The following is a 53984-nucleotide window of genomic DNA, read 5'->3' on the forward strand; positions in this document are numbered from 1 at the left end:
GCGTCAGCAGCGCCGCCAACACCGGAATGGTGGCGATGGTCCAGGTGCCGTTCGGGTAGTCGAAGGCCATCATCACCACCACGATCAGCAGGAACGCCAGCGTCAGCCACGAAGTGAACGGCGCGCCCGGCATTCTGAACGACACCGGCTGAGCGCGGCCTTCGCGCACGGCTTTGCGCAGGCGCATCTGGCAAACGATGATAAACGCCCAGGAGGCGATGATGCCCAGCGAGGCGATGTTCAGCACGATCTCGAACACCTGCGACGGCACCAGGTAGTTGAGCACCACGCCGATCACGTAGATGCCGCAGGTGACCAGGATGCCGGCGTAAGGCACCTGCTGGCTGCTCATTTTGGCCATCAGCTTCGGCGCGGAGCCGCCCATCGCCAGCGAACGCAGGATGCGGCCGGTGGAGTAGAGGCCGGAGTTGAGGCTGGACAGCGCGGCGGTCAACACCACGATGTTCATGATGGTGCCGATGTAAGGCACGCCCAGCTTGCTGAAGAAGGTGACGAACGGGCTTTGGCCGGCCTGATAGGCGTTCCACGGCAGCAGCAGCACCAGCAGCACCACGGAGCCGACGTAGAACAGACCGATACGCCAGATCACGCTATTGATCGCTTTGGGCATCATTTTGGCCGGATCTTTACACTCGCCGGCGGCGGTGCCGATAAGCTCGATGCCGGCGAAGGCGAAGATCACCCCTTGCACCAACACCAGCGCAGGCAGCAGGCCGTGCGGGAACATGCCGCCGTTTTCGGTGATCAGGTGCATGCCGGTGGTGTGGCCGGCCACCGGCGTGCCGGTACCGAGGAAGACGACGCCGACAATCAGGAACAGCGCGATGGCGGCGACCTTGATCAGCGCGAACCAGAACTCCATCTCGGCGAACCACTTCACGCCGATCATGTTCATGGTGGCGACGATGCCGAGCGCGCCGAGGGCGAACAGCCACTGCGGCACGTCGGCGAAGGTGCCCCAATAGTGCATGTACAGCGCCACGGCGGTGATGTCGACGATGCCGGTCATCGCCCAGTTGAGGAAATACATCCAACCGGCAACGTAAGAGGCTTTTTCACCGAGGAACTCGCGAGCGTAAGAAACGAAGCTGCCGCTGGAAGGGCGATGCAGCACCAGTTCGCCCAGCGCGCGCAGGATGAAGAAAGAGAAGATCCCGCACACCAGATAGACCAGCGCCAGCGCCGGCCCGGCCAGTTCGAGACGGCCGCCGGTACCGAGGAACAAGCCGGTGCCGATGGAGCCGCCGATGGCGATCATTTGGATTTGCCGGTTGCCCATGCTTTTGTGATAACCGGATTCATGAGAGTCTAGCCAGCGTCTTCTGGCGGCGTGTTTTTCATCCGCAGACTGTTTTTGTGAGTGCATTATCCGTCCTGTTTACCTGTCTATGTTAACCCTGCTCTTACCGAGAGCAAACGATTGCTATGACCAATCGTCATGAGAATGAGGTCGTGGCATCATTCCGCTGTTTATTGTGTATACAGCCATCATTAAAATAACGGCGAAGCATGCTACCTTTTCTCCGTAATGGTGGCAAAAAATACTGCGCATAAAACGTGAACAAGTGTGTTTATTTTTTAATCCAAATATAAAAGGATATATTATTCAAAAAGATGTGATGTTTTATCAAGACGGAAATATCGAGGAATAAAAAGTGATTAAAATCACAAAATAATAATTACCGTGCAAATTACAGGGTGTTGTTCTTATATTTCGCGGTGAGAAATAAGGGGGAAGGAAATGGCGACCCGCGCAGAAAATGGCATCAGCAGCGGGTCGGTGGGCGCGTAACGAGTCTTAGGCCGATTCGCCGGCCGGCAGGGCCGATGCGGGCAGGCCGAACAGCTTGTCGAATGCCCAATTGAACACGAAGGTATAACAAGGAATGATGACGATCAACGCCATATCCAGCAGCAGCGCCTGCCACAGCGTGATGCCCATCCACCAGGCGATCAGCGGGATCAGATACACTACCAGCGTCAACTGAAAGCCGACGGCGTGCAAAATGCGGCGTTTGAGCGTGCGGGCGCGCGACGCCTGGCGGCTTTCCCACCACTCGAATACATAGTTGTAAATAAAGTTCCAGCTTACCGCGATGGTGGTGATCACCACCGCCAGCGGCCCGGTGCTGCTTGGCGCGTGGCCCGACAGCAGCGCCAGCCCCAGCGCCGAGATCGCCATGCCGATGATTTCATAAGCGGTGACATACACCAGTTTGCGTTTGACGCCTTGCATCGTTTTCTCCCGATCTGTTTTTAGTTGCCTCTGTGGCGACGGCGGCTAAGATAACGTCAATCACATTGATAGAAAAAGTCAGGAGTTGTCAGTTAATCTGACAGGTTGAACAATGAATTTTTCCAGCGACAACATCGAACTGTTTTTGGCGGTGCTCGATCGCGGCTCGTTTTCCGCCGCCGCCCGCGCGCTGCGGCGCGTGCCCTCCGCCGTCAGCATGGCCATCGCCAACATGGAGGCGGAACTCGGTTTCGCCTTGTTCGACCGTTCTCACCGTGAACCGACGCCGACCGCGCTGGCGTTGGCCCTGGCGCCGCACGCCCGCCTGATCGCCGGGCAGCTCAAGCAGCTGCAGGTGCACGCCATCGAACTGTCCCAGGGGCTGGAGAGCCGGCTTTCGATCGGCGTGGCGTCGGATATCAACGGCGCCGGCCTGCTGGCGGCGGTGAAAACGCTGTCGCAACGTTATCCGCTGCTGAACATCGAAGTGCTCAGCGCGCCGCAGGACGACGTGTTGCACATGCTGCACGAGGGGCGCATCGGCGTTTGTCTTGCGTTCGGCGGGCTGAACGTCAACAGCGCGGAACAGTTCCACTTCGTGGGCGCGGAGTCACTGGTGGCGATGCTGTCACCGCAGCACCCGGCGCTGGACGGCGCGGCGGGCGAGCTGTTTCTCGAGGATCTGGTCAACGTGCGGCAGATCATGGTGGCCAGCCGCGATCTGCCGATCGGCGATCTGCGTCCCCAGGTGGCGGAGGCTTACTGGCGCACCGACAGCCTGCCGATGGCGCTGAACATGGTGGAGGCGGGTCTGGGGTGGGGCAATTTTCCACTGTCGTTGGCCGAGCCGCTGCTGGCGCAGGGACGGTTGGTGCGGCTGAAGTTCAAAAACACCAAGAACGAGCTGCGCTTGCCGATGCATTTGATCTGGCTTAAGAATCGCCCGTTGGACAAAGCGGCGCGCGAACTGGTCGCGCTGATGCGTGAGGCGCCGCAGGAAAGCTGACGCCCGCTGCGTTTGCTTACTCCGGGTGGCGTTTACGCCACCAGAAACGCACCAGCAGGATGGCGGCGATCGCCAGCGCGACAAACAGCAGGCTGGAGAGCTTTTTGTCGAAGCCGGTAACGAAGCGTTCGATCGCCTGGCCGCCAAAATAACCGAGCATGACGAAGATCGTCGCCCATAAAATGGCGCCGAGGATGTTCAGCGGCACGAAGCGCGACGGCGGCAGGCGGCTGGCGCCGATCAACACCGGGCCGATGATGCGGAAACCGTACATGAAACGCACCCCGATAACGAACAGCATCGGGTGGCGGGCGATCAGCCTTCTGGCGCGCGCGATGCGCTTTTCCTGTCCCTTGAGCCGCGAGATGACGCGGCCTTCAAACCGGCGGCCGGCGAAGTACAGCAGCTGGTCTCCCATCATGCCGCCCAGCGCCACCACTGCGATCACCCACGGCCAGTGCAACAGCCCTTCATGAGCGGCGATGCCGCCCAGCAGCGTGATGGTTTCCCCTTCCGCCAGGCAGCCGATAAACAACGCCCAGTAACCGTAGTCCGTAATATAGTGGGCTAAATCGGTCATTCCTTACTCCTTATGTGGCTGACGCATAAGGGCAAGTATACGCCCGATTGCTAACCTTGGGCGATCTGGGCCACCAACGCTCTGCGCCGCTGCAGGCTCTCCGCCATCTGCGCCTGTACCCTGGCGTAAATGTGCGGCGGGGCCAATTCCGGCGTGCCGCCCTCGAACGGCGGCGCCGGGGCGTATTCCAGATAGAGCTGGATCATTTGGGCGGTCTCTTCGCCGTGCAGTTCGGCGATCAGCGCCAGTGCGAAATCGATGCCGGCGGTGACGCCGCCGCCGCTGATCACATTGCCGTCGCGCTCCACGCGCGCTGAGCTCGGCACGGCGCCGAACAGCTTCAGGCTGTCGCGCATCGACCAGTGGCAGGCGGCGCGTTTGCCTTGCAGCAGACCGGCGGCGGCCAGGATCAGCGAACCAGTGCACACCGAGGTCAGGTAGCGGGCATCGGCGCCCAGCCGACGGATCTGCTGCATGAAGGCCTCATCTTGCAGCGCCTGGGTGCAGCCGCTGCCGCCCGGCACGCACAGCACCTCGCAGCGCGCGATCTCCGGCAGCGGGCGCAGCTGGGTGAAGTGCAAGCCTTCCGACTCGACATCCGCGCCGTCTACCGAGGCGACGATGATTTCCGCGCCCGGCATGCGGCGCAGGAACTGCAAGGGGCCCGTGAAGTCGAGCTGGGTGACGCCTTGATAGATGGGAAATACAATCACGAGTGATTCAGACATGATATTCGCCTCATTTTTATCGTTGGACCTGGGTCATAATAGCCGCCCTGTTTTTGGCTGATATGACAGATAACCCTCAAAAAGCGCCATCATGAAAACGATCGGTTTTGTGGTTTTTCCCGGTTTTAACCTGCTGGACTTTGCCGGGCCGCTGGCGGCGTTCGATAACGTCAGCCAGTTCACCGACCCGCCGGCCTACCGCTGTGTGGCGATCTCGCCGCAGGGCGGCATGGTCGCCAGCTCGGCCGGGGTGGAAATCGCCACGCAGCCGTGCGGCGACGAGCGTTTCGATACGTTGGTGGTGGCCGGCGGCAGCGGCAACGTGATGGCGGCGCAATCACCGGCGCTGGCGGCGTTCCTGGCCAACCAAAGCCGACGAGCGCGGCGCATCGCCAGCGTATGTACCGGCGCGTTTATTCTGGCGGCCTGCGGGCTGCTGGACGGCAAGCGCGCCACCACTCACTGGTATCACGCGGCGCGGCTGCAGCAGAACTACCCGCGCATTCGCGTCGACAGCAACCGTATCTTCATTCGCGACGGGGATATCTGGACCTCGGCCGGCATCAGCGCCGGCATCGATCTGGCGTTGGCGCTGATCGAAGACGATCTGGGCACCACCCTGGCGGCGGCCGTGGCGCGGCAGCTGGTGGTCTATCACCGCCGCCCCGGCGGGCAGTCGCAGTACTCACTGCTGCTGGCGCTGAATCCGTCGTCGGATCGCATGCGCACCGCGCTGTCGTACGCGCGCGAGCATTTGCATCTGCCGCTGTCGGTGGCGGATCTGGCCGACGCCGCCTGCCTGAGCGAGCGGCAATTCGGCCGGCTGTTCCGCGCCGAAACCGGGCAGACGCCGGCCAAGGTGATCGAGCAACTGAGGGTAGAGGCGGCCAGAGGGCGTATTGAAGAGAGCGCCGAACCGCTGGAGGCGATCGCCCGCTCGGTGGGGTTCAGCGATCCGGAGCGTATGAGGCGGGCGTTTATCCGCGTATTTGGCCTGTCGCCGCAGGCGATCCGCCGGCTTGGCCGCGCGGGATAACTTTTTTGCCACGCCTGGCGGCGGGGCGCATCAGAGGAGCAACGGATGTATCAGGATTTTGAGAGCGAATTGAGCTGGGCGATGCGCCATATGCCGCGCACCCGGGCGGCGGTAGCGGCGTTGCCGGACCTGCACGGAGTGCGGTTGGCGTGCAATATGCACCTGGATCTGAAAATGGCGCCGCTGGTGGCCGGCCTGCTGGACAAGGGCGCGGCGATCTTTCTGACCACCTGCAACCCCACCACGGTACAGAACGACGTGGTGGACTGGCTGGAACGGCGGGGCGCGCAGGCTTACGCCTGGCGCGATATGAGCGCCGGCGAATGGTCGGAATCTTTCGATCGCGCGCTGGCCTGGCGGCCGACTCACCTGTGCGAAATGGGAGCGGATCTGACCACCCGTCTGCACCAGTCGCCGAACGGCCCGCAGATCGTCGCCGGGCTGGAGGCCACCGGTTCAGGCATCAGCCGGTTGAACGGCGTGGCGCCGCGCTACCCGATCTTCAATTGGGACGATCTGCCGGTGAAAGAAGGGTTGCATAACCGGCACATGGTTGGGCTGACCGCCTGGCATACCTTCTTCCAGACCACCCATTTGACGCTGCACGAGAAGCGCGTGCTGGTGATCGGTTACGGCCTGGTCGGGCAGGGCACGGCGGCCGCGGCCAGAGCCTACGGCGGCCAGGTGATGGTGGCGGAAATCGATCCGGCGCGTGCGCTGCAGGCGCGTTATGACGGCTGGCAGGTGGTGGATCTGGCGAGCGCGGTCGCGCAGGCGGACGTTATCGCCACCGCGACCGGCGCGAAAAACGTGCTCTCGGCGCAGCATCTGCAACAGGCGAAGGACGGCGTATTTATCCTCAACGTCGGCCACGTGGCCGAAGAGATCGATGTCGGCTTCCTCAAGAGCCTGCCGCACCACGAGCCGATGCCTTATGTGAATGCTTACCAACTGAATGAAAAGACGGTCTATTTGCTGGCCAATGGCTCGATGTTCAACCTGACCGCCGGCTATGGCGACAGCCTTAACGCTTTCGACGTCACGCTGGCGGTGATGGCGGCCGGCATCGGCCATATCGTCGGCGCGGGAGCGCGGCAAACGCCGGGGCTGTACCTGTTGCCGCAGTCGGCGTGGCAGCCGGCACTGTAACTTTTTCCCCGCGGGCGTTCATCCCAGAGCGCCCGCGGGCTGTACCGATTTTCGGCCGACAGAATTTGTCACAAATCCGCCATACAATCCCAGTGCCAAGCGCTGAACCCTCACATATAATTCGCTGAGTTCAAGCCCCCATTTCAGAGTAATGCCTGTGAAAATACGTGTTTTGGTTCTGACTCTGCTCGCTTTACAGACGGGCGCGGGCTTTGCGCCGCGCGCGCTGGCCAGCGACAACGCCGCCGCCGTGCACGCCACCCAGCCGGAGCTGGCTTCCGGCAGCGCGATGGTCGTCGATATGCAAACCCATAAGGTGATGTACGCGCGCAACCCGGATGAGGTGGTGCCGATCGCCTCGATCACCAAGCTGATGACCGCCATGGTCACGCTGGACGCGCACCTGCCGCTCGACGAGATGCTGTCGGTGGACATCCACCAGACGCCGGAGATGAAAGGGGTGTATTCGCGGGTGCGGCTGAACAGCGAAATCAGCCGCAAGGATATGCTGCTGCTCGCGCTGATGTCGTCGGAAAACCGCGCGGCCGCCAGCCTGGCGCACCACTATCCGGGCGGCTACAACGCCTTCATCAAAGCGATGAACGCCAAGGCCAGGGCGCTCGGCATGACCAATACCCATTATGTGGAACCGACCGGGCTCTCTATTCATAACGTGTCGACGGCGCGCGATTTGACCAAACTGCTGATCGCCACCAAGCAATATCCGTTGATCGGCCAGCTCAGCACCACCACCGAACGCATGGCCAGCTTCAAGGATCCCAACTACACGCTGCCGTTCCGCAACACCAACCATCTGGTGTACAACCCGAAATGGAACATTCAACTGACCAAGACCGGCTTCACCAACCAGGCGGGGCACTGCCTGGCGATGCGCACCGTGATCGGCAACCGCTCGGTGTCGCTGGTGGTGCTGGACGCCTTCGGCAAATACACCCACTTCGCCGACGCCAACCGGCTGCGCAGCTGGATTGAAACCGGCAAGGTGACGCCGATCCCGGCCGCCGCCCGTGACTATCGCCGCCAAAAAGACGCCCGTCTGGCGAAGAACGACAGCGAATAACCCGCCTGGCGGTCCGCCCGTTTGCGGCGGGCCGCTATCGGCCCTCGGGCCGTCTGATGACAAATCCCCGCTCGCGATCGCCGTCGAAGCCCGCTTTCAGGTAGAGCTGGTGCGCGCCGGTGCGTTGCTGCCCCGACAACAGCATCACCTTGTAACAGCCTTTGCGCCAGGCCAGCTGCAGCGCGTATTCGATCATGGCGAGCGCTACGCCGTGGCCGCGGTAGGGCTCCGCCGTCACCACGTGTTCGATGACGCCGAACGGCTGCGCCTGATGCGCCAGCCCTGGGATCAGCGCCAGCATGCAGGTGGCGATCGGGTGTTCTTCTTTCACCGCCACCACCAGACGGATCGCCGGATCGTCCAACAGGCGTTGCAGGGTACGGCGCGCATCGTCGGCGCGCAGCGGCGCGTCCTGCGGGCGCAGCTCGCGATACAAGGCTAACAGGCCGTTGAGATCGTCCGGCTGCGCCAGGCGATGAATGATGCTCATGGTTGCTCCTTTCCGCCGCTTCAACGGTAATCCGCTATCCTCCATTAATACCACAACGTTTGCCGGAGGGGATGTTATGAGTCAGGTTTCGACCTTTGTCATGTTCCAGGGAGAGGCGCAGCGGGCGATCGATCTCTATAGCCAGGTGTTCGAGCGTTTTCGGCTCATGCAGGTGCAGCATTACGATCCGACGCCGGACGGCCGACGGTTGATCAAGCATGCGTCCATCGATTTTGATCGGCAGAACCTGGTGTTTACCGATAGCCCGATCAGCCATGACTTCAGCTTTACCCCGGCGGTGTCGCTGTTCATCAACCTGCCTAACGAAGAAACGTTGGAGCGGGCGTTCCACCGGCTGGCGGAGGGCGGCAAGGTGCTGATGCCGCTCGATGACTACGGCTTCAGCGCCCGTTTCGGCTGGCTCAACGATCGTTTCGGCCTTTCCTGGCAGCTCAATGTGCCGGCGGGCGATCTGCCCTGAGCTTAGCGCGCGGCGTGCAAAAGGGATGGTAGTGCCTACTGTTGTTTCATATGCTTATCGCCATGGCGGCAGGGCTCTCTGCCGTGGGCAATACCGACAACATCATGGAAAGGTGAGCTTTGATTGATTTTGACCGCTATGTTGAGCAAGCGAAGTCTTACGGCGAGTGGCCGGGCGGGCATGTGGACATGTCGTCCGGTTGCGTCGAGGGGTTGAGCTATCGCCTGTATCGGCACACTGCCGAGAGTGAAGACGCGATCGTGATTTATCACGGCGGCGGGGTGAACAGCGCTGCCGGGTATGACGTCCTGGCGCGCCAGTTGGCCGCCGAGCCAACGCTCGCGGTGTGCCTGGTGGATATCCGCGGACATGGCGATTCCACGGGAGAGCGGGGGACGGTTGAGCGGCCTGAGCGTATTTGGCGCGATGTCGATGTCATCCTGGCGGAAATGCGCCGCCGGTTTCCGTTGGCGCGCAGGCACCTGCTGGGCCATTCCAGCGGCGCCGGGATGTTGCTCAACTACCTGACCCGTTACCCAGGCGAACAGCGTGCGGATAGCCTGATCATGCTGGCGCCCGAGCTGGGGCCATTTTCCGGGATGGCCCGCGATCTGGCGGCGACGGCCCGTTTTGCGCAGGTGCGTCAATGGCCGTTTGTCGCCAATGCGCTCAGCGGCGGGCGCTGGTTTGGGCACGTTCGGGCGGTCAGCCTGAATTTTCCCCCGGCTGTGCTGGCCGCCGCCCCCGATTTTGTCTGCCAATACAGCGTCAATATGGCTAACGCGTTGACGCCTCGCGCCCCGGCCAGGCAACTGGCGGCGCTGCGATTACCGACCTTGCTGCTGGCGGCAGCGCAGGATGAGTTGTTCAATGCGCAAGCGATGCAGCGCTTCGTCGAACAGCATGGCAACGCCCAAACCGCCTTTGGTTTGCTTGAAGGCAGCACGCATTTATCGTGCGTATTTGATGCCCATCGCCTTGTCCTTCAACATATCTCGCGTGCGGCCGCTACCGGATCCGATGAGGGGCCGGCGGGCGAGGGGGTTTAACGTCGGCGCGGGGCGGCCATTGCTGGCCTGGCGTTTTCCTCTCTCATCCTATATCCCTGCATGGCGCTTAACCGCTATGCTAAACAAATAATAAATGTGAATGTAAAAGGATGAATCATTTTGGCAGGAAGTAGCTTACTCACTCTCATCGACGACATCGCCTCATTGCTGGACGATGTCTCTTTAATGAGCAAGATGGCGGCGAAAAAAACCGCCGGGGTGCTGGGGGACGATCTGGCGCTCAACGCGCAGCAGGTCACCGGCGTTAAAGCCGACCGCGAGCTGCCGGTGGTGTGGAGCGTCGCCAAAGGCTCGCTGATCAACAAGGCGATCCTGGTGCCGTTGGCGCTGCTGATCAGCGCCTTCGCGCCCTGGGCGATTACGCCGCTGCTGATGGTGGGCGGTGCCTACCTGTGTTACGAAGGGTTCGAAAAGGTGTTCCACAGCCTGAGCCCCGGCAAGGCGGCGCAGGAGGAGACAGCGGACGGGCCCGGCGCCAATGAGGACGCCGCGGCCTATGAAAAACGCAAGGTGAAGGGGGCGATACGCACCGATTTTGTGCTGTCCGCCGAGATTATCGCCATCACCTTGGGCACGGTCGCCGGCGCCACCTTCAGCCAGCAGGTGATCGTCTTGTGCGGCATCGCCGTCGTGATGACGCTCGGTGTGTACGGCATTGTCGCCGGCATCGTCCGCCTGGACGATCTGGGGCTGTATCTGAGCCGCAAACGCAGCGCGGTGGCGCGCTCCCTCGGCGGCAGCATCGTGCGCGCCGCGCCTTATTTGATGAAAACGCTGTCGATCGTCGGCACTGTCGCCATGTTTATGGTCGGTGGCGGTATTCTGACCCACGGTTTGCCGCCGGTGCATCATCTGTTCGAAGACTGGGCCTCGTACACCACTGTGGTGCCGACGTTTGGCCATCTTTTGCAGGGGGTGATCCCGGCGCTGTTGAACGTGGCGTTCGGGCTGGTGGCCGGCGGTGTCGTGCTGGCGGTGGTGTCGGCGCTGGGCGCCGTGCGCGCGCGTTTCAAGGCTTGATGAAAAGTCTCGCCCCGGGAGGGGCGGGACGTATCAGACGAATTAAAAGATCAGTTTGAGAACGCCGGTAATCGTCAACAAACCCACGATGAAGATGATGGCGACAATCCACAGAATAATTTTCATTGGCTTCTTCCTTACCGGTTAAAGGTGGGGCGCGATTGGCGCTAACTTAATGAAATCATTCTTCACTATAGACGCTATCTCTCTATCGTGCGTCGTCATGCCTTCACGGGCGCCGCTTGTCGCCCGCGCCCAGCGCGCGCTGCATAATCTGCGTGTCGCGCCATTCCCCCAGCTTGAACCCCACCGCTTTTAACGTCCCTGCACTGGTGAAGCCGAGTGACTGATGCAAGGCCAATGAGCCGCGGTTGGCGGCGGAATCGCCGACGATCGCCAGCATCTGGCGCCAGGGGCCTTGTTCGCAGCGGGCGATCAAGGCGCTCAGAAGCGCTCTGCCGATGCCTTTACCCTGTTGCCCTTCGGCGATGTACACCGAGTCTTCCACGGTAAAGCGGTAAGCCGGTCGGGGGCGATAAGGCGTGGCATAACAGTAACCCACAATGACGCCTGCGCTTTTCGCCACCAGCCAGGGCAGGCCGGCCTCCCGCACCTTGCTCAGGCGCAGCTGCATTTCCGCCAGCGTCGGCGGCTGCTCTTCAAACGAGGCCGCGCCGTACAGCACGTGCTGGGTGTAAATACGCAGCACGGCGGCCATATCGTCCGGTGTGGCGTCAAGAAGGCTGAGTACGGGGGCGGAGAGCGTTGTCACGTGTCTGTTTACCTTGAAAATCAGCGGATAAACGCCATTATGCGCGCTGCTCGCCGCCGGGATAAATCGGGTTTTCTTATGGTGAGATAAGAAAAGGCGATGATGAGCGGGAAGGGGCTCTTTGGGGAGAGCCCCTGAGGCGGTTTGCCTGGCATTACCAGCCTTTCACCGCGCCGCCGTTGAAGATTTTTTCGGCGGCTTTGGCCACTTCATCCGATTCATAGGCTTTGATGAAGTTCTGCACGTTCGGCGCGTCCTTGTTGTCTTCGCGCGTGACGATGATGTTGGTGTACGGCGAGTCTTTATCTTCGATGAAGATGCCGTCTTTGGTCGGCGACAGGCCGGTTTGGTTGATGTAGGTGGTGCTGATGACGGCGACGGTGACCTTCGGATCGTCCAGCACATGCGGCAACTGCGCGCCTTCCAGCTCCATGATCTGGTAATGATGCGGGTTGGCGCTGATATCCAGCGCGGTAGGCAGCAACCCTTTGCCAGGCTTCAGGCTAATCAGCCCGGTTTTTTCCAGCAGCAGCAGGGCGCGTCCCAGGTTGGTCGGATCGAGCGGAATGGCGATCACCGCCCCGTCCGGCAACTCTTTCAGCGATTTTATCTTTTTGGAGTAGCCGGCCATCGGGAAGACGAAGGTATTGCCGACCGCCACCAGCTTATAGCCGTGATCTTTGTTTTGCTGTTCGAGGAACGGGCGGTGCTGGAACACATTGGCGTCCAGTTCGCCTTTGTCGGTGGCGTCGTTCGGCAGCAGCGAGCCGCTGAAACCGACCAGCTCGACGTCCAGCCCGTATTTCTCTTTCGCCACCTGCCTGGCGACTTCTGCCACGTCTTGTTCCGCGCCGTTGATGACGCCGACTTTGATATGGTTTTGGTCGGTTTTTTGATCGCAGCCCTGCAGCGCCAATACGGCGGCGAAGGCCGCCGCCAGAGGGGTGATACGCCAGCGTAAGGTCATCGAACTCTCCCTGAAAAGAACAATAAAATCAGTTGGTTTTTGTTCTTACAGCTAAGCCTGAACCGCCGATGAAGTCAAACGCTCGTTCAGCATAAACGGCTATAGCTTATAGCCGTTATGCGATGGGGGATTATCGGCTGAGCGAACGCAGCACCACGATGCCCGGCGTGGCCATCACGTAATCCATAAAGGGCGAATCGACCACCCGCATGTTGGCCTTGCGCGATGAGGCGTTGCGCAGCACCGGGCCGTTGTCGGTCATGACGAAGATGCCGGTATGGGTCACGTCCAGCCCGGCGAGGTTGGTGTAAATGCCGATGTAGTCGCCGGTGCGCAGCTGGGCCAGCACCTTGTCGTCGACGCGGTCGCTGGGAATGTAGGTCACGCTGCGCTGCACGACGGGCAAGCCGGGCAGGTAGCTGCCGCCGTCGGCTTTCTGATTGAGGTTTTTCACGAGGCTGACGGCGTGCGGGCTGAGCTGGGCGGTGATGTCTTCGGCCACTTTTTTCGGCCGCTGCGCCCAGTCGGTGAAGAAGTGTTTGCGCTGCGGGAAGGCGATTTTGCCGTCGACATAGCGGATGTCCACCAGGCGCTGAACGAACTCGGCTTCGCTGCGGGCGGTGCTGAGCGCTTCGACATAATCGATGTAGGTGAAGCAATCCAGCCCGCGGAAGTCGATCACCAACTGCTCGGGCGTGCTTTGCGAACCGATCAGGCGGTTGGCGAGATAGGGCGTGCCGAGGAATTCGCGCGAAATCAAATCGACGGTGCGGCCATGCGGCTGCGCGGCGGGCCAACCGGCGCGCAGTGCGAGGATCTCACGCAGCTTGCTGCGGGTGCTGTCATCCATCTGCGGTTGCAGGTTCGGCGGCGAAACGGCGGCGTCGGTCGGCGGCGTTGCGGGAGTGACGGCGGTGGGGCGATCGGCGCATCCGCTCATGGCGATAGCTAACATCAGTAAAACAGCCTTGTTCTTGTTCATACGGCCCTCCATGGGTGTCGCTGGTTTATCAGAGTAAGTGATAACAGTTCTCATCCGATGGTAGGGGTTAAAAAGTAAACATAACCTCAATGGCAATCGATAAATCAGTAACCGATTTCGCTATTGAACGGCAAATACCAGAACAGCGCGATTTCGTGATCGGCGATCTCCGGTTCGGCGCGGTACAGCAAGCGATCGATGCCGCCGAGGATAAACCCATAGTGCTGGTAGCAGCGGCAGGCCGCCAGGTTGTTGTTCTGCGTTTCGAGCATCATACCTGAGGTTTCCTGCTGCCGCGCCCACTGTTTGGCGCAGTCCAGCAGCGCCCCGGCGATGCCCTGGCGGCGCGCGTCAGCGCTGACGGCGATCTCGTCGATCAGGGTGTAGCCGTTCCAGTTTTTGCTCAGCGTGATGTGGCCAACGGCGTCGTTCTGGCGATAAGCCAGGAAGGTCACGCTGTCTTCGTTGGCGAACGGCGCCAGGGGATAGCGTTTGCGAAACGGCGCCACCGGTCGGGTTGGCCAGCTGTCCACCGGGCTGTCGAACTGCGGCAGGGCGTAACAGGCGATGGTGAAGCTGAAATCGCCGCGGGCCAGATAATCGTCGGGCAACGTCTCAATGGCCGCGATGCGGATGGCCGGGTTCATTACGGCAGCTCCCGCAGCAGACGCGCCGGGTTGCCGGCGTAGATCCCCTTGCGGGTGATGTCGCGGGTCACGACCGCCCCGGCGCCGATCACCGCGTCGCTACAGATCGTCACCGCCAGGATCGTGGCGCCGGAACCGATGGACACCCGATCGCCGATGCAGGTGCGCCCCCAGCTGGCCGGATCGGCGTTGGGCGCGCCGTCTTTGAACAGATCGTTGGCGAAGGTGACGCCGTGGCCGACAAAGCACGCTTCGCCTAGGGTAACGTATTCGCAGATAAAGCTGTGCGACTGAATTTTACTGCGCGCGCCGATGCTGACGTGGCGCTGGATCTCGACGAACGGGCCGACGAAGACATCGTCGCCGAGCCGGCAGCCGTAAAGATTGCAGGGTTCTACCACGGTGACGTTGCGCCCGGCGTCGACGTCGACGATCCCCGCCTGGCGGGTGATGATAGCGGATGACATAACCTTCCTCACAGCCTGGGTTTAATGGGGGGAGTATAAGACAAAGCGTCGCGCCTTTCGCTTTCCGCACGTTTTTTCGCCAAAAGACTATAATTAGTACAGGGGAGAGAGCCCCGTGGCCGCAATCCTCGCACGGGTAGCTGTCCGTCAGAGGTGTGAAATTCGTTCGCCGATCGCGGCCTACGGCGAGATAGGAGGTGTCTCATGGTCAGTCATGTTTGGGGACTTCTGGCGCATCCCAGCGCCGAGTTCGAACAGATCAAAAGCGAGAATGAAAGCGTCTCGCACCTATACACCCATCACGTGTTGCTCTTGGCAGCAATCCCGGTGGTCTGCGCCTTTATCGGCACCACCCAGTTGGGCTGGCTCTCCGGCGAGGGACATGCCATCAGGCTCGACATGTTTACCGCGTTTTATACCGCCGTGGCGTTCTACCTGCTGATGCTGGCAGGCGTAGCAGCCATGGGGAAAGTCATTCACTGGATGGCGCGGCGTTATGAATCGCGCCCAAGCCTGCACCGCTGCATGGTGTTCGCCGGCTACGTGGCGACCCCGATGTTCCTCAGCGGGGTAGTGGCGCTTTATCCGGTCGTCTGGCTGTGTCTGTTTGTCGGCATTATCGGCCTGTGCTATTCGGGCTATCTGCTGAATCTGGGGATCCCGCACTTCCTGAATATCGACAGTAAGGAAGGGTTCATCTTCTCCAGCTCGACCTTCGCCATCGGCATTCTGTTGCTCGAGCTGCTGCTTGGGGTGACGGTGCTGCTGTGGGGGTACGGTTCCTGGTTGTTCTGAGTTAACGGTTGTTGTTATCGCCCCCGCGCCGGTGGAACGGCGCGGGGGCTTTTGTTTTTAGGCTATGCGCGGCGGAAAACCAGCATCACGCCGAGCACGATGCCCGCCATGCCCAGCAGGCTCAGCGCGGCCAGCGCGTGGCCGAGCAGCAGATAATCCAGCAGGGCGGTGACCGCCGGGATCAGGTAGAACAGGCTGGTCACCTGCACCAGGTTGCCGCGCTGGATCAGCCGATACAGCAAGAACGTCGCCAGCACCGAGATCACCACCGCCATCCACAGCAGCGGCAGCACGAACTCAGGCCGCCATTCGACCCGCAGCGGCTCAAACGGCAGCGCCAACGCACACATCAACAGCCCGACGGCATACTGCAGCGGCAACACCGCCAGCGGCGGCTGCGTCATGCCCTTTTGCAGCAGGGTGCCGGCGGTCATGCAGCCCAAGGCGATAAAGGCGAACAGCATGCCGCTCAGCGAGAAATGGGCCACCATCAGGCTTTGGTACACCACCAGCGTCAGCCCCGCCAACGCCAGCGCCAACCCGAGAGCGCGCAGCCCGGCGCAGCGCCGTTCGGTAATGAACTGGGTCAGGATCGGCTGTACGCCAAGCAGCGTGGCCAGCACGCCGGGGGTAATGCCCCGTTCGAGGGCCAGCAGATAGCAGATCTGATAGCTGCCGATCATCAGCACGCCGATCAACGCGACGCGCCGGCGGGTGCCGGCGGCGGGCAGGCACTGGCGCTGCCACAGGCCGATGGCCAACAGCACCGCCAGCGCGATGGCGCAGCGGAAGAACAGAAAAGCGAAGGCGGAGGCGTGCTCCAACCCCCAACGGGAGAAGATCGCGCCGCTGCTCCAAAGCAGGACGAACAACGCAGCCAGGCCGGCATTGGCCCAGAGAGAAGGTAATCGCATATCAATTTCACCTGTCGTGAAAATTACAGGCTCCGGCGCGCGCGGCGGTCTACGCCTGAACGCAACAAATCAACATAAGCCGGAGGTAAAAAGTCGGTGTGGCTTAGCGCACGACCACAATGCGTGGCGGGTAAGCGGCAACCGCGGAAACGACAGAGAAAACGGCGGGTGGAGCGGAGGAAGCACACAGCAAAACGACGGCCGGAACGGTCGCGTTTGTCGGATCTGTGCTGTGCGCCAGGTAGGTCATGTGAGTTCCAGAAAACCGTGAATGAAACCAATCGCTTCAAACATAGCCAAGTTCAGCGTGGCGTGCAACCGAAAATCACAGAATCATAAATGATAATGAAAATCATTATCATTAAATTAAAGGTGTGCTATGTTGCTGCAAAAACGCAGTTTTAGCGCCAGCGCGAGGCGCAAGGGGGTAGGCTCCCCGCCGCCGTTTCCCGTCATGCGTGCGGCGAGAGACTTTACGATTCGTTTTTGCAGAGGGCGCGCAATCGTGATAAAAATATTGATATGTTATAATATAACAATTAGCGCATAATGAATTCAGCTCACGACATCCTCCATGTTGATGGGGTTAGCCTGACCGGCCACGGCGGAGCCTCGATACTCGACAACATCCATTTCACGCTGCGCGCCGGTGAGAAGCTGGCGGTGATCGGCCCTAACGGCAGCGGCAAATCCAGCCTGTTGCGCACGCTGATCGGCGAAACGCGGCCGGACAGCGGCGAGATTTACTGGCGAGGGCGCGCTTTGTCCGGCTTGTCGGCGGCGGAACGCGCCAGAAGCATCGCCTTTCTGGCGCAAAACGATCTGCCGGATTTGCGGCTGTCGCTGGAGGACTATGTGGCGTTAGGGCGTTTGCCGCATGGCGAACGGCCCGCGGCGGGAAAACGCATCGTTGACGAGATCATCGGGGAAACCGGTCTGGCGCCGCTCAGGCACCACCCGTTGGGGCGGCTCTCGGGCGGCCAGCGTCAACGCGCTGCGTTGGCCCGGGCGTTGGCGCAGTCTCCCGACCTGTTGTTGTTGGATGAGCCGACCAATCACCTCGATCCCCCCGGGCGTTCGGCGCTGCTGTCGTTAGTAAAACATAAAGCCATCGCCGTGATTGCGGTGCTGCATGACCTGCCCGTGGCGGAGGCGTTCGCCGATCGGATCCTGGTGCTCAACGAAAGCCGCCAGGTGGCCTGCGGCTCGCCCGCGGCGGTGTTGCAAACCCCGGTAATTCTGCCGGTGTTCGGCATGCACAGTTTCAGCGTGGCGCATCCCGTCAGCGGGAAAACGCTGCGTATTTTTGAAGTTCCCCATTGCGCTTGATAAACCAGAGAGAAACATGAACATACGCGTATTCCCCTTGCTCCTGCTGTTGGCCGGCGGAGCGGCAGCGGCTGAAAAATTTCCCGTCACCGTAGAAAGCTGCGGGAAGCCGATCACCTTCAATCAGGCGCCGCAGCGCGCCGTCATCAACGACATCAATATGGCCGAGATGGCCTTTGCGCTTCATCTGCAGGATCGGATCGTCGGGCTGACCGGCATCACCGGCTGGTACAAATTGACGCCTGATTTCAAGGCGGCGATGGGCGCCATTCCCGAACTGGCGCCGAAGTATCCCGCTCTGGAAACGTTGCTGGCGGCGCAGCCGGACTTTTTCTTCGCCGGTTGGAATTACGGCATGAAGATCGGCGGCGACGTCACGCCGGAGACGCTCGCGCCGTTCGGCATCAAAACGCTGGTGCTGAGCGAGAGCTGCGTACAGGCCGGCGGCCGGCCGCAGCAGGCCGATATGAACCTGCTGTATGACGATGAGCTGAAGCTCGGCAAGATTTTCGGCAAGCAGCGAGAGGCCGCCGCGCTGGTTGAGGGCTGGCGCCGCCGGTTAGCCGCGCTGCCCGCCAGACCGGCGGGGCAGGCGCCGCTCAAGGTGTTCGTGTATGACTCGGGAGAAGAGAAGCCTTTTACCAGCGGTAAATACGCCATGCCGACGGCGATCGTCGAAGCGGCGGGCGGCCGCAACGTGATGGACGGTTTGGCGGCGAGCTGGACGACGGCATCCTGGGAGGCGGTGGCGGCGGCGGAACCCGACTTCATCATTCTGCTGGATTACCAGACCGGGTCAGGCGCCGAGGCGCTGCGGCGTTTCCTCGAGTCTCATCCGTTGATGAAGTTGACGCCTGCGGTACGGCACCATCGTTATCTGAAACTGCAGTATGCGGAGCTGACGCCGGGGCCGGCCAACATCGGCGCGGTGGAAAAGTTGGCGCGGGCGCTGTACGCGCCGGAGGCTGAATGAACTCGCCGACACGGCGGTTTATGGTGCTCGCGCCGCTGGCGCTGTTGACGTTGTGCGGATTAATGGTCTGGAGCCTGCAATTGGGCAGCGTCGCGCTGTCATGGCGGCAGGCGTTGGCGGCGTTAGGGATAGGTTCGGCGCCGCTTTCCGGCATGCTGGACACTATCGTCGTGCAACTGCGCGTGCCTCGGGCCTTGTTGGCGGCGTTGACCGGCGCCGGGCTGGCGATGACCGGCGCGCTGCTGCAGACCACCACCCGCAATGAGCTGGCCGATCCTTTTTTGTTTGGGCTCTCCTCCGGCGCCGCCGCCGGCGCGGTGCTGGTCATCACGCGCTTCGGCGATGCGCTGGGCGCGCTGACGTTGCCGCTGTCCGCTTTCGTCGGCGGCATTCTGTCCGCGTTGGCGGTGATGATCCTGTTTCGCGTCAGCCGGGTCAGGCGCGCCGAGCAGCTTATCGTCTGCGGCCTGGCGGTCTCATTTTTGTTCAGCGCGCTCACCAGCTATCTGGTTTTTTCCGGCGATCAGCGGGCGGCCGGTTCAGTGTTGTTCTGGTCGCTGGGCGGCTTGGGGTTGGCGCGTTGGGATAATCTGTTCATTCCGCTGGTGAGTTTCGCGCTGCTGGCCGGGTTTACGGCGCTGCGTTGGCGGGCGCTGGACGCGCTGCTGGCGGGTGAGCAAACCGCCCATTCGATGGGAGTCAACGTGGCGCGCCTGCGCACCGAGACCTTTTTGTGCTGCGCATTGTCTACGGCGTTTCTCGTTTCGCTGACGGGCGTGATCGGTTTTGTCGGGCTGATGGTGCCTTATCTGGCCCGGCGCCTGGTAGGTGTGCGCCACCGCTTGTCCGTGCCGATGTGCGGCCTGCTGGGGGCGATGCTGCTGACCGGCGGCGACATGCTCAGCCGCAGCCTGATCCCCAATCAGGAGCTGCCCATCGGCATCATTACGGCGGGGCTGGGGGGCGCGTTCATCGTCTCCTTGCTGCTGCGCGCGGAGCGGTGAACGCCGCCCTGTCTCAATAGAGTTCCAGGTGCAGCCGCTGCTGCTCAATCAGCGTCTGCCACAGGTTTTCCGTCCCGCAGGCGTGCTCCAGCGCCGTCGCCACGGCATGTTCCAGATACTGGCGATTGCCGCACAGGTAGACATGCGCGCCCCGTTGCAGCAGGCCGCTGACGGCATCGGCGTGATCGTCGATGGCGTGTTGCACGTAATACTTGTCGGCGGCGTCGCGCGAGAATGCCGTGATGAGCCGTGTGAGTACGCCCGTCGCGTTCAGCGTGACCAACTCCTCGCCATACAGGAAGTCTTCATCGCGCCTTTTCTCACCGAAGATCAGGACGGTTTCACGCCGTTCGCCCTGGGCGGCCATTTCGCGCAGTAAGCCAATCAACGGTGCGATGCCGGTACCGGTACCGATAAGCAGCACCGGCAAGGCGGTGTCGCGCGGCAGGTAAAAGCCGGGGTTGGCGCGGCAGAAGAGGCGGAAAGGACCGGGGTGCTTGAGCAGCCAGCCGGTCGCCGTGCCGCGCCGCGTGCGGCCGCCGCGTTCATAACGCACGTCGCGCACGCACAGATCGAGGCTCTCTTCCCGCGTTGCCGAAGCGATGGAGTAGGCGCGCGGCAGGCAAATGGGCAGCAGCGCCAACAGGTTCTCCAGCGTGATCGCGTGCGGCGGGCAAAAATCGTGCAGCACGTCCAGCAGATCGGCGCCGTACAGATAACTCTCCAGGGATTTGCGCTGACGGATCTTGAGCAGGCTTTTGAGCTCTTCGCTGTCGGCCAACTGCGCCAGTTCGCGCAGCGTCGTTTTGCTGATCTGGCGCAGCTCCCGGCGCCGCAGCGCGTCGATGGCCTCCGGCCTGCCGAGCCACTCTGCCAGCCGGATCAATAATCCTTCGTCGTTCTCCGGCAACAGATAGACGGTATCCCCTGCCCGGTAAACGATGCCGCTGCCGGCGATATTCAGCCGCAGATGCCAGGCTTGCGGCGTGCGTGCGCTAAGCGGCCGTCGTTCGAGGAGGGCGGCGTTGAACGCATGGTCTTCACCGTAGGCGGTCACGCGCAGATGCAAATCGCGGCCCGCCTGGGCATCGCCGGCCAGCACCTTATCCAGCGTCGTTAGCCAGGTGGTGAAGAACCGTTCGACGTTAACGTCGGCGTCAACGCGATTGATGATGGCGCGGGCGCCGTATTGCGTCAGGCGCGTATCCAGCGCCTGGGTAAACCCGCAGAAATGCGGGTAAGCGGTGTCGCCGAGACCGAAGATGGCGTAGCGCAACCGGTGGCGATCCGGCCATCGCGCCAGCGCGTCGGGAAAACGTTCGGCGTTGGCGGGCGGTTCGCCGTCGCCAAATGAGCTCGAGACAATCAACAGGGCGTCGCGTTCGCCCACATCGGCGGGCTGGATGGCGTTGAGTTCTTTAACGACGGGGCGGTAGGGTTGCAGGCTGCTTTGCTCGCCCAGGCGCATCGCCAGCGCCCGGGCGTTGCCCGACTCCGAACCGTAACCAATCAGGATGCGTTCGATGATGTCGGCCATAGCGGTTACTTGTCGTAGTGGTTGTCGAACTGTTCTTTGGCGAATTCCACCGATTCGAAGTCGGTCATCAGATCGTTAATTACGCGGCGGATGCTGATATAAGCCTCGATATTGCCTTGGGCGTCATACAGCGGTTGCACCGTGGTGTCGACCACGTACAGCACGCCACCCTTGCCGACGTTCGGGATGATGCCGGTCCAGATGCCGCCCGCCTTGATGGTGTCCCACATTGCTTTGTAAACGGCTTTCGGCACGGAAGGGTGACGCACGATGCTGTGGGGCTGGCCCACCAGCTCTTCCCGGGAAAAGCCGGTCAGTTGGCAGAACAGGTCGTTGACGTAGGTGATGGTGCCCTGCAGATCGGTGGTGGAGATCACCATCACTTTATCGAGCGCGGCCAACAGCTGGGCGGAATCGAGGGTCTGACTCATGGTAGGTTCCTTCTCATTACGTTCGCGGTGAATGCCACGGCGGATGTCATGTATCCGTCACGACAGCTTTGTAATTAATTCTCATTTGCGATGAATGGTAATCGGGAATTTTATAAGTTGCAATAAAAATGCATCTTTATGGGCACAAAGATCTCGACGAGGCGGGCAGGGGCGGTGAGGCCCGCGCCGGGTGGGCGGCGGGCCGATCGTGCGGCGTTTAGCGGGGGGCTTCGGCCCAGCCTTTGCGTTTGCTGGTTTTGCCGATGCCGGGGTTGAAGCTGTTGGTCGGATCGGCGGTACGGTAGAACGCTTGCAGATCCGGTTTGGCGTGGTACAGGTGGCCGACGTTATGCTCCGCCGGGTACTCGGCGCCGCGCCGGTTGAGGATCTCGAGCATCTTTTCTTTCAGTGCATGGCTGTCCACGCCTTTCTTCACCACGTAGTCCTGGTGGAAGACGTGGCACATAAAGTGGCCGTAGTACAGCTTATGCACCAACTGACTGTCGATTTCCGGCGGCAGCGTTTCGAACCAGTCGGTGTCGTTGCGGCGCAGGGCGATGTCCAGCGCCAGAATATCCTCCACCTTGTCGGCGTGCACCGCGTGGTAGCGCACGGCGGCGCCGGCGGCGGCGAAGCGGTGCAGAAAAGCCTTTTTGCCCTCGTCAGGCGTGCAGGCGAAGAAGGCACCTTCGGCCTGGGCGAAATAGTCGGTCAGGTAGCGCTGAGCCTCTTCCACGCCGGGGCCGGCCATCTTCAGCAGCAGATGGTGTTCGAAACGTTCGCGGTATTCCTTCATGCGTTTCGGCAGGTGGCTCGGCGCCAGATGGCTCAGGCCCTGCATCAGCCGATCGGTCAGGTTGTGCGGCAGCAGCGGCAGCTTGTTGAGGCTGGCGTCCATGCGGCCTTTCAGGGTGAAGAAGCGCGGCATCTGATCGGTGCCGAGCTTGTCGATCATCATGAAGGTGTCTTTGCCGTACACCTCGGCGATGTCGAAGATATCGCGGTGCATATATTCACCGGCCACCGGCAGGTTTTCGAACTGGCTCAGCATGTGGCGGCGCAGTTCGGTCAGCACCGCGGTGTCGTTGGTGCCGATATAGAACACCTGCTCTTTGCCCTCTTTCTCGAAGGTGTCGAGCCGCACCGCGAACACCGCCAGCTTGCCGGCGCAACCGGAGGCTTCGTACAGGCGGCGTTTGTCGGCGTTGAAGCGGGAAGGGGTGTCGGCGTCGACGTCGCGCACCCGGCTGGCGTACTCGTTATCCGAGGCGCGCAGCTCGCCGTATTCGACGTCGCTCGGGCGATAGTCGCCTTTTTCCAGCCGGGTGAGGATCTCTTCCGGCGTGTCGCCAAGCCGGATGCCCAGATGGTTCACCAGGCGCAGCTGGCCGTCTTCTCCTAACTGGGCGTACAGCGCCATTTCGGTATAGGCCGGGCCGCGTTTCACCAGCGAGCCGCCGGAGTTGTTGCACACGCCGCCGATAACAGAGGCGCCGATGCAGGAAGAGCCGATCACCGAATGCGGTTCACGGCCGTAGGGCTTGAGCAATTTCTCGAGGTGGTGCAGGGTGCTGCCGGGGAAGCCGACCACCTGCTTGCCGTTGTCCAGCACCTGAATATGGTCGAGGCGCAGGGTGCTGACGATGACGATATCGCGATCATAGTCGTTGCCGCTGGGGGTTGAGCCCTCGGTCAGGCCGGTATTGGCGGCCTGCATGATGACGATTTTATCGGCGGCCACGCAGGCCTGCAGAATGCGCCACAGCTGCAGCAGGCTAGTGGGAAACACCACCGCCAGCGCCTGGCCTTCGCCGGAGCGGAACCCTTTGCGATACCGTTCGGTGTTGCGATCGCCGGTCAACAACTGCGGGCCGCCGACGATGTCCTTAAGCTGGTTGAGAAACGCCTGATTGCCTGACTGCATGCTGCCTGTCTCCCTGTCATCCCCGTCGCTTTAACCGCGGCGCCGGAGTGCCGCGCAGTCAGCTAAGAGGTTATCAATTAAATAACTTATCAAGCCATTAGCTTATTAAGCTAATGGCTTGCGGATTTAGTAGCGTTCGGCGTAACCGGCCCGACGCTCTTCGTCGCGCAGCGTCAGGATTTCCACGCCGTCGGCGGTGACCGCTACGGTGTGTTCCCACTGCGCCGACAGTTTTTTGTCGCGCGTCACCACCGTCCAGCCGTCTTTCTTCTGCTTGATGCGGCGGTCGCCCTGATTGATCATCGGCTCGATGGTGAACACCATGCCTTCCTGCAGCGCCATGCCGCTGCCGGGTTGGCCGTAGTGCAGCACCGCCGGCTCTTCGTGCATGTCGCGGCCGATGCCGTGGCCGCAATACTCCCGCACGATGCTGTAGCCGGCCTGCTCGGCGTGGCGCTGGATGGCGTGGCCGATATCGCCGAGGGTGGCGCCCGGTTTCACCGCGCGAATGCCCTGCCACATCGATTCATAGACGTTGTTCACCAGCCGTTTGGCCAGCGGCGTCACCTGGCCGATGCAGTACATCTTGCTGGAGTCGGCGATGTAGCCGCCGTTTTCCAGCGTGATGTCTACGTTGACAATCATGCCGGAACGCAGGATTTTGCTGGCCGACGGCACCCCGTGGCATACCACGTCGTCTACGGAGGTGTTGAGCACATAGGGGAAATCATACTGCCCCTTGCTGGCCGGGCGCGACTTCAGTTCTTCGACGATAAACGCCTCGGCGCGGTCGTTAATCTCCATGGTGGAGATGCCTTCGACGATGACCTCATCGAGCATAGCAAACACTTTAGCCAGCAGAGCGCCGGAATGGCGCATTTTGGCAATCTCTTCCGGCGTTTTAATCACAATCTGTTTCACCCGACAATCTCCTTCAGCGTCAGCGCATTATCTTTCATCATTTTTTTTACCAGTTGCGGGTAGGTCAGTTCCGGATGGAACTCCGCCAGCATGCCGATCTTGATCCAGTACTCGGCCTGCGCGTTGATCGAACGCGTCATGGTCAGGCTGGCGAGGCGCAGATCGTCATGCAGCGCGTCCGAAATTTTTACGATGCCCATCGGCGTCTCCATAAATGAACGATATACGAAGTGTATACGCTTTGGATGGTCGCGATGTGGCATTCTGTGGCGTAAGAAGATTCTGGCAACAACGATTGCCGCCGCCAGGCAATGCGTTTATTGTGATGAACGACTTTTTTGCCATGATTTTTCAGAAGGATTTAAGGCGTGACTAAACTACGTGTTGGGGTGATTTTTGGCGGTAAATCGGCGGAGCATGAGGTGTCGCTGCAGTCGGCCAAAAACATTGTGGATGCAATCGACAAAGAGAAGTTTGACGTCACGCTGCTGGGGATCGACAAACAGGGGCAGTGGCACATCAACGACGCCTCCAACTACCTGCTCAACGCCGAGAACCCGGCGCTGATCGCGCTGAACCGCTCGAACAAGAACGTGGCGCTGATCCCGGGCCAGGAAAAACAGCAGCTGATCGAAGCGGGCAGCGCCGGCGCGCTGGGCCAGCTCGACGTCATCTTCCCGATCGTGCACGGCACGCTGGGGGAAGACGGCTCGCTGCAGGGGCTGCTGCGCATGGCCAATATGCCGTTCGTCGGCGCCGGCGTGCTCGGCTCGGCGGTCAGCATGGATAAAGACGTGACCAAGCGCCTGCTGCGCGATGCCGGGCTGGCGGTGGCGCCGTTCGTCACCCTGACGCGCGCCAACCGCGCCGGGTTCACGTTTGAGCAACTGAGCGAGCGCCTCGGCCTGCCGCTGTTCGTCAAGCCGGCCAACCAGGGCTCGTCGGTCGGGGTCAGCAAGGTGGAGAACCGCGCCGAGTTTGACGCGGCGGTGGCACTGGCCTTCAGTTTCGATCATAAAGTACTGGTGGAGTCGGCGATCGTCGGCCGCGAGATCGAGTGTGCGGTGCTGGGGAACGACGATCCGCAGGCCAGCGTGTGCGGCGAGATCGTGCTGAGCGACGCTTTCTACTCCTACGACACCAAATACATCAATGAGCAGGGCGCTCAGGTGGTGGTGCCGGCGGCGATCGCGCCGGAAGTGAGCGACCACATCCGTGAGGTGGCGCTGAAGGCGTTCCGCGCGCTGGAGTGCTTCGGGTTGGCGCGGGTGGATGTGTTCCTGACGCCGGATAACCAGGTGGTGATCAACGAGATTAACACGCTGCCGGGCTTCACCAACATCAGCATGTATCCCAAGCTGTGGGCCGCCAGCGGCGTCAGCTACCAGGCGCTGATCACGCGCCTGATCGAATTGGCGCTGGAGCGCCACCAGCAGGATCGCGCGCTGAACAGTTCGGTGTTCGATCGCTAAACGCGGCAGGGGGCGGCGGTGCCGCCCCCGTCCATCACTTCACCGTCACGTCGATATCGCCGAAATACTTCTTCGACAGCGCCGTCACCGTGCCTTGTTGTTTCACTTTGGCGATGGCGGCATCCAGTTTCTTCTTCAGCGCCTCATCCCCTTTACGCAGGCCGAAGGCGATGCCTTCACCGAGGATCTTGTCGTCGCGCACCGCTTCGCCGACGAAGGTGAAGCCCTTGCCGTCCGGCTGTGACAGGAAGCCGCTTTGCCCCGAGGGCGCCATCACCAGCGTGGCGTCGAGCCGACCGGCCGCCAGATCGAGATACACCTGATTCTGATCCTGGTAAGACACCACATCCACGCCCGCCGGCGCCCAATGGGTTTTGGCGTAGATCTCCTGAATCGAGCCTTGCAGCACGCCCACGTGTTTGCCCGCCAGCGCTTTGGCGTCCGGCAGCAGGCCGCTGTCGGCCTTGGCGATCAGGCGGTTCGGCACCTGATAGATGGCGTCGGTAAAGGCGATCGCCTGGCGCCGCTGTTCGGTCACGTTCATCGCCGAGTTGATGGCGTCGAACTTGCGCGCCTGCAGCGCCGGGATCAGGCTGTCGAACGAGGTTTCCACCCAGCTGCATTGCAACTGCGCGGCGGCGCACACCGCGTCGCCCAGTTCAATGTCGAACCCTTCCAGTTTGCCGCTGGCGGATTTGGATTCGAACGGCGGATACAGCGCTTCCAGACCGAAGCGCAGGCTGTTTTCCGCCGCCAAAGAAGAGCCGGCGGCCAGCAGGCATCCGGCGGCGAACAGCGTTTTCAAAGCTTTCATAGGCAGTGCCCCTTTCCCATGGTCGGACAAAAAATTACACCTGGCTCAGGCGGCGCGCGCCTTCCAGCAGGGTCTCGTTATCTTTGGAAAAACTCAGCCGAATAAGGCCGGTATCGGTGCCGTCGCTGTAGAACGCCGACAGCGGGATCGTCGCCACCTTCGCTTCGCGGATCAAGCGCACGGCGAAATCATTGTCGCTTTCGTGACTGAAGCCGCTAAAACGGGCCAGCATGAAGAAGCTGCCGCGGCTGGGCAGCAGCTCAAAGCGCGAATCCTGCAGGGCGCTGGCCAGCAGATCGCGCTTTTGTTGGTAAAACGCCGCCAGCCCCAGGTAACTCTGCGGGTTGGCGAGCGCGGCGGCGAAGGCGTGCTGCATTGGCGTATCGGCGGAGAACACCATGAACTGGTGCACCTTGCGGATCTCGTCCATCAACGCCGCCGGCGCCAGGCAATAGCCGACGCGCCAGCCGGTGACGTGGTAGGTTTTACCGAACGACGACACGATCACGCTGCGTTCCGCCAGCTGCGGGTAGCGCGCCATGCTGTGGTGAATATCGCCGTCGAACACCACATGCTCGTAGACCTCGTCGGACAGGATCACGATGTCGGTGTCGCGGGTCAGGGCGGTCAGGCGGTCGATATCCTGCGCGTCGAACACCGCGCCGGTCGGGTTGTGCGGCGTGTTGACGATGATCATGCGCGTTTTGCCGTTGATGGCGGCGGCCACTTCGTCCCAGTCGACGCGAAAGTCCTGCAGCGACAGTTTGATCGCCACCGGCGTGGCGCCCTGCAGGCGCACGATCGGCGCATAGCTGTCGAACGCCGGTTCGAAATAGATCACCTCGTCGCCGGGATGCACCAGTGCGCTGATCGCCGAGTACAGCCCTTCGCTGGCGCTGGCGATCACCGTGATTTCTTCGTTGGCGTCATAGTGCGCGCCATACAATCGTTCAGCTTTTTCCGCCAGAGCAGCACGTAACGCCGCCACGCCGCTCATCGGCGCGTATTGGTTATGACCTGCGCGCATGGCTTGCGCCGTTGCCTCGATCAGCTGCGGGTCACCTGCGAAGTTGGGCGCGCCCTGCGACAGGTTGAGGGCCTGATGTTCGGCGCTGAGTTGGCCAATAACGGTGAAGATGGTGGTGCCGACGTCCGGCAGCTTCGAGCGGGATGAGCAGGCGCTCTGCATGATGGGCTCCAGGCAAACAGGGAAGTGTTGAGCGATTAAGCATCAGGCGGCGTAGGCGGACAAGGGAAAGTTTGTCATACTTGCCATGCACTACGATCATACCTAATCGAGGCACGCTATGCCGATATCCCTGCCGTCGCTCGACGTATTGAAAACCTTTGTGGTGGTGGCGCAACGCCTCAACTTTACCCATGCCGCCCGGCAGCTGCACCTGACGCAGGGGGCGGTCAGCCGGCAAATTCTCGGGCTGGAACAGCGTCTGGGCTATCCGCTGTTCAGCCGTCAGGCGCGCGGTTTGGCGCTGACGCCGCAGGGCGCGCAGCTGCTGGCGCCGGTACAGCAAGCGCTGGGGCAGTTGGATGAAGCCCTGACGCGGGCCGCCGCTCCGCCGGGGGCGCTGCGCATCAAATGCCCGACCTGCGCCATGCGCTGGGTGCTGCCGCGCATCATTCGCCTGCAAAATGAACGGCCGGACATGCATATCGAGCTGACCGCCTCGGTGTCGCACGGCCTGGATTTCAGTACCGAGCAGTTTGACGCCGCGGTGGTATTCGGCCGGCCGCCGGGTAAAAAGCTGACCGCGCACTTGCTGTTCGACGAAATCCTCACGCCGGTCTGCACGCCGACGTTCCTGCCGCCGGCAGCCCGGTTGACGGACTTGACGGACAAAACCCTGCTGCACCCGACGCGCGATCGGCGCGACTGGCTGCGCTGGCTGAAGGCGGCGGGCGCCGATGCGTTGCCGTCCGGCAAGGCCCAGCATTTCGATACCCTCGATCTGGCGATGAGCGCCGCGCTGCAGGGATTCGGCATCGCCATCGGCGATCTGTGCCTGCTGGAGGAGGATATTCAGGCGCAGCGCATCGTAACGCCGTTCCCGCTCTGCGTCAGCAGCGGCGCGGCCTATTATTTGGTCTATCCTGAACGCACGGTGGCGCCGCCGACGTTAACCGCGCTGATCGATTTTCTGGCGACGGAGGCCGCCGACAGCCGCGCCCGGCTGCAGAATTACCTGCCAATAACCTGTAATGCTTTGTAAACATTAGCGATGCGAATTCCCTTGGCGATGAAACAGAGTGTGGCAAACTGTTTCTTCACTCCGATTAAACTCCGCGGCGTTGGCGGCGGAAACACGCCTGAGATAAAACAAGATGAAATGGCTTTGTGTGGTGAGTATGTTGTCCGGTCTGGCCCTCAGCCCGGTTTTTGCGCAGGAAACGCCGATAACGCAGGGCATTCACGCCCAGCAGCGCGACGCCTTCGTGTCCAATTTGATGAAGCAGATGACGCTGGAAGAGAAGATTGGCCAGCTGCGGCTGATCAGCGTCGGGCCGGATAACCCGAAAGAAGCGATCCGCGAGGGGATCCGCAAAGGGCAGATCGGCGCCATCTTCAATACCGTCACCCGGCCGGATATCCGGGTGATGCAGGATCAGGCGATGCAGCTCAGCCGCCTGAAAATCCCATTGTTCTTCGCCTATGACGTGGTGCACGGCCAGCGCACCGTGTTTCCGATCAGCCTGGGGCTGGCGGCCAGCTTCGATCTGGAAGCCATCGCGCTCAGCGCCCGGGTCGCGGCGCAAGAGGCCAGCGACGACGGCCTGAACATGACCTTCGCGCCGATGGTCGATATCACCCGCGATCCGCGCTGGGGCCGGGTCTCCGAAGGCTTCGGCGAAGACACTTGGCTGGTCTCGAAAATCGCCAAGGTGATGGTCGACGGTTTCCAGAACGGCGATCCGGCCAAACCCGGTTCGGTGATGGCCAGCGTCAAGCACTTTGCATTGTACGGCGCCGTCGAAGGCGGCCGCGATTACAACACCGTCGACATGAGCCCGCTGCGCATGCATCAGGACTATCTGCCGCCTTACAAAGCGGCGGTGGACGCCGGCAGCGGCGGAGTGATGGTGTCGCTCAACTCGGTGAACGGCGTGCCGGCCACCGCCAACCCGTGGCTGCTGAAAGATCTGCTGCGCGAGCAGTGGGGCTTTAAAGGCATCACCATCAGCGACCACGGCGCGATTAAGGAACTGATTAAGCACGGCGTGGCCGCCGACGCGCGCGACGCGGTGCGCCTGGCGATCACCTCCGGCGTCGACATGAGCATGAGCGACGAGTTCTACGACAAATACCTGCCGGGTCTGGTGAAGGACGGACTGGTGTCTGAAAGCGATATCGACCGCGCCTGCCGCGACGTGCTGAACACCAAATACGACATGGGGCTGTTCACCAATCCTTACGTGCATCTGGGCCCGGCGGGTTCCGATCCGCAGGACACCAACGCCGAAAGCCGTCTGCACCGCGCCGAAGCGCGGGTGGTGGCGCGCAAGACGATGGTGCTGCTGAAGAACGATAAGCAGACGCTGCCGCTGAGCAAGCAGGCGACCATCGCGCTGGTCGGGCCGATGGCCGACAGCCAGCGCGACGTGATGGGCAGTTGGTCGGCCGCCGGGGTGGTCAAGCAGTCGGTCACCCTGCGCGAGGGGCTGGAGCGGGCGGTGGGCGACAAGGCGCGCATTCTGTACGCCAAGGGCGCCAACGTTACGCAGGATAAAGGCATCATCGATTATCTTAACGAGTATGAGCCGGCGGTGGCGTTCGATACCCGTTCGCCGCAGCAGATGATCGACGAAGCGGTGCAGGCGGCGAACAAGGCCGATGTGGTGGTGGCGGTGGTGGGGGAATCGCAGGGCATGGCGCACGAGGCCTCCAGCCGCGCCGACATCACGATCCCGCAGAGCCAACGCGATCTGATCGCCGCGCTGAAAGCCACCGGCAAGCCGCTGGTGCTGGTGCTGATGAACGGCCGCCCGCTGGCATTGAGCTGGGAGAGCGAGCAGGCGGACGCGATGCTGGAAACCTGGTACAGCGGCACCGAGGGCGGCAACGCGGTGGCGGACGTGCTGTTCGGCGATTACAACCCGTCGGGCAAGCTGCCGATGACCTTCCCGCGCTCGGTCGGCCAGATCCCGATGTACTACAACCACCTGAACACCGGCCGGCCGTTCGGCAAGGAGAACCCGGGCAAGTACACCTCGCGCTACTTCGATTCGCCGAACGGCCCGCTGTATCCGTTTGGTTACGGCTTGAGCTACACCACCTTCAGCCTGTCGGATCTAAAGTTATCCAGCCCGACGATGGCGCGCAACGGCAAGTTAACCGCCAGCGTCACGCTGAAGAATACCGGCAAGTACGACGGCGCCACGGTGGTGCAGCTGTATCTGCAGGACGTCACCGCGTCGGTCAGCCGCCCGGTGAAAGAGCTGCGCAACTTCAAGAAAGTGACGCTGAAGGCCGGCCAGTCGCAGCAGGTTGAGCTGCCGATTAGCGAAGACGATCTGAAGTTCTACAACGCCAGCCTGAAGTGGGGGGCGGAGCCGGGCAAATTCAACGTGTTCGTCGGCCTGGATTCCGACAACGTGCAGGCGCAAAGCTTTACGCTGAAGTAACCTTTTCCCCCTCTTTCACTGCGGTGGGAGAGGGGGCATCCATCCCTTTCCGCTAACGTCACCGGAGCTTGCCTCATGAAACGCTATCTGGACTGCAGCGCCAGCGATCTGGCCGATATCGGCAAAGCCGATCTGCTCTACGCCATCCGCGCCAGCGAAGGGCGCATCTTGGTCAGCGAAACCATCGCGGTCACTCAGCCGCTGCTCAATAACGTCACCAACGCCGAACTGGCGGCCAGCCAGGGCGCCGACCTGCTGTTGTTGAACCTGTTCGACGTCGATCGTCCGCATATCGCGGGCCTGCCCGCCGACGTGCCGCCGCAGGAGGCGCTGCGCACGCTGCAGCGCCTGACCGGGCGGGTGATCGGGGTGAACCTGGAGGCCGTCGATCCGGCTTTCGCCAGCGAACATAACGACTTTTGGCAGATGACGGCGGGCCGCGCCGCCACCGCCGAGAATGCGCGCAAGCTGTATCAGCTCGGCGCGCGCATGCTGGTGTTGACCGGCAACCCGAACAACGGCGTCAGCAATCAGGCGATCGCCGCCGCGCTGAAAGCGATACGCGATGAAGTGGGCGACGAGATGGTGCTGGTGACCGGCAAAATGCACGGCGCCGGCATTGTGCGCGAAAGCGGCAGCCAACTGATCGGCGAGCAGGACATCGCGCTGTTCGTGGAGAACGGTGCGGACATCGTGCTGCTGCCTGCTCCGGGCACCATTCCCGGCATGTCGCAGGAGAAAGTGGCGGCGCTGATCGCCTTTACCCAGCGGCAGGGGGCGCTGGCGATGACGGCGATCGGCACCTCGCAAGAGGGGGCCGACGTGCAGACCGTGCGGCAGATTGCGCTGATGAGCAAAATGGCCGGCGCGGATCTGCACCATATCGGCGATACCGGCTATTTGGGGCTGGCGCTGCCGGAAAACATCTTCGCCTACAGCGTGGCGATTCGCGGCGTGCGCCACACCTACAGCCGCATGGCGCGTTCAATTAACCGCTGAAATGGCTGCCGCTTGCGGGCTTTTCTTCCGATAGGCAACACTCGCAACGCATAGCCTAATAACGCCGGCAGACAAAGGTCGGGCTTTGAAGCGTACTGACCACATACAGGTTGCCGAGTACGTGTTCGATGGCGACATGGTAGGAGATTCGGGGATCTTCCGACTGCAAAAAGGTCGCCCAAAGGGGGGCGGGAACCGTATCTCCGGCATGTTTACGGTCGGCGGCGAATCGCAGCGTGTACCCATCGCCGCCGCCATCCTCTTCAGCCGCCTCATCGCCGGGGGGGTCATACACATAGTGAAGTTCGCGGTTCAGCACATAGGTCTTTTCTTGTCGCTCGATAAAGCCATTGAGCCTGATAAAGCCAGTGCCGTTGTGGTAGAGGAAAAAATACATCTTTGCTTTTAAAACCGCGGCGGGCTCCATGGCTGGGCCATAGCGGTTGCGCGCGGTGATCTCCGCTTCGCAACGCAGTAAGGTTTTAGGATGGTGCGACAGCTGGACGACCTGGCTTGCCAGGGGTGCCATCAGCAATAACAAGCCGACGATAAAGCGTGTTTTTTTGTTCATGGCGTCATACCGTCGGTGTTTTTGATCGTGCGGCACCGGCCATATTGACCAGGTTGCGCCAGATTGCAGATGGCGATGAAGGTGACCTGAAAAGGAAGATTGGGGTTGGCGATTTTGGTGTAGAACAGATCGGCGGGCGTTGTGCCGCAGTCGGTCGCTTCAGCTTTCAATGCAGCGGCAATTTGCGCTTGCGTTTCACGCCGGTCGTTCAGCGCGGCGGTTTCCAACGTAAAAACGTTGCACTGCTCATGGCGATAAAAAAAATCGACCTTGGCGTTTTTGAACGCGTGAACCGGCCGGTTGAACCACAATAAAGCGCAGACGAGGCTAAAGCACGCAATCATCATCAATGCTGCGGCAAGGGGCGCTTTATTTGCCTGGCAGATATTCCCACGCCGTTTTAACAGTGCGCCGGCCCGGGTCAACAGGGTGGGAATAACCGCTTCTTGGTTGTCCGGTGAGCGCATGTTTTCGCATGAGGTAATTTCCGCTTCAAGAATGAACCCCAGTTTGGGGATGGTAATAATGATTTGCGGATCCAGCGCCAACGACTCAAGCGCTTTTCTTATCTCACTGATGCAACCATTCAGATTATTGTTTGAACCCACAAAACCATTATCTTCCCAGACCCGCTGCATCAAATGCCTGCGGGTGAGCATCTCTTTATGATGGGTAACCAACTCTAACAACAAGCGGGTGGCAGGATTAGATAACGGCATAAAAGATTCCCGTTCATTGATGATGAACAATGCGCGTTCGGCAGGTGAGAAAATAATCATCTGATTAATGACGTATTCCATAATTTGCTGCTTGCCCTTATAGCGACGGCGAAATTTAGCGAGGACAGAGTCATCTATTATTTTTCACCCGTCAAGATGATGGCGATTTTTTCATGTTGTGAAATTTTTGGCGAAAGTTCAAACGTACGGGTGTCGCCAGTTTTATAATATTAGGTTTTCTTTGTTTTGGTTTTTAATTCCTTATTTTTATTATTTATAGGAATTAAAAACTGTTTTTATGGTTAAATTGAATACATATATCTTGATTTTGGCTGCGGCGATACGATGGAACTCGCTGGGGAATGCGACAGGATTTTGCCGGTAATCCACGTTTAAATTGCGGACTTTCTTTGCTTGAAGCCTGAATGGCCAAGAGGAAAAGGTATGTTTAAAAGAAACTGGACGCTTTTACGCTACAGGCGAAAGCTTTTTGAAGCTATTCAATCTGTCGGGATTGTGATGGCGATAGTTACCGGGCTGGTGTTGCTGACAGGCATTTCTTTTATTGCAATTGAAAAATGGCTTAGCCTTTTCTGATGGTTTTTCAGATAGATATTTTGGGATGAAATTATTATGTCTATTCCATGTTTAAAGTTCATGGTGATGGTCTATGTCAGCGTATTGCTTTTGTTGGGTGGCTATATTTATCACTATGATATGAACTATTTCTCGCTGACGTTTCCATATTCTCTTGTGATTGGGGTTGTCCTGTTTGCTTTATTGGGCGTCGGCGGCGCGCTCCTTTTTTTGCGAAAAGCGTGGGGGATGACCCCCGCGTGTTTTTTCTTTGCGCTGGGCGCGGTGATATTGCTGCTGCCCCTTTTTTATTCTCGTGCCGAGTGGGGCGTGCTTACCGTCGGGCGAATGGCCTGCCTGTTTGGCAGTTGGATTATTTACTTTATCCTATTGCAATATCGGGTCATGCAGCACGTGCGTATTGCGTTTATCTATACGCTGGTATTAGCCGCTGCCGTGGGAGGCATTTGGCTTTTTTCCTTCCCGGCCGAGGCGGCGGCGGGCTATGCCGGCAGCGGGGGGCGTTGGCCGGATGCCGCGAGCAGTTTATTGGCGAGCGGATTATTGGCGGGATGGGGTCTGACGGTGTTGCCTCGGTTCCGCATGTTGCGCCGAGATAACGAGCGATGGCGTATTTTACTCTTGCTGCCGCTCTTGATCGGTTTATCCGCCGCGCTGGGCTGGGGGGCATCGCAGACCGTTTGTCTCAGCGTGCTATTGGGTGCCGCGCTGTTGACCCTGATGTTTGTGCGCAGATACCCGCTGCATTGTGTGCTCGCGCTGCTGATGACGGCATTGGGATTCTGCCTGGCGATATTGGCGGATGAATTGAACGCCGGCGTTCGCTTGTCGAATGCCGCGCCGTGCTGCGATACGCTGCTTGATTCGCTGGCGCTGGTGGTAGAGCGGCCCTGGTTGGGATGGGGCTATGGCCGATTCGAGCATGGCTTTGAGCATTTACAGGCCCATGCGCTGCCCGCGGTGGCGCGGGCAGGCGCAGCGCGGCAACCCTATAATGAGCTCCTGCTGTGGTGGATAGAAGGCGGCGTCGTTGCGTTGGCTGGCATGTTGTGCCTGCTGGCGGGCGTGGCGGCGCTGGTGCGCCAAACATGGCGACGGGAGCGCATCGCCGCCCGCTTGCACAGCCCGGCCGCCGGGGAAGAGGCCGCGTTGGCGGCGAGCGGCATTCCCTTGCTGCTGTGCGCGCAGTTTTCCTACCCGTTCGGGCTGTCGCTCATCCAATGGGCGGTTTTGACGCTGCTGCTCGTTACGTTGGATGGGCGCAGCAGGCTCAATGCCGGCCGGTTTTGCCGGTTTGTTTTCGCGCGGAGGGAAACGGCGTGAACACGGTCATCAATATCGCCTTCCTGGATATCGACCGCTTTTTTGTCGCCGGGGCGTATCGGGCGTTGAGCGACTATTTTAGTGAACGTGGCATCGAGGCGCGCTGCAGCGAGCCGATGAATGCCGACCTTGTGTTCCAGGCGATCGCCAAAGGCGACATGGCGCGTTTTTGCCATCCTCCCCATGCTCCTCACGCCCTTTATCTCGCCGTTTACGATCTCAGAGAAGCTCGCATTCGCGCCATTTCGGGGTGCCTGAGGGAAGCGGGCAGGGTGTACCGCAATGAAGGCGTCGCAAAGCTGTTGCACACGGTAGCGCGGGTGATAAAAGGCCGAACCGGCGGCGCCTGCGGTTTTTCTTGTTGCGCCTGGTGCCAGCCGTTGCCATTGACGCCGCAGGAAAAACAAGTGATGCGTTACCTGAGTTGGGAAATGACGCCGACCGCCATTGCCCGTCGGCTTCGGGTCAGCATCAAGACGGTGAGCACGCATAAACGGGCGGTGATGAGAAAGATGCATTTCCAGCGCGATGCGGAGCTTTACCGCTGGTTGCGTCTGGGGGAGTTCGGTCAGGGAAATGGCGATAGCCACGTCGTCTGAGCGATGGCATGGCAGGTCCGGGCCTGGCGGCCCGGAGCGACTTACCAAAACAGCGGCGTGGTGCTTTCGGCCAGAAACGCCAGCAGCGTTTCATTGACCGCCGCCGGATTTTCCTTGTTGCTGATATGCCCGGCGTTGGGGATCAGCACGTATCGGCAGCCGAGAAGATCCGCCATGCGCTGGCCTTCCGCCGGCGGGCGCGGCTTATCCTGCGCGCCGGTGATGACGATGCTGGCGGCGGTGATGTGTTCCAGCAGCGCCAGCTTGTCGGGGCGGCCGAAGATCATCCGGCCCAGCGGCACGATGCTTTCGCGCAGGCGCTCGGCGGGCAGGCTTTGCAGATGGGCCAGCAACGGCTGCGACAGCGCAGCGGGCACTTCGTCGGAATAGAACTGCGCGGCGATATATTCCAGCAGCGGCGGCGTGATGGCGCCGGCCTGTTCCACGGCGGCCAGCATGCCCATATAGCGCTGCCGTGCCTCTGGAGTTTCGTCGCCCAGGTAGCTGTCCAGCAGCGCCAGCACTTTCACCCGCTCCGGCGCCAGCGCCGCCAGTTCGGCGCCCCACATGCCGCCGACGGACAGGCCGACGATGCCGAACTCTTCAATATCCAAATGATCCATCAGCGCCAAATGATCGGCGGCGATATCCGACAGGCTGTTTCGCCCGGGTGGCAGCGCCGGTGAATCGCCGTGGCCCCAGAGATCCGGTACGATCAGGCGGTAGCGTTTAGCCAGCGCTTCAAACTGCGGCGCCCACATATTCAGATCGAACAGATAGCTGTGGCCCAGCAGCAATGGAAAGCCTGAACCTACGTCGAGATAATGCAGGGATTTGCCCATCGTTGGCATCTTATCGGTTCCTTATATAAAAAGAGTCCCGGCTGCTTATATCACACTCATATTCAACCCACGGTATTAATTTACCTTAAATTACTCAGGTGGAGGCTTATTTTTAATTATCCATTGCTAACAAGACGTCAATAAAGGTGACATTAAGGATAATATTCTGGTCGATGCCGGAGCCTTGGTTTATGCTGGCGCTCCTTTCGGTATGGAATAGATAAACAGGGAGTCGCGATGAAAAGACTTTTCAGACTATTAATTATTTTGCTTGTCATTTTGCTGCTGGCGGCGGTGCTGTGGTGGTTCTTCGGGCGCGGCAATCCGAATGCGCTGTGGCAGATAGTCAGCCAACAGTGCGTGCCCAATCAGCAGCAGAACCACGATCCTGCGCCCTGCTTAAAGGTGGATTTAACCGAGGGATATGTGCTGTTTAAGGACAGCAAGGGCCCTTACCACGATCTGGTGATGCCGACCGAAAAGGTCAGCGGCATCGAGAGCCCGATATTGCAAGCGGATCGAACGCCGCCTTATTTCGCCCAGGCCTGGAATAACCGCGAACATATATCCAGCGAGCTGGGTAAACCGTTAAAAGACGCATGGGTTTCTCTGGCGGTCAATTCGAAATATGGCCGCTCTCAAAATCAGTTGCATATTCACGTTGCCTGCTTGCGCCAGGATGTCTATAACGCGCTGGGGGAACAGGCTGAGCAATTAGATCAACAGTGGCGGCCGCTGGCGGTGAAATTGGTCGGCCATCAATATCTGGCCAGAAAATTGGCGGGCACCGATTTAACCCAGGAAGATCCTTTCCGCTTGTTGCAAAACTACGTGGTCGAGCAGGGCGACAGCATCGGCAATTACGGCCTGGCGCTGGCGGTCAGCCCGCAGGGCGAGATGCTGCTGTTGGCAAACCGTTTGAAGTTGACCGATCTCAACCTGGGGTCGGCCGGTGAAATTCAGGACTACCGGTGCGAGGTCGCGGGGAACTCTAGATGATAACGGCCCGCCGGCTCGATCAGCCGGCGGCTGCCGTGCGGTCAGAGTTTTTTCAGCAGCGCCAGCAGTTGCGCTTCGCTTTTCTCCGCCAATCCGTCGATCGCCAGTTTGATGATGTCGGAACGGGTGATACGCACGATGCCGTTGCGCGCCGCCTGGACGATCACTTCATCGATAGCCTCAATGTGGTTGTCCGTCAGGCTGACGGAGATCGCCTTATAAGTACGCTTGCGGCCGGCCGGCTTGGCTTCCGGCGCGGGCGCCGCAACCGGCAACGTATGCGAGGTGGCGCTGTTGATGAATTCGTCTTCCGACATGCGGTGGGTGGGGGTGCGTTTCTTCACAGGATCACCTCTTTCACCAGGCATTCAATTTCGGTCTGCGCCTTTTCATTGTTCGCTTCGTGCACGGTGATGGCTTCACCCCAGGCGTCGCGGTAAATCTTGCGGTCGCACAGGCGATTGCTCACCAGGGTGAACTCCGGGTATTCACTCAGCACCTGCGCCGCTTCGTTGGCTTCATTAATGAAGATATTGGTCGGGCACATGTTCAATACGATGTAGCCTTTGACCTTCTCGTTGTATTCCTGCGCGGTGGAGAACATCTCCGACAGATAGCCGATGGTGTCGAGATCCATCTGCGAAGGGCGCAGCGGCGAGAGGAACAGATCGGCGGCCAGCAGGCCGGAGCGCAGTTCGGCGCTGTCGCGGCCGGCGGTATCGACGATCACGTAGTCGTAATGGCGATCGAGCTCCAGCAGCGTTTCCTTGATTTTACCCGACGCGGCCACCACCGGAATGTGCGGCAACCCCTCGACGTTCTGACGGTCGTTGTACCAGGTCATGATCGATTTCTGGTCGTCGGCATCGACGATGATCGCCGTCTTGCCTTGCTTAAGAATCAGATACCCGGCGATATTCACTGCTTTCGTCGATTTGCCGACGCCGCCTTTTTGCGAGCCAATCAGAACAATCATGCTGCCATCTCTCAAGTTATTAAGCGGGTAACTTATTAAGTTAATGTGCTTATTAGGTTGATAATCAAACAGGTTAACAAGAACAACTCGCGAACAATATGCACCAACTGCGGCGGCTTGCCAAGCCAGTATGTTGTTAACTGCGCAGCTTATTTTGCGGTGAATGGACCGGATGGGTAAGTAGGAATTCTCTGGGAAGTGGCGGAACGGAAGAGCCTTTTGTTAATTTAACAGCTTAATAAGTTAGTGGCTCATTAAGCTGTCGATGGCGTTACTTCTTCATCATCGCCTTCAGGTTGGCGAACGGGTTGTGGGTGGCGACGCCGATATCTTTTTGCGCATCTTCACCGGCCACCACCGTCGAACCGTATTGATCGGCCTCGGTGTATTTCGAGTGTTCGTGGTCGTGGCAATACAGACACAACATTTCCCAGTTGCTGCCGTCTTCCGGGTTGTTGCTGTGATCGTGATCGATGTGGTGCACCGTCAGCTCGCGCAGGTTGGAATAAACGAATTCGCGCGAGCAGCGCCCGCATACCCAGGGGAACAGTTTCAGCGCTTTTTCGCGGTAGCCGGTTTCCAGCTTCGCATAGTTTTTGGGGATATAGGCCATGGTGGTCGTCCGTCGTGAATCACTATGCGGTAAATAATACCACAGTGCGTGCGGCTACAACGTGCGGCTCATCACCGTGACGGTTTCACCGGCGACCTGGCGTTGCTCCAGAGGGCGCCAGCCGAGTTTCTGATACAGCGTCTGCTGGTCGGGCGTATACAGATACAGTTCGCTGATGCCCTGGATTCGGCCGTGCTCGATGCAGCGCGCGATCAGGTTGCGGGCAATGCCTTGGCCGCGGTGCTGCGGGTGGGTAAAGACTTCGCTCAGCCAGTATTGGCGCTCCGGTTTATCTGTCAATTCATATAGCGTCAAACTGGCGGTGCCGACGATCTGTTGCTGTGGCGACAGCGCCAGCAACACGACGCCTTGGCTCTCGGGTGCGCAGCGTTCAGCCAGCCGCCGGCTGATGGTATCGCGGCTGCTCCACTGCGCAAAGGCGCCCCATTCCTGGTGCAGCAACGCGGCCAGTTCCTCAATGCGCCGGCGATGGGCGAGCAGCGGTTCGATATGCATGATGTGCCTATTTTTTTTAAAGTCGGGAAAAAAGCCGCTCCTGCCTAAGCGGCCGGTTAATGAAACGTCTCCACCGCCCAGTCGATGAACGCCCGCAGCTTGCCGCTGAGGTGGCGATTGGACGGGTAGACCACGTACATCTGCTCCGGCGGCGGCTGCCAGTCGTGCAGCAGGCTGACCAGTTCGCCGCGCTCGAGGTGCGGCTGCGCCATAAACCGATAGATCTGGATGATGCCCAAGCCGGCCAGGCTCGCCGCCAGCAGCGCGTTGCCTTCATTGATGCTGACCGGGTAGCGCTGTTGGATGGCGATCTCTTTGCCGCGCTCGACATAGCGTTGCGGATGGATGCGGTCGTTGACCGGATGGCGGTAGTGCACCATCGGAAAACCCTGTTCCAGATCGCACGGGTGGCGCGGGGTGCCGTGGCGCGCCAGATAGGCCGGGGTGGCGCAGCTGACCCAGTCCAGATCGAACAGACGCCGGGCGATCAGGCTGGAGTCGGCCAACGGACCGCTGCGGATCACGCAGTCGGCGCTGTCGCTGATCAAATCGATAACGCGATCGCCGATGCTGAGATCGATCTGGATTTGCGGGTAGCGTTCCAAAAAGCCGGGCAGCGCCGGCAACAGCAGTTGGCGGGCGGTGCCGCTGCCGGTATCGATGCGCAGCACGCCCTGCGGAGAATTCTGCGACTCGGTCAGACAGCCCTCCATCTGCTCCAAATCCGCCAGCCATTTCACCGTATTCTGGTAATAGCATTCGCCCTCGCGGGTGACCGACACGCTGCGGGTGGTGCGCTGGAACAGTTTGGTCTGCAGGTGATCCTCCAGATTTTGGATCAGCTTGGTGACCGTCGCTTTCGGCATGCCCAGCGAATCGGCGGCGCGGGTAAAGCCGCCGGTTTCCACGACGCGGTTAAATACCCGGATAGCGAGCAAATGATGGTCCATAGGTTCTCAACGCCATGCCCCGGCGCTGGCCGGGGCATGTTTCTGCAGATAGATAATGATTAACACTGTTTAGCGCCAATCGCGCCGGAGCGCAAGCTGAGGCCGAATACCAGCGTGGCGGAGAGGATCAGCGCGCCGCCGAACAGCATGGCGCTGCTGACGCCCTGCCAGTCCACCACCTCGCCGCCCAGCAGTGCGCCGGAGGCCAGCGCGATCTGGATGACGCACACCAACAGCGCCTGACCGGCTTCCGGCGCCTGCGGCACGGCGGCGAACATCCAGTTGGTGGCGCAGACCGGCACGGCGCCAAAGGCCAGCCCCCATACCAGCACCATCAGCGTGGCGCCGGCGAGGCCGCTGAGCAGCGGCGAAACGATCAAAATGCCCGCCAGCATGGCGGCGATCAGTATGAAGGTGGCGCGCAGGCTGTGTTCCGCCAGACGCTCGCCGAGAAAGGTGCCCAGCAGACCGATGGCGCCATAGGCCAACAGCTGCAGCGAGATCGCCGATGGGCTGAGCACGAACACCTGCTGCAGCAGGGGCCGCAGATAGGTATAGGCGGCGAAGTGGCCGATGAACAACAGCACGATGGCGATCAGGCCGATGCGCGCCATCGGCAGGCGTAGCGGCAGCACCAGATCGCGCGGCGTGACCGGTCGGGAAGGCGGTACCGACGTGAGCAAACGCAGCTGCGCCAACAGGACGCCGACTGCCAGCGCCGCACCGCCGAAGAAGGCGGCGCGCCAGCCGAACAGATCGCCGATCAGCGCCCCGGCCGGCACGCCGCATACCGCGCCGACCGAGATGCCGCTGAGGATCAGCGCAGTGGCGCGGCCCTGGCTGGCTTCCGGCACCAGATGGCGGCCGTAGTTGGCGGCGAACGACCAGAAGCCGCCGACGCAGATGCCCAGCAGCACGCGGCCCAGCAGCATCATCGGGAAGTTGACGGCCAGCGCCGCCACCAGGTTGGACACCATCAGCAGCAACGACAGCCCCAGCATCAGCAGGCGTCTGTCCAGCCGGCCGGAAGCCAGACTCAATACCGGCGCGGCCACCGCCGCCACGATGCCGGGCATGGTCACCATCAGCCCGGCGGTGCCGGTGCTGACGCCGAGCGAAGGGGCGATGTTGGTCAGCAGGCCGATCGGCAAAAACTCGGTGGTGACCATGACAAAACAGGCGACCGTCAGCGAGAAGATCGCCGGCCACGGGGATGATGCAGGGTTATCTTTATTATTCAGCATAATGCCGCTCTTCTCAGGTGAATGCGCAGGCCGCGCTCGGGGCGCGGCGTGATCAAAGTCACAATCTACGGCAGGCTGAAGGCGCAGATAAATCCATCTGCGGTGGTTACACTGTTTCTGAGCGGGAACAATGACGGCAGCGAGTTAAAACGCGGCTTGCGCCGCGCCGAGGGGAAAGGAATAAAACGGTATAAGGTTATGACCGGGCCGCGCGCGGCGCTAGAGCCCCGGCGCTTTCCACAATGAGGTGGTCAGGCCGCTATCCACCAGCGTCAGCTGATCGGCGTAAATCCGCCGCCAGTTTTCTTTCTGTTCCTGATACCGCGCATGGTTGGTGAGATCCGGCTGATGCTCGCGCTCCCAGCGCACCAGCTGCTCGCCGGTTTCAGCCAGCGACGCGTAAAGCTCGGCGCCGACCCCGGCGGCGATCGCGCAGCCCAGCGCGGTGGCTTCTTTCACCACCGGCACCCGCACCGTCAGGCCGGTGACGTCGCTGAGGATCTGGCTCCACAGTTTGCCCTTCGCACCGCCGCCGGCGAACACCAGCGAGCGGGCCTGTACGCCGGAGAAGGCGGCGATCTGCTCCAGATTACAGGCTGAGACGATGGCGGCATTCTCCTCCAGCGCGCGGAACAGCGTCTGTTTGTTGCAGCGTTCAGGATCGATAGACATGTTGATGAACGACGGCGCCGCGTGATACCAGGTTTTGAAATGCATGGCGTCGGAAAAGATCGGCATCACGCCGTAGGCGCCCGGCGGCACCCTGGCCGCCATCTCTTCCAGCAGGCTGTAAGCGTCGATCCCCAGTCGCTCCGCCAGCAGTTTCTCTTCGGCGCAGAAAGCGTCGCGGAACCAGCGCATGGTCAGGCCGGTAAAGAAGCTGATGGATTCCGCCTGCGCCATGCCGGGAATGACATGAGGGTTAATGCGGATGTTCATTTCCGGATCGATGGCCGGTTCCGGCAGGTTGACGATTTGCTGCCAGAAGGTGCCGCCGAGCACCGCCGTCTGCCCGGCGCGCACGATGCCGAGGCCCAGGCTGCCGAGCTGCACGTCGCCGCCGCCCATCACCACCGGGGTGCCGCGCAGCAGCCCGCTCTCCTGGGCCGCCTGCTCGGTGACGCGCCCCAGCACGACGCCGGTCTCTTTCACCGGCGACAGAATATCGGCGCGCAGCCCGGCCATATCGAGCAGCGCCGGCCGCCAGTCGCGGCTGGTCAGATCCAGCATGCCGGTAGTGCCGGCGTTGGAAGGATCGACCGCCAGCTCGCCGCTCAGCATGTAGGCCAGCCAGTCGCTGATCATGGTCAGCGTCGCCGCCTGGCGATAGATGTCCGGCCGGTGGTGCGCCAGCCACAGCAGGCGCGGCATGGCGCTCAGCGCCAGCGTCTGGCCGGAGTACTGGTAGACCTCACGTTCGAAGCCGCGGTTGTGCAACTCTTTCAGTTCGCTGACTTCATGGCTGGCGCGCGCATCGACATTGGCGCAGGCCCAGATCGGCACGCCGTTGCGATCGTACAGAACGATGCCTTCACGCATCGAGCAGCAGGCTACCGCACGGATCGCCTGCGCGCTCAGCCCCGCGCGCTGCAACGCCTGGCGGATGCACTGGCAGGCCAACTGCCAGTTGCGGTTGAGATCGAATTCCATCGAGCCGGGTACGCCCGGCACCGCGAGGTGTTGCCACTCGGCCTGGCCGTGCGCGATCTGATTGCCCGCCAGATCGAAGATCACCGCGCGAATGCTGCCTGTTCCTGCGTCCAGCGCCATCAAGTAGTTATCCATAGCCTATGCTCTCAGGGGGAGGAATAGTAACTATAGATGCCGCCGTCTTCCCTCGCCGGGGGCGGGGTGGGCATCGCCGGTGCGATTTGTGAGCCAGGCGGCAAAATTGCCGTTGCGGCAGGGCAATCGACGGGAATAAACCTATGGTTGGAAAGCGCCATGCTGCGGCGCACCGTTTAAACAAGGAGCTGTCATGCACGTCACATTGGTAGAGATCAACGTTAAACAGGACAAGATCGACGAATTTATCGACGTTTTCCGCGCCAATCATCTGGGGGCGATCGAAGAGCCGGGCAACCTGCGTTTCGACGTGCTGCAGGATGAGCATATTCCGACGCGGTTTTACATCTACGAAGCCTATCGCGACGAGCAGGCGGTGGCGGCGCACAAGCAGACCCCACACTATCTGCAGTGCGTGGAGAAGCTGGAAGCGCTGATGACCGGCCCGCGCAAGAAAACCACCTTCATTGGCCTGATGCCGGAATAAACGCCGGCGTTTGCCGGTGTCCATGCGCCCGGTTTGGTTGTAACCTGCAAGGCAAAGCGAATTTTCAATGGGATAAGCGGGGCGAGGATGACATTGCGCGATCGGCTGTTGGCGCTGTTGGTGGTGGTGATCTGGGGCGTGAATTTCGTGGTAATCAAGTTCGGCCTGCAGGGGATGCCGCCGTTCCTGTTGGCCGGGATGCGTTTTTTACTGGTGGCGTTGCCGGCGATCTTCTTTATCCCGCGCCCGACCATTCCGTGGAAATGGCTGTTGCTCTACGGCATGACCATGAGTTTCGCGCAGTTTGCCTTTCTGTTTGTCGCCATCAAGGTGGGCATGCCGGCGGGGCTGGCCTCGCTGGTGTTGCAGGCGCAGGTGTTCTTCACCCTGCTGTTGGGTGTCGTGCTGATGGGCGAAAAGCTGCGCGTCAATCATTTCGTCGGCATCGCCATCGCCAGCGGCGGCATGCTGGCGCTGGCGCAGGCCAGCCTGCATAAGCCGGGCAGCGGCGCGGTCCCCCTGGCGGGCCTGTTGCTGACCCTGGCGGCGGCGTTCTCCTGGGCGCTGGGCAACCTGACCAACAAGAAGATCCTGGCCGGTTTCCCGCAGCGCAACATTTTGTCGCTGGTGGTGTGGAGCGCGCCGATCCCGGTACTGCCGTTCCTGATTTGCAGCTGGCTGTTCGACGGCCCGCAGGCGGTGCTGGCCAGCCTGAGCCATGTGCAGGTCGGCACCTGGCTGGCGGTTGCCTATCTGGCGTTCGCCGCCACGCTGTTCGGTTATTCGGTGTGGGGCAGCCTGCTGGGGCGCTACGAAACCTGGCGCGTCGCGCCGCTGACGCTGCTGGTGCCGCTGGTCGGGCTGTTCGCCGCCTGGCTGCTGCTGGACGAAGCGCTGTCGCCGGCGCAGTTCGGCGGCGCGTTGCTGGTGCTGGCCGGCATGGCGGTCAATACCTTCGGGTTGCCGCGCCGACGGGCCGTCGCGGTGCGCTAAACCTAACAGGGCAATTCTGTTCAATACGTTGTCGGCGCGGCCCGGCATTCTGGCGCCTGTGAATTTTTCCTCAGGTGCCCTCATGAATAATATCTACCTTTCCATGGCCGCATTTGCGCTGGCGGCCTCCATCACGCCCGGCCCGGTCAACATCGTCGCATTGAGCGCCGGGGCGCAGTTCGGCTTTGGCGCGACCCAGCGTCACGTGTTCGGCGCCACGCTGGGGTTTACCCTGTTGCTGGTGCTGCTGGGTTTGGGCATGCACCAACTGCTGATCCTGTGGCCGGCGTTGACCCGCTTGATCCAATGGGCCGGCGTGGCCTTCCTGCTGTTTATGGCCTACCGGCTGGCGTTTGACGACGGCAGGCTGGGCAACGGCGAGGCGCAGGCGCCTTCCTGTTGGTACGGCGCGCTGATGCAATGGCTGAACCCCAAGGCATGGCTGGCGTCGGTGGCCAGTCTCGGGGCGTTTGTCGGCGACGGCGACATCCGGTTGCTGTGGCAGTTCGCCGGGCTCTACTTCGTGATTTGCTATGCTTCGGTGGCCTGCTGGGCTTACGTTGGCGCGATGTTGCGCGGCCTGCTCAGGCAGGCGCGCAACGTACAGCGTTTCAATCGCGCGATGGCGGCGTTGCTGGCGGCCAGCGCCTGCTATCTGTTGGCGGAGGGTTTTTGATACTGGCCGGGTGTCGCGGCCAGAAGCTGTTTGAAGGTGCGCTGGAAGTGCGCCTGATCGGCAAAGCCGCTTTCGCTGGCGGCCGCGGCGATCGGCAGGCCGCTTTTCAACAGCCGATGGCCGTGCTGCACGCGGCGATTGACCAGATAGGCGTGCGGCGTCATGCCGTAGCGCTGGCGGAAGGCGCGGATCAGGTAGGAGGGCGAGAGCGCGGCGGCGTGGCAAATGTCTTCCAGCGTCAGTGACTGAGTGCAGTGCGCGTCGATAAACGCCGCCGCCGCTTCCAGTCGGGGGTGCGGCGGCGTCTCCGGCTGGCGGCCGCTGCCCAGCGCGAGCTGCAGGGCGCTGAAATACTCCACCAGGGCGATCTGTTTTTCCAGCGCGCCGCACTGCGCGTTCGTCAGCAGCGCGTACAGTTGGTTCAGCCCGTTGAACAGCGCCGGATCGCGGCTGAGCGGCCGGCTGAAGGGGACAAAGCGATCGCCGTCGCCGCCCATCATTTCCTGCTGCAGCGCGCCGAGCCAGGCGAGATCGAGATAGAACATGATGTATGACCAACGGCGGTCGGCGATCGGGTTGCAGGCATGCGCCTGCTGCGGATTGATGATCACCACATCGCCGGCGCCGACCTGCATGCGCCGCTCGCCGTTGACATAGGTGCTGACGCCGCCGGTGATGGCGCCGATGGAAAAGAATTCGTGGCTGTGCAGGCTGTAGCACACTTTGCGGCCATCATTGATGGCGCGCGCTTCGACAAAAGGCAACTGCGGGTCGCGCCAGAACTGGGGCGTTTTTTCACTCATGCGCTTTCCTTTTCACTGCGGCGGCATCACAGTGTTATAGCCTGAAAGCGACGAAAAGGGGAATGGCGGATGATGATTTTTAACGTGTTCGGCCGCCTGGTAGGCGTGAAGCGTATCGGGGACGAATGGCGGCTGTTCCGCGTGACGCTGCCGGAGCGCAAATATGCCCCCAGCTACGATATCGTTTTGCCGGCGGATCTGCGCGAAGAGGAGATCGCCGGCTATCTGGGGGATATCTATCACGAAGCCGCGACCCCGCAGCGGCCGGACGTGTTTCGCGTCGAGTAGCGCGGGCGTTACTCTTCCGCGTTGCGCGCCATGAGGCGGCGCTGATGTTCCTCGCTGGCGGCCTGGATCTCTTCCAGCACCGAGCCGACGTCGGCGCGCTTCTGAATTTCGCTGAATCGGCCGCTGAGGACGCTGTCAGGCGTCAGCGTGCCTTCCTGATACAGCGCCCAGATCTCTTTGGCATATTGGCTGTCGCGCAGCTCCGGCGCAAATTGGCCGTAATATTCCGCCAGATTGTCGATATCGCGCTCGAACATGCTTTTGGCGTGGTTGTTGGCGGCGGCGTCCACCACCTGCGGCAGATCGATGATCACCGGCCCGTCTTTATCCATCAGCACGTTGAATTCCGACAGATCGCCGTGCACCAAGCCGGCGCACAGCATGCGCACCGCGTAGTTCATCATCAGAGCATGATCGGCGCGCGCCTGTTCCGGCGTCAGGATGACATCGCTCAGACGCGGCGCCACCAGGCCTTCCTCGTCGGTGATCAGCTCCATCAGCAGCACGCCGTCCAGGCAGATGTCCGGCTGCGGCACCCGCACCCCGGCCCTGGCCAGCAGATACAGCGCGTCCACTTCGGTGTTCTGCCAGGCTTCTTCCTGTTGCTGACGGCCGAATTTGGAGCCTTTGCTCATGGCGCGCGCGTCGCGGCTGTTGCGCACCTTGCGCCCTTCCTGGTAGTGCACGGCCTGCTTGAAGTTGCGCTTCTCGGCTTCTTTGTACACTTTGGCGCAGCGGATCTCATCGCCGCAGCGCACGATAAACACGTCGGCTTCTTTGCCGCTTTTCAAACGGCGGATGACTTCGTCGATTAATCCGTCATCCACCAGCGGCTGGAGTCGTTTTGGAATTTTCATGCAGCCTTGTACCCTATTTAGGCTCCGGTGTGAATGGCTTGCGCAGTTGATAGCGTAAGTTAGACCCGAAAGGCAAACATTAGTTTTGCCGCCGCGGCATCATTGCGCGGCGGCGGGCGTTCACAGGCTGCCTGTCGGCACCCAGACGCTGACGCTGCCGGCGTTGACCGGGAAATGGGCGCTGCCCTGGTCGTCGGTGGTGATTTCCTCCTGGCGGTTACCGAGGAAATCGCGCCAGGCGGTGCGCGCCAGATCGGCGCCGAGCGCGACCGTCTTGCTGCTTTCGCCGCCGTTGGTCAACACCACCACGCAGCCGGGGGCGTCGGCGGTGCCGGCGCGGCTGAAGGCCACGCAGTGGCTGTCGTCGAAGTAGTCGGTTTGCGGGCCGTTGGCGAAGCGCTGGCGGGCGGCAATCAGCTTCTCCAGCTCCGGGATCGCCGGCATGTCAATCTGGTACTCGCCGCCGTCACGCCCTTTATCGCGGTAACTGGCGCCATAAAGGTCGGGGTAAAACACGCAGGGCACGCCCTGTTCGCGCAGCAGGATCAGCGCGTAGGCCAGCGGTTTGAACCAGGGTTCCACCGGCGCCTCCAGCGATTGCAGCGGCTGGGTATCGTGGTTGGCGACCAGCGTCACCGCGTGGGCCGGATCGGCGGCGGTCAGGGTATCGGTGAAGATCTGCGCCATGTCGAAGCCGTCGCCCTGTTTTGACGCCTGATGAAACTTCAGGTGCAGCGCCACGTCGAACAGCATCACTTTGCCGTCCACCAACTCGATGTATTGTTGCAGCGCGCTGAGATCGTGCGACCAGTATTCGGCGACGATAAACAGATCGCGCTGCGCGCTGTCGCGCACGTGATCCGCCCACTCTTTGAAGAACCAGGCGGGAATGTGTTTGGCGGCGTCGAGGCGGAAGCCGTCGCACGGCAGCGTGTCCAGCAGCCAGCGCGCCCAGTATTTGAGCTCTTCTGTCACGGCGGTATTGCGGAACTCCACGTCGGCGCCCATCAGGTAGTCGTAGTTGCCTTTCTCGTCGTCGACCTGATCGTTCCAGCCGTCGTCGCCGTAGTCGTTGGCGATTTTAAACACCCCTTTATCGTCCGGCTGCTCAACGTAATCGACGCCGCTGAAGCATTTGTAATCCCAGATAAACTCGGAATGCGCGCCCTGGCGGCCGGGGAAGGTAAAGCGGGTATAGGCCAGCGCGTCGAAGCCCTGGTCGTCAATGTCGTTGCGGTTGTTGGCGTCCACCTTGAACACGTGCACCCGTTCTTTCTCGTCCGCGCCGAGCTTGTGGTTGAACACCACGTCGTAGAGCACCCCCACGCCGTGTTCGCGCAGCGCAGTGGCGGCGTGTTCGAGCGCCGCCTTGTCGCCGTATTTGGTGGCCACGCTGCCTTTCTGGTCAAACTCGCCCAGATCGAACAGATCGTAGGTGTCGTAACCGACGGAGTAACCGCCGGAAGCGCCTTTGTAGGCGGGCGGCAGCCACAGATCGGTAATGCCCAGTTCGGCGATGTGCGGGGCGCGTTCGGCGGCCTCCTGCCACAGTTTGCCGCCGTCGGGGTAGTACCAGTGGAAGAATTGCAGCAGGGTGGTTTTTTTCGTCATGAGCCAGCGTCCCGGTTAGCCAGAAGGAAAGGAGCAGTTAAAGCATGGGCTACTTTTGGCAAAAGGGACAAGTTTGGCATAGGCGGCCCGAGAAGGCCGCCCGAGAGACTGCTTAACGCTGGCTGGCGTAATGAGGTGAGCGCGGGCCATAAAGAATGGCGCCGTTCTGACCTGTTGCCGACAGGAGGCGAGTGTTGGCGATGGCACCAATGTCGAACCCTTTGTCGCTGATGGTATCCGCGATTTGTGAAATCGCGGCGCTGATCACCATGCCCAGCAGGCCACCGGAATTGTTGTTGCCTTCGTTGCTGGATGCGGTGGCGGTGCCGGCCCACAGCTGTTTGCCGTTGCGCAGGTCAACCAGGCGAGCGGCTACGGTAACGCGAGTTTCGCTGCTGATCACCATGTAGCTGGTACCGTATTGCGTGACCTCCAGGTACAGCACGGTGTCGGCGCCGAAAATCTGGTGCAGTTTTTTCGGACTGACGGCGCGGATGTCGTTGGCGTTGGTTAGACCGTTTTGCAGGAAGGTTTCCTCCACTACAGCGACCGGCAACACATAGTAACCGGCCTCGGCCAGCGGTAAGGTTGCACTGGCGAGCACGCTGTGGCTGGCTTTGACATCCGGCGACTGATTAACCGGCGGCAAGACCAGGATCGACTTCGGCTTGCTCTCATGGAATGCCGCATAGTCATAAGGCGTTTGCTTAGCACAGCCGCTCAGCAACAGGATGGCGGTAACGCTGAGGAAAGTGAGTACACGCTTCATTTAAAGCTCCCCTTATCCTTGGCCATCAGGAAATTCATAAACGATGCCGATTCCGGGAACAGCGCTTTTTCCGTGTTGAATTCACTCATGGCTTGTCCGTCGTTGCCGGTTTTGCTGTACAGCAGCCCCAGTTGCGCATGCAGCCCCGGCGGTACGGCTTTATCCTTGGCGCGGGATTTCTCGACGATCTCTTTCAGCGTAGCGATCTGCTGCTCAGGGCTTTGCCCATCCTGCTGGTAGTATTGATAAAGAGAAGTTTGGTAGCCATCCCAATTGTAAAGCGTTTTCGGCGCGGCGCAGCCGGCCAACAGGGTCGCTGCAAACAGCGCCCCGCCCATTTTTTTAGTTATCATCTTTCTGCTTCTAGTCCGTTAGTTAGCAGGGCGCCATGCGCCGTTTTCGATACCGGTAACCAGGTTATTGACGGCTTCACGCACGGCCAGATCCAGCACCTTGCCGTTAAGGGTGGAGTCGTAGCTGGCGGTGCCCCCGAAACCGATGATTTCGCGATTGGACAGTTCGTATTCACCGGCGCCCTGAGAGGAATAGACGACTTCTGAAGTCTGTACGTTCACGACGTTCAGATTGACTTTGGCGTAAGCGACCTGTGATTTACCACGGCCCAAAATGCCCCACAGCTGATGATCGCCGACTTCTTTGCGGCCGAATTCGGTGACATCGCCGGTAATCACATAGTTGGCGCCTTTCAGCGTTTGTGCTTTCCCTTTAATGCCGGCTTCAGTTTTCAACTCTTCCATGTTGGCGCGATCCAGCACGTTGAAACGGCCAGTCTGCTGCAAATGCGTGATCAGGATAGTCTTGGACTGATTGCCCAGCCGATCGACGCCATCGGAGAAGATGCCATTCATGTAGCTGGAGCGGTTGTCGAATTTACCGACGGCGATAGGGCTGCGTGGGCCCTGATAAGTGGTGTTGTAGGAAGCCACTTTCGGCACTTCCAAAGAGCGGGAGGATTCGGTCGCGCAGCCCGCCAGCAAAGTGACGGAAAGGGCGACGGAACAGACGGCGAGTGATTTTTTCATTGGCATGCGATCTCTCCATGAGCATAAAACGGCGCGGGAGCAACCCGCGCCCGATGTTTCCATAACGAGCGTTGTCGCTGTTATGGAAGCGCCGCGATCCTGCCATGAATATGTAACAAATTACAACAAGATATCGGCATTAATGCCGCTATTAACATTGTTGTAACCTATTGTAATGCAATGGATTGATATCGATTTTTTCTCTTATCCGCAGATTTTTTCATGATTGTATGTTTTTTAACTGGTTTATTGTTTTATCAATATTAAATTAATGAATTTTTATTCTGATTTTTTTTAATTAATCAGTTTACTGTATTGGGTAATGTAACGTTTTGCATCAGCTCCTCTGTTATACCGGGGTTCATGGCGGTTTGATGATCCGTTAAGGTAGTGAGAATTAGGTAACACTATCAACTAAATCTCATTTTTTATCGGTAGCTAATTGGGGATATCAATTGTGAACATCAGGGATTTCAGAGCATTGGCGCGCAATTTGGTCAGAGAATTCGGCATGTTGAACAAGCAGAGCAACGGCTCGCGCTTTTCGCCGCTGCAGATCCATCTGATGATCGAAGTTAGCGAGCAACCGCTGGGCGTCACCGAGCTGGCGGCCCGGCTGTGCATCGACAAAGCCAGCGCCAGCCGGGCGCTGCGCAGCCTGGTGGCCGCCGGCGTGATAGAAACGGTGGATCATCCGGATGACAAGCGGCACAACCTGCATCGGCTGAGTAAACAGGGCGTCAAGGCGCTGGCCGGCATCGAGAGCGACGCCGACGGCTTTATGCAGGCGGCGCTGGCGCAGTTGGATGACGATGAGCTGGCGAGCACCACTGCGGCGATGAAAAAGATGACCGCGGCGCTGCGCAGCGCGCGCAAACAGCGCGACGCCAATCTGCGGGTGCGGCCGATCGCCGAGCGCGACGATGCGGCGATGGCGGCGATCATTCGCGAGGTGTTTCGCGAGTACGGCATGGACAAGATGGAAGGCGTCAGCCTGCACGATCCGGATCTCGATCGGCTGACCGGCCTGTATTGCGACAACGGCGGCCGCTACTGGGTGCTGGAGCGGGACGGGCAGGTGGTGGGGGGCGTCGGCATGGCGCCGCTGGCCGGCGAAGAGCCCGGCTATTGCGAACTGCAAAAACTGTTCTTCAAACCCGGTGTGCGTGGGTTGGGCATGGCACGCTATATGGTGGTGCAGGCGCTGAAGGCGGCCCGGGCGGCAGGGTATCGCTATTGCTATCTGGAAACCACCGAACAATTGAAAGAGGCGATCGGGTTGTATTACGCGTTGGGTTTCACGCTGCTGACGGAACGGCGCGGCAATACCGGCCACCACGGCTGCAATGTGTGCATGCTGAAAAATCTGCAGAACGACGATATGTGAGCGGTTTCAAGGTTAACGCCCGCGCCTTGTGTCACCCTGTTAACCGTTTGATAACAATCACAACGTTTTATCAGGGAGAAGAACTATGTTGGGGGATCCCATGGCGCTTTCTGCGCTGGTCACGCTGGTGGTCATCGCGCTATGGGCCAGCGCCCGTTTGCCGGAGTATTTGGTCGCGTTGCTGTTCTTTGCGGCGGTGATGGTATTGCAGCTGGCGCCCGCCGCGGTGACCTTTTCCGGTTTCGCGTCTTCCGCATTCTGGCTGGTGCTCAGCGGTTTCGTGTTGGGCACCGCCATCCGCAGCACCGGCTTGGCGGATCGCCTGGCCAACCGACTCTTGCCGCATCTGGCCGGTTCCTGGCCGCGCCTGGTGGGCGGCGTGGTGGCGATAAGCTACGCGTTGGCGTTTGTCATGCCCTCCAACATGGGGCGGATTACGCTGCTGATGCCGATCGTCATGGCGTTGGCCGAGCGCGCCGGTCTGACTGAAGGCTCGCGCGGCCGCATCGGTTTGGCGCTGGCGGTGGGGTTCGGCACCTTCCAGCTTTCCGCCAGCATCCTGCCGGCCAACGTACCTAACCTGGTGATGAGCGGCGCGGCAGAAAGCGCCTACGGCAGCCACTTCGCCTATCTCTCTTATCTGCTGTTGCATGCTCCGGTGCTCGGGGTGGCCAAAGGCGCGCTGCTGACGCTGTGCATCTGTGGCCTGTTCCGTGCCCGGCCGCAGCCGGTGGCGACCGAGGCGGGGCAAACGCCGCTCAGTGCCGCCGAGTGGCGGCTGATCGCGCTGTTGGGCATTACGGTACTGCTGTGGATGACCGACAGCTGGCACGGCATCGCCCCCGCCTGGAT

At 60.8% G+C, this 53984-nt stretch carries 59 protein-coding genes (2 of these 59 cut by a window edge); 25 read left to right on the forward strand and 34 right to left on the reverse strand.

The genetic code is table 11. The annotated features are described in order from the left end of the window. Together ansP and ACSBQS_RS02285 are read right to left on the reverse strand one after the other, a co-directional pair. A protein-coding gene (gene ansP / locus ACSBQS_RS02280; protein WP_047025659.1) for an L-asparagine permease crosses the window boundary here: on the reverse strand, positions 1 to 1387 show its 5' portion. 80 nt of this gene lie to the left of the window's left edge; only the first 1387 of its 1467 coding nucleotides appear in the window; its start codon is at positions 1385 to 1387; its stop codon lies off the left edge, out of view. 432 nt (positions 1388 to 1819) lie between these two features. After that, on the reverse strand, positions 1820 to 2257 hold the full coding sequence (locus tag ACSBQS_RS02285; protein ID WP_047025658.1) for a PACE efflux transporter: 438 nt from the start codon (positions 2255 to 2257) through the stop codon (positions 1820 to 1822). Positions 2258 to 2369: 112 nt separating this feature from the next. Between ACSBQS_RS02285 and ACSBQS_RS02290 the strand changes: the two genes are divergently transcribed. Further along, positions 2370 to 3263 (forward strand): LysR family transcriptional regulator, encoded by an 894-nt coding sequence (locus ACSBQS_RS02290; RefSeq protein ID WP_033642264.1) that lies wholly within the window; start codon positions 2370 to 2372, stop codon positions 3261 to 3263. 16 nt (positions 3264 to 3279) lie between these two features. Here the strand turns inward: ACSBQS_RS02290 and ACSBQS_RS02295 are convergent, their stop codons facing one another. Together ACSBQS_RS02295 and ACSBQS_RS02300 are read right to left on the reverse strand one after the other, a co-directional pair. Next, positions 3280 to 3843 (reverse strand): DedA family protein, encoded by a 564-nt coding sequence (locus ACSBQS_RS02295; RefSeq protein ID WP_015377041.1) that lies wholly within the window; start codon positions 3841 to 3843, stop codon positions 3280 to 3282. Positions 3844 to 3893: 50 nt separating this feature from the next. Then, positions 3894 to 4571 (reverse strand): DJ-1/PfpI family protein, encoded by a 678-nt coding sequence (locus ACSBQS_RS02300; protein ID WP_434989569.1) that lies wholly within the window; start codon positions 4569 to 4571, stop codon positions 3894 to 3896. 91 nt (positions 4572 to 4662) lie between these two features. On the opposite strand from ACSBQS_RS02300, the gene ACSBQS_RS02305 reads away from it, so the two are divergent. The 3 genes from ACSBQS_RS02305 (at position 4663) to pbpG (ending at position 7837) form a co-directional block, all read left to right on the forward strand. After that, complete coding sequence (locus ACSBQS_RS02305) at positions 4663 to 5607, forward strand: GlxA family transcriptional regulator (RefSeq protein WP_042783904.1); 945 nt, start codon at positions 4663 to 4665, stop codon at positions 5605 to 5607. 45 nt (positions 5608 to 5652) lie between these two features. Beyond that, positions 5653 to 6756, forward strand: coding sequence for an adenosylhomocysteinase (locus ACSBQS_RS02310; RefSeq protein ID WP_197749666.1), 1104 nt, complete (start codon positions 5653 to 5655; stop codon positions 6754 to 6756). A 151-nt stretch (positions 6757 to 6907) separates the two neighbouring features. Then, positions 6908 to 7837 (forward strand): D-alanyl-D-alanine endopeptidase, encoded by a 930-nt coding sequence (gene pbpG, locus ACSBQS_RS02315; RefSeq protein WP_046686613.1) that lies wholly within the window; start codon positions 6908 to 6910, stop codon positions 7835 to 7837. Positions 7838 to 7871: 34 nt separating this feature from the next. Here pbpG and ACSBQS_RS02320 read toward each other — a convergent pair whose 3' ends face one another. Next, complete coding sequence (locus tag ACSBQS_RS02320) at positions 7872 to 8327, reverse strand: GNAT family N-acetyltransferase (protein ID WP_232093896.1); 456 nt, start codon at positions 8325 to 8327, stop codon at positions 7872 to 7874. A 76-nt stretch (positions 8328 to 8403) separates the two neighbouring features. On the opposite strand from ACSBQS_RS02320, the gene ACSBQS_RS02325 reads away from it, so the two are divergent. From ACSBQS_RS02325 to ACSBQS_RS02335, 3 genes are all read left to right on the forward strand, one after another. Continuing rightward, a complete protein-coding gene (locus tag ACSBQS_RS02325; protein WP_069100123.1) occupies positions 8404 to 8808 on the forward strand; it encodes a VOC family protein in 405 nt (134 codons plus the stop codon). A 119-nt stretch (positions 8809 to 8927) separates the two neighbouring features. Beyond that, a complete protein-coding gene (locus ACSBQS_RS02330; protein WP_197749664.1) occupies positions 8928 to 9857 on the forward strand; it encodes an alpha/beta fold hydrolase in 930 nt (309 codons plus the stop codon). A 120-nt stretch (positions 9858 to 9977) separates the two neighbouring features. Next, on the forward strand, positions 9978 to 10898 hold the full coding sequence (locus ACSBQS_RS02335; RefSeq protein WP_342163201.1) for a DUF808 domain-containing protein: 921 nt from the start codon (positions 9978 to 9980) through the stop codon (positions 10896 to 10898). Positions 10899 to 11127: 229 nt separating this feature from the next. On the opposite strand, the gene ACSBQS_RS02340 is transcribed toward ACSBQS_RS02335, so the two are convergent. The 5 genes from ACSBQS_RS02340 to ACSBQS_RS02360 all read right to left on the reverse strand — a co-directional run bounded on the left by ACSBQS_RS02340 (position 11128) and on the right by ACSBQS_RS02360 (position 14733). Next, positions 11128 to 11670 (reverse strand): GNAT family N-acetyltransferase, encoded by a 543-nt coding sequence (locus tag ACSBQS_RS02340; RefSeq protein WP_033642271.1) that lies wholly within the window; start codon positions 11668 to 11670, stop codon positions 11128 to 11130. A 154-nt stretch (positions 11671 to 11824) separates the two neighbouring features. Continuing rightward, a complete protein-coding gene (locus tag ACSBQS_RS02345; RefSeq protein WP_033642272.1) occupies positions 11825 to 12637 on the reverse strand; it encodes a MetQ/NlpA family lipoprotein in 813 nt (270 codons plus the stop codon). A gap of 130 nt (positions 12638 to 12767) precedes the next feature. Next, positions 12768 to 13619, reverse strand: coding sequence for a DUF1460 domain-containing protein (locus tag ACSBQS_RS02350; RefSeq protein ID WP_197666251.1), 852 nt, complete (start codon positions 13617 to 13619; stop codon positions 12768 to 12770). Positions 13620 to 13723: 104 nt separating this feature from the next. Further along, complete coding sequence (locus ACSBQS_RS02355) at positions 13724 to 14266, reverse strand: GNAT family N-acetyltransferase (protein ID WP_033652386.1); 543 nt, start codon at positions 14264 to 14266, stop codon at positions 13724 to 13726. After that, entirely contained in the window at positions 14266 to 14733 is a 468-nt protein-coding gene (locus ACSBQS_RS02360) for an acyltransferase (protein WP_033642275.1), read from the reverse strand. The genes ACSBQS_RS02355 and ACSBQS_RS02360 overlap by 1 nt, the downstream gene beginning before the upstream one ends. 204 nt (positions 14734 to 14937) lie before the next feature. Here ACSBQS_RS02360 and ACSBQS_RS02365 point away from each other — a divergent pair, with 204 nt between their 5' ends. Further along, positions 14938 to 15528 (forward strand): Yip1 family protein, encoded by a 591-nt coding sequence (locus ACSBQS_RS02365; RefSeq protein ID WP_019453944.1) that lies wholly within the window; start codon positions 14938 to 14940, stop codon positions 15526 to 15528. 62 nt (positions 15529 to 15590) lie between these two features. On the opposite strand, the gene ACSBQS_RS02370 is transcribed toward ACSBQS_RS02365, so the two are convergent. After that, positions 15591 to 16442, reverse strand: a complete 852-nt coding sequence (locus tag ACSBQS_RS02370; protein WP_197749662.1) for a DMT family transporter — start codon at positions 16440 to 16442, stop codon at positions 15591 to 15593. Between the two features lie 549 nt (positions 16443 to 16991). Between ACSBQS_RS02370 and ACSBQS_RS02375 the strand changes: the two genes are divergently transcribed. The 3 genes from ACSBQS_RS02375 to ACSBQS_RS02385 are packed head-to-tail and all read left to right on the forward strand — an operon-like array spanning position 16992 to position 19748. After that, positions 16992 to 17771 (forward strand): ABC transporter ATP-binding protein, encoded by a 780-nt coding sequence (locus tag ACSBQS_RS02375; RefSeq protein ID WP_223524094.1) that lies wholly within the window; start codon positions 16992 to 16994, stop codon positions 17769 to 17771. 16 nt (positions 17772 to 17787) lie between these two features. Further along, on the forward strand, positions 17788 to 18744 hold the full coding sequence (locus tag ACSBQS_RS02380) for an ABC transporter substrate-binding protein (RefSeq protein WP_197749661.1): 957 nt from the start codon (positions 17788 to 17790) through the stop codon (positions 18742 to 18744). Beyond that, positions 18741 to 19748, forward strand: coding sequence for a FecCD family ABC transporter permease (locus ACSBQS_RS02385; RefSeq protein ID WP_033652390.1), 1008 nt, complete (start codon positions 18741 to 18743; stop codon positions 19746 to 19748). The genes ACSBQS_RS02380 and ACSBQS_RS02385 overlap by 4 nt, the downstream gene beginning before the upstream one ends. A gap of 13 nt (positions 19749 to 19761) precedes the next feature. On the opposite strand, the gene ACSBQS_RS02390 is transcribed toward ACSBQS_RS02385, so the two are convergent. The 5 genes from ACSBQS_RS02390 to ACSBQS_RS02410 all read right to left on the reverse strand — a co-directional run bounded on the left by ACSBQS_RS02390 (position 19762) and on the right by ACSBQS_RS02410 (position 24761). After that, positions 19762 to 21285, reverse strand: coding sequence for a flavodoxin domain-containing protein (locus ACSBQS_RS02390; RefSeq protein ID WP_434989575.1), 1524 nt, complete (start codon positions 21283 to 21285; stop codon positions 19762 to 19764). A 5-nt stretch (positions 21286 to 21290) separates the two neighbouring features. After that, on the reverse strand, positions 21291 to 21716 hold the full coding sequence (locus tag ACSBQS_RS02395; protein ID WP_023447580.1) for a PAS domain-containing protein: 426 nt from the start codon (positions 21714 to 21716) through the stop codon (positions 21291 to 21293). Between the two features lie 217 nt (positions 21717 to 21933). Beyond that, positions 21934 to 23640: a D-lactate dehydrogenase gene (dld, locus tag ACSBQS_RS02400; RefSeq protein ID WP_033652392.1), complete on the reverse strand. Its 1707-nt coding sequence runs from the start codon at positions 23638 to 23640 to the stop codon at positions 21934 to 21936. 126 nt (positions 23641 to 23766) lie between these two features. After that, positions 23767 to 24561 (reverse strand): type I methionyl aminopeptidase, encoded by a 795-nt coding sequence (gene map / locus ACSBQS_RS02405; RefSeq protein WP_033642282.1) that lies wholly within the window; start codon positions 24559 to 24561, stop codon positions 23767 to 23769. Next, positions 24558 to 24761: a ParD-like family protein gene (locus ACSBQS_RS02410; protein ID WP_006324220.1), complete on the reverse strand. Its 204-nt coding sequence runs from the start codon at positions 24759 to 24761 to the stop codon at positions 24558 to 24560. The genes map and ACSBQS_RS02410 overlap by 4 nt, the downstream gene beginning before the upstream one ends. Positions 24762 to 24929: 168 nt before the next feature. Here ACSBQS_RS02410 and ddlA point away from each other — a divergent pair, with 168 nt between their 5' ends. Continuing rightward, a complete protein-coding gene (gene ddlA, locus ACSBQS_RS02415; protein ID WP_015377061.1) occupies positions 24930 to 26033 on the forward strand; it encodes a D-alanine--D-alanine ligase in 1104 nt (367 codons plus the stop codon). A gap of 34 nt (positions 26034 to 26067) precedes the next feature. On the opposite strand, the gene ACSBQS_RS02420 is transcribed toward ddlA, so the two are convergent. Further along, the gene (locus ACSBQS_RS02420; protein ID WP_047025650.1) at positions 26068 to 26847 is read right to left on the reverse strand and encodes an ABC transporter substrate-binding protein; all 780 of its coding nucleotides are present in this window, start codon (positions 26845 to 26847) and stop codon (positions 26068 to 26070) included. Positions 26848 to 26881: 34 nt separating this feature from the next. Next, a complete protein-coding gene (locus ACSBQS_RS02425; protein ID WP_089191332.1) occupies positions 26882 to 28036 on the reverse strand; it encodes a pyridoxal phosphate-dependent aminotransferase in 1155 nt (384 codons plus the stop codon). Between the two features lie 118 nt (positions 28037 to 28154). Here ACSBQS_RS02425 and ACSBQS_RS02430 point away from each other — a divergent pair, with 118 nt between their 5' ends. From ACSBQS_RS02430 to ACSBQS_RS02440, 3 genes are all read left to right on the forward strand, one after another. Beyond that, positions 28155 to 29075, forward strand: a complete 921-nt coding sequence (locus tag ACSBQS_RS02430; protein WP_046686621.1) for a LysR substrate-binding domain-containing protein — start codon at positions 28155 to 28157, stop codon at positions 29073 to 29075. Positions 29076 to 29187: 112 nt separating this feature from the next. Then, positions 29188 to 31485 (forward strand): beta-glucosidase BglX, encoded by a 2298-nt coding sequence (bglX, locus tag ACSBQS_RS02435; protein ID WP_094142458.1) that lies wholly within the window; start codon positions 29188 to 29190, stop codon positions 31483 to 31485. A 75-nt stretch (positions 31486 to 31560) separates the two neighbouring features. Further along, positions 31561 to 32484: a PEP phosphonomutase gene (locus ACSBQS_RS02440; protein WP_047025646.1), complete on the forward strand. Its 924-nt coding sequence runs from the start codon at positions 31561 to 31563 to the stop codon at positions 32482 to 32484. Between the two features lie 55 nt (positions 32485 to 32539). On the opposite strand, the gene ACSBQS_RS02445 is transcribed toward ACSBQS_RS02440, so the two are convergent. Together ACSBQS_RS02445 and ACSBQS_RS02450 are read right to left on the reverse strand one after the other, a co-directional pair. Then, entirely contained in the window at positions 32540 to 33055 is a 516-nt protein-coding gene (locus tag ACSBQS_RS02445) for a hypothetical protein (RefSeq protein WP_197666255.1), read from the reverse strand. Further along, positions 33052 to 33855 (reverse strand): winged helix-turn-helix domain-containing protein, encoded by an 804-nt coding sequence (locus ACSBQS_RS02450; RefSeq protein WP_197666256.1) that lies wholly within the window; start codon positions 33853 to 33855, stop codon positions 33052 to 33054. The genes ACSBQS_RS02445 and ACSBQS_RS02450 overlap by 4 nt, the downstream gene beginning before the upstream one ends. 363 nt (positions 33856 to 34218) lie before the next feature. Here ACSBQS_RS02450 and ACSBQS_RS02455 point away from each other — a divergent pair, with 363 nt between their 5' ends. From ACSBQS_RS02455 to ACSBQS_RS02465, 3 genes are read left to right on the forward strand one after another with little or no spacing between them, the layout of a single operon-like run. Further along, positions 34219 to 34371 carry a hypothetical protein gene (locus ACSBQS_RS02455; RefSeq protein ID WP_154219866.1) on the forward strand — a complete coding sequence of 51 codons (153 nt, stop codon included), beginning with the start codon at positions 34219 to 34221 and terminating at the stop codon, positions 34369 to 34371. A gap of 36 nt (positions 34372 to 34407) precedes the next feature. Beyond that, positions 34408 to 35694, forward strand: coding sequence for an O-antigen ligase family protein (locus tag ACSBQS_RS02460; RefSeq protein ID WP_158524422.1), 1287 nt, complete (start codon positions 34408 to 34410; stop codon positions 35692 to 35694). Beyond that, positions 35691 to 36293, forward strand: coding sequence for a helix-turn-helix transcriptional regulator (locus ACSBQS_RS02465; RefSeq protein ID WP_050440169.1), 603 nt, complete (start codon positions 35691 to 35693; stop codon positions 36291 to 36293). The genes ACSBQS_RS02460 and ACSBQS_RS02465 overlap by 4 nt, the downstream gene beginning before the upstream one ends. 41 nt (positions 36294 to 36334) lie before the next feature. Here the strand turns inward: ACSBQS_RS02465 and ACSBQS_RS02470 are convergent, their stop codons facing one another. Continuing rightward, entirely contained in the window at positions 36335 to 37135 is an 801-nt protein-coding gene (locus ACSBQS_RS02470; RefSeq protein ID WP_434990848.1) for an alpha/beta fold hydrolase, read from the reverse strand. Between the two features lie 237 nt (positions 37136 to 37372). Between ACSBQS_RS02470 and ACSBQS_RS02475 the strand changes: the two genes are divergently transcribed. After that, the gene (locus ACSBQS_RS02475) at positions 37373 to 38134 is read left to right on the forward strand and encodes a CDP-diacylglycerol diphosphatase (protein WP_033652399.1); all 762 of its coding nucleotides are present in this window, start codon (positions 37373 to 37375) and stop codon (positions 38132 to 38134) included. A 41-nt stretch (positions 38135 to 38175) separates the two neighbouring features. Here ACSBQS_RS02475 and ACSBQS_RS02480 read toward each other — a convergent pair whose 3' ends face one another. The 7 genes from ACSBQS_RS02480 to lsrK all read right to left on the reverse strand — a co-directional run bounded on the left by ACSBQS_RS02480 (position 38176) and on the right by lsrK (position 44218). Then, on the reverse strand, positions 38176 to 38478 hold the full coding sequence (locus ACSBQS_RS02480; protein ID WP_033642294.1) for a hypothetical protein: 303 nt from the start codon (positions 38476 to 38478) through the stop codon (positions 38176 to 38178). Next, complete coding sequence (locus ACSBQS_RS02485; protein WP_016928620.1) at positions 38475 to 39110, reverse strand: AAA family ATPase; 636 nt, start codon at positions 39108 to 39110, stop codon at positions 38475 to 38477. The genes ACSBQS_RS02480 and ACSBQS_RS02485 overlap by 4 nt, the downstream gene beginning before the upstream one ends. 271 nt (positions 39111 to 39381) lie before the next feature. Beyond that, positions 39382 to 39723, reverse strand: coding sequence for an HNH nuclease YajD (gene yajD / locus ACSBQS_RS02490; RefSeq protein ID WP_004939576.1), 342 nt, complete (start codon positions 39721 to 39723; stop codon positions 39382 to 39384). A gap of 54 nt (positions 39724 to 39777) precedes the next feature. Then, positions 39778 to 40239, reverse strand: coding sequence for a GNAT family N-acetyltransferase (locus ACSBQS_RS02495; RefSeq protein WP_033652401.1), 462 nt, complete (start codon positions 40237 to 40239; stop codon positions 39778 to 39780). Positions 40240 to 40295: 56 nt separating this feature from the next. Continuing rightward, entirely contained in the window at positions 40296 to 41189 is an 894-nt protein-coding gene (locus tag ACSBQS_RS02500; RefSeq protein ID WP_033652403.1) for a LysR family transcriptional regulator, read from the reverse strand. 59 nt (positions 41190 to 41248) lie between these two features. Continuing rightward, entirely contained in the window at positions 41249 to 42433 is a 1185-nt protein-coding gene (locus ACSBQS_RS02505) for an MFS transporter (protein WP_033652404.1), read from the reverse strand. A 219-nt stretch (positions 42434 to 42652) separates the two neighbouring features. After that, positions 42653 to 44218 carry an autoinducer-2 kinase gene (gene lsrK, locus ACSBQS_RS02510; protein WP_434989587.1) on the reverse strand — a complete coding sequence of 522 codons (1566 nt, stop codon included), beginning with the start codon at positions 44216 to 44218 and terminating at the stop codon, positions 42653 to 42655. A gap of 193 nt (positions 44219 to 44411) precedes the next feature. Here lsrK and lsrG point away from each other — a divergent pair, with 193 nt between their 5' ends. The 3 genes from lsrG (at position 44412) to ACSBQS_RS02525 (ending at position 46374) form a co-directional block, all read left to right on the forward strand. Then, positions 44412 to 44705, forward strand: a complete 294-nt coding sequence (lsrG, locus tag ACSBQS_RS02515; protein ID WP_033642299.1) for a (4S)-4-hydroxy-5-phosphonooxypentane-2,3-dione isomerase — start codon at positions 44412 to 44414, stop codon at positions 44703 to 44705. 87 nt (positions 44706 to 44792) lie between these two features. After that, positions 44793 to 45698 carry an EamA family transporter gene (locus ACSBQS_RS02520; protein WP_033642300.1) on the forward strand — a complete coding sequence of 302 codons (906 nt, stop codon included), beginning with the start codon at positions 44793 to 44795 and terminating at the stop codon, positions 45696 to 45698. A gap of 82 nt (positions 45699 to 45780) precedes the next feature. Beyond that, positions 45781 to 46374, forward strand: coding sequence for a LysE family translocator (locus tag ACSBQS_RS02525; RefSeq protein WP_033642301.1), 594 nt, complete (start codon positions 45781 to 45783; stop codon positions 46372 to 46374). Here the strand turns inward: ACSBQS_RS02525 and ACSBQS_RS02530 are convergent. Continuing rightward, positions 46350 to 47177: an AraC family transcriptional regulator gene (locus ACSBQS_RS02530; RefSeq protein ID WP_033642302.1), complete on the reverse strand. Its 828-nt coding sequence runs from the start codon at positions 47175 to 47177 to the stop codon at positions 46350 to 46352. The two genes, ACSBQS_RS02525 and ACSBQS_RS02530, sit on opposite strands and share 25 nt — an antisense overlap. A gap of 69 nt (positions 47178 to 47246) precedes the next feature. Between ACSBQS_RS02530 and ACSBQS_RS02535 the strand changes: the two genes are divergently transcribed. Then, complete coding sequence (locus ACSBQS_RS02535) at positions 47247 to 47465, forward strand: DUF7661 family protein (RefSeq protein WP_033642303.1); 219 nt, start codon at positions 47247 to 47249, stop codon at positions 47463 to 47465. 8 nt (positions 47466 to 47473) lie between these two features. Here the strand turns inward: ACSBQS_RS02535 and ACSBQS_RS02540 are convergent, their stop codons facing one another. From ACSBQS_RS02540 to ACSBQS_RS02560, 5 genes are all read right to left on the reverse strand, one after another. After that, on the reverse strand, positions 47474 to 48322 hold the full coding sequence (locus ACSBQS_RS02540) for a PA4780 family RIO1-like protein kinase (protein WP_033642304.1): 849 nt from the start codon (positions 48320 to 48322) through the stop codon (positions 47474 to 47476). Positions 48323 to 48442: 120 nt separating this feature from the next. Further along, the gene (gene amyA, locus ACSBQS_RS02545) at positions 48443 to 49933 is read right to left on the reverse strand and encodes an alpha-amylase (protein WP_434989591.1); all 1491 of its coding nucleotides are present in this window, start codon (positions 49931 to 49933) and stop codon (positions 48443 to 48445) included. A 112-nt stretch (positions 49934 to 50045) separates the two neighbouring features. Continuing rightward, the gene (locus ACSBQS_RS02550) at positions 50046 to 50702 is read right to left on the reverse strand and encodes a DUF799 domain-containing protein (protein ID WP_103101869.1); all 657 of its coding nucleotides are present in this window, start codon (positions 50700 to 50702) and stop codon (positions 50046 to 50048) included. Then, positions 50699 to 51055, reverse strand: coding sequence for a DUF4810 domain-containing protein (locus ACSBQS_RS02555; protein ID WP_046686634.1), 357 nt, complete (start codon positions 51053 to 51055; stop codon positions 50699 to 50701). Before ACSBQS_RS02555 ends, ACSBQS_RS02550 begins: the two co-directional genes overlap by 4 nt. A gap of 18 nt (positions 51056 to 51073) precedes the next feature. Beyond that, entirely contained in the window at positions 51074 to 51745 is a 672-nt protein-coding gene (locus ACSBQS_RS02560) for a CsgG/HfaB family protein (RefSeq protein ID WP_016928605.1), read from the reverse strand. 481 nt (positions 51746 to 52226) lie between these two features. On the opposite strand from ACSBQS_RS02560, the gene ACSBQS_RS02565 reads away from it, so the two are divergent. Both ACSBQS_RS02565 and ACSBQS_RS02570 read left to right on the forward strand, forming a co-directional pair. Beyond that, positions 52227 to 53132, forward strand: coding sequence for a bifunctional helix-turn-helix transcriptional regulator/GNAT family N-acetyltransferase (locus ACSBQS_RS02565; protein WP_342163252.1), 906 nt, complete (start codon positions 52227 to 52229; stop codon positions 53130 to 53132). Positions 53133 to 53217: 85 nt separating this feature from the next. Beyond that, positions 53218 to 53984, forward strand: partial view of an SLC13 family permease gene (locus tag ACSBQS_RS02570; RefSeq protein ID WP_046686636.1) — the 5' portion only. Its footprint extends 532 nt past the window's final position; 767 of the gene's 1299 nt are visible here — the first part of the coding sequence; it begins with the start codon at positions 53218 to 53220; the stop codon falls past the right edge of the window.

Origin of the sequence: Serratia sp. H402Y, assembly GCF_051172415.1 — a bacterium.
In the GTDB taxonomy this organism is placed as follows: Bacteria; Pseudomonadota; Gammaproteobacteria; order Enterobacterales; family Enterobacteriaceae; genus Serratia; species Serratia ureilytica.

Bases quoted from the DNA above. Each gene is read 5' to 3' on its own strand.
- ACSBQS_RS02345 (WP_033642272.1), bottom strand. From the start codon at position 12,637: ATGACCTTACGCTGGCGTATCACCCCTCTGGCGGCGGCCTTCGCCGCC.
- ACSBQS_RS02310 (WP_197749666.1), top strand. From the start codon at position 5,653: ATGTATCAGGATTTTGAGAGCGAATTGAGCTGGGCGATGCGCCATATG.
- ACSBQS_RS02285 (WP_047025658.1), bottom strand. From the start codon at position 2,257: ATGCAAGGCGTCAAACGCAAACTGGTGTATGTCACCGCTTATGAAATC.
- ACSBQS_RS02390 (WP_434989575.1), bottom strand. From the start codon at position 21,285: ATGGCCGACATCATCGAACGCATCCTGATTGGTTACGGTTCGGAGTCG.
- ACSBQS_RS02385 (WP_033652390.1), top strand. From the start codon at position 18,741: ATGAACTCGCCGACACGGCGGTTTATGGTGCTCGCGCCGCTGGCGCTG.
- ACSBQS_RS02470 (WP_434990848.1), bottom strand. From the start codon at position 37,135: ATGGGCAAATCCCTGCATTATCTCGACGTAGGTTCAGGCTTTCCATTG.
- ACSBQS_RS02495 (WP_033652401.1), bottom strand. From the start codon at position 40,239: ATGCATATCGAACCGCTGCTCGCCCATCGCCGGCGCATTGAGGAACTG.
- lsrK (WP_434989587.1), bottom strand. From the start codon at position 44,218: ATGGATAACTACTTGATGGCGCTGGACGCAGGAACAGGCAGCATTCGC.
- ACSBQS_RS02295 (WP_015377041.1), bottom strand. From the start codon at position 3,843: ATGACCGATTTAGCCCACTATATTACGGACTACGGTTACTGGGCGTTG.
- ACSBQS_RS02500 (WP_033652403.1), bottom strand. From the start codon at position 41,189: ATGGACCATCATTTGCTCGCTATCCGGGTATTTAACCGCGTCGTGGAA.
- ACSBQS_RS02420 (WP_047025650.1), bottom strand. From the start codon at position 26,847: ATGAAAGCTTTGAAAACGCTGTTCGCCGCCGGATGCCTGCTGGCCGCC.
- ACSBQS_RS02560 (WP_016928605.1), bottom strand. From the start codon at position 51,745: ATGAAAAAATCACTCGCCGTCTGTTCCGTCGCCCTTTCCGTCACTTTG.
- bglX (WP_094142458.1), top strand. From the start codon at position 29,188: ATGAAATGGCTTTGTGTGGTGAGTATGTTGTCCGGTCTGGCCCTCAGC.
- ACSBQS_RS02425 (WP_089191332.1), bottom strand. From the start codon at position 28,036: ATGCAGAGCGCCTGCTCATCCCGCTCGAAGCTGCCGGACGTCGGCACC.
- ACSBQS_RS02540 (WP_033642304.1), bottom strand. From the start codon at position 48,322: ATGAAAATTCCAAAACGACTCCAGCCGCTGGTGGATGACGGATTAATC.
- amyA (WP_434989591.1), bottom strand. From the start codon at position 49,933: ATGACGAAAAAAACCACCCTGCTGCAATTCTTCCACTGGTACTACCCC.
- ACSBQS_RS02430 (WP_046686621.1), top strand. From the start codon at position 28,155: ATGCCGATATCCCTGCCGTCGCTCGACGTATTGAAAACCTTTGTGGTG.
- ACSBQS_RS02440 (WP_047025646.1), top strand. From the start codon at position 31,561: ATGAAACGCTATCTGGACTGCAGCGCCAGCGATCTGGCCGATATCGGC.
- ACSBQS_RS02380 (WP_197749661.1), top strand. From the start codon at position 17,788: ATGAACATACGCGTATTCCCCTTGCTCCTGCTGTTGGCCGGCGGAGCG.
- ACSBQS_RS02550 (WP_103101869.1), bottom strand. From the start codon at position 50,702: ATGAAGCGTGTACTCACTTTCCTCAGCGTTACCGCCATCCTGTTGCTG.
- ACSBQS_RS02370 (WP_197749662.1), bottom strand. From the start codon at position 16,442: ATGCGATTACCTTCTCTCTGGGCCAATGCCGGCCTGGCTGCGTTGTTC.
- ACSBQS_RS02445 (WP_197666255.1), bottom strand. From the start codon at position 33,055: ATGAACAAAAAAACACGCTTTATCGTCGGCTTGTTATTGCTGATGGCA.
- ACSBQS_RS02525 (WP_033642301.1), top strand. From the start codon at position 45,781: ATGAATAATATCTACCTTTCCATGGCCGCATTTGCGCTGGCGGCCTCC.
- ACSBQS_RS02505 (WP_033652404.1), bottom strand. From the start codon at position 42,433: ATGCTGAATAATAAAGATAACCCTGCATCATCCCCGTGGCCGGCGATC.
- ACSBQS_RS02350 (WP_197666251.1), bottom strand. From the start codon at position 13,619: ATGAACAAGAACAAGGCTGTTTTACTGATGTTAGCTATCGCCATGAGC.
- yajD (WP_004939576.1), bottom strand. From the start codon at position 39,723: ATGGCCTATATCCCCAAAAACTATGCGAAGCTGGAAACCGGCTACCGC.
- ACSBQS_RS02290 (WP_033642264.1), top strand. From the start codon at position 2,370: ATGAATTTTTCCAGCGACAACATCGAACTGTTTTTGGCGGTGCTCGAT.
- ACSBQS_RS02355 (WP_033652386.1), bottom strand. From the start codon at position 14,266: ATGAACCCGGCCATCCGCATCGCGGCCATTGAGACGTTGCCCGACGAT.
- ACSBQS_RS02365 (WP_019453944.1), top strand. From the start codon at position 14,938: ATGGTCAGTCATGTTTGGGGACTTCTGGCGCATCCCAGCGCCGAGTTC.
- ACSBQS_RS02375 (WP_223524094.1), top strand. From the start codon at position 16,992: ATGAATTCAGCTCACGACATCCTCCATGTTGATGGGGTTAGCCTGACC.
- ACSBQS_RS02475 (WP_033652399.1), top strand. From the start codon at position 37,373: ATGAAAAGACTTTTCAGACTATTAATTATTTTGCTTGTCATTTTGCTG.
- ACSBQS_RS02530 (WP_033642302.1), bottom strand. From the start codon at position 47,177: ATGAGTGAAAAAACGCCCCAGTTCTGGCGCGACCCGCAGTTGCCTTTT.
- ACSBQS_RS02320 (WP_232093896.1), bottom strand. From the start codon at position 8,327: ATGAGCATCATTCATCGCCTGGCGCAGCCGGACGATCTCAACGGCCTG.
- dld (WP_033652392.1), bottom strand. From the start codon at position 23,640: ATGCAGTCAGGCAATCAGGCGTTTCTCAACCAGCTTAAGGACATCGTC.
- pbpG (WP_046686613.1), top strand. From the start codon at position 6,908: ATGCCTGTGAAAATACGTGTTTTGGTTCTGACTCTGCTCGCTTTACAG.
- ACSBQS_RS02410 (WP_006324220.1), bottom strand. From the start codon at position 24,761: ATGGGCATCGTAAAAATTTCGGACGCGCTGCATGACGATCTGCGCCTC.
- ACSBQS_RS02460 (WP_158524422.1), top strand. From the start codon at position 34,408: ATGTCTATTCCATGTTTAAAGTTCATGGTGATGGTCTATGTCAGCGTA.
- ACSBQS_RS02305 (WP_042783904.1), top strand. From the start codon at position 4,663: ATGAAAACGATCGGTTTTGTGGTTTTTCCCGGTTTTAACCTGCTGGAC.
- lsrG (WP_033642299.1), top strand. From the start codon at position 44,412: ATGCACGTCACATTGGTAGAGATCAACGTTAAACAGGACAAGATCGAC.
- ACSBQS_RS02520 (WP_033642300.1), top strand. From the start codon at position 44,793: ATGACATTGCGCGATCGGCTGTTGGCGCTGTTGGTGGTGGTGATCTGG.
- ACSBQS_RS02325 (WP_069100123.1), top strand. From the start codon at position 8,404: ATGAGTCAGGTTTCGACCTTTGTCATGTTCCAGGGAGAGGCGCAGCGG.
- ACSBQS_RS02455 (WP_154219866.1), top strand. From the start codon at position 34,219: ATGTTTAAAAGAAACTGGACGCTTTTACGCTACAGGCGAAAGCTTTTT.
- ACSBQS_RS02300 (WP_434989569.1), bottom strand. From the start codon at position 4,571: ATGTCTGAATCACTCGTGATTGTATTTCCCATCTATCAAGGCGTCACC.
- ACSBQS_RS02485 (WP_016928620.1), bottom strand. From the start codon at position 39,110: ATGATTGTTCTGATTGGCTCGCAAAAAGGCGGCGTCGGCAAATCGACG.
- ACSBQS_RS02450 (WP_197666256.1), bottom strand. From the start codon at position 33,855: ATGGAATACGTCATTAATCAGATGATTATTTTCTCACCTGCCGAACGC.
- ACSBQS_RS02555 (WP_046686634.1), bottom strand. From the start codon at position 51,055: ATGATAACTAAAAAAATGGGCGGGGCGCTGTTTGCAGCGACCCTGTTG.
- ACSBQS_RS02535 (WP_033642303.1), top strand. From the start codon at position 47,247: ATGATGATTTTTAACGTGTTCGGCCGCCTGGTAGGCGTGAAGCGTATC.
- ACSBQS_RS02395 (WP_023447580.1), bottom strand. From the start codon at position 21,716: ATGAGTCAGACCCTCGATTCCGCCCAGCTGTTGGCCGCGCTCGATAAA.
- ACSBQS_RS02360 (WP_033642275.1), bottom strand. From the start codon at position 14,733: ATGTCATCCGCTATCATCACCCGCCAGGCGGGGATCGTCGACGTCGAC.